The sequence below is a fragment of the Moorena sp. SIO3E8 genome, from assembly GCF_010692445.1.
In the GTDB taxonomy this organism is placed as follows: domain Bacteria; phylum Cyanobacteriota; class Cyanobacteriia; order Cyanobacteriales; family Coleofasciculaceae; genus Moorena; species Moorena bouillonii.
The window spans coordinates 57672-113175 of sequence record NZ_JAAHHM010000004.1 but is presented as its reverse complement, the minus strand read 5'-3'; the positions used below and the strand labels follow the sequence as shown (position 1 = coordinate 113175).

Below are 55504 nucleotides of genomic sequence, written 5' to 3'. Positions count from 1 at the left end.
TTAGCCACATCCACCTCTACAAATCCCGCAGGTACCCCAATCACCAAGGCTGGTCGAATTTCCTCTGCCTCAATCAACTCCACCAATACTGTCAAAGCTGTCTGAGCTTGACCAATAACAAAAATTCCTTCTGGATAGCGTCTAGCTAAGGTTTGCATCCCCCAGGCTGCCTTAGTCTTTTCTTTTTGCGGACGAGTGAGGGTTTCCATGCTGCAATACACTGGATTAGCAAAGGTATCTTGAATGTGGGGAGTGATACCCACTTGTACCATTGGCACATCTACTACAATGGTGCTACGAGCAGCGAGAGCAGCTGCTCCTGCTTGTAATGCCCGCTCAGAAAAATGAATCAGAGACTTATACTCAAAGTCGGCTGTGGCATAAATCACCCGCCGCACAATCTCGTATTCTGCTGGTGAAAAGACATGCTCGCCTATTTCACGGTCAATAATTGCCAGACTTTGGGCATCAGTTATATGCCATTCCATGAGGAGATACTCTTAAACCGTCATTAATTAGGATAAACCCGCATCAAACGGTCAAGGTTCAATTTATTGCTGTCCGAGTGAGGAGTGGTCATGCAGTAATTGGAGTTAAACCTTCCACCCATCTGTCTGGACGTTCCTCACATCTCGATGAGGAGTTGCTTGAAAGCCTGAGCAAAGCTCATGTTTACAATCAAGGCAACCAAGCTCAACTGCATCTAGCAGACTCAATCCCATTCATGCACAAGAAACGCGCAGTACGGCGCAATAATACTGCCTGCACCTCGGCTTTACTCATATACCGGGTGATGTCCTTATCCGTACCTCTGCTAAGGACATTTGTGGCAGCATTATGGTCAGCCTGTAACACGACCCCATCAAATCCGGTAAAATTGTCCCCAGTCCTTTTCCCGAGAAGGGTTCCATTCCTGGAGTCAACTTGCGACGTGTAGCTAGGTTGAACTTCTGTCACGACTGAACCAGTCCAATCAGCCCATTTCTGTATAGAGTCCCGCATTTCCCCCTTCATCCAACTATTAAGTTTGCGGGATGCCGCTTTGGACTGGCGTTTATTTTTAAATTCTCGTGTTAAATCTTCTGAAAAAACTTTTAATGACTCTCCGTTAAACAGAGATTTGGATGCGGCTCCTATGATCGCCTTTAATACTGATTGATCTTGTCTGTAGCGTTTATTTTCTGTTTTCCGGGTGAGATTATTTTCCAGAAGACGAGCTGACTTAGCCTGGTCTATTTTTTTTAGCTTCTTATGTAACGCCCAGAGTTTTCCTCTTTGGCGATTTTTGTTACAAATACGATGGCCAAAAGGCCACGCTACGCGAACCGATTTTTTAGTAGTAGCTTTCCCTAATTCTTTTCCATGTGCTTGACCATCTGAGTCATAGAAAGCCTCTGTGTATCCTTTGTCTATCCCAATAGAGCGGCGGTTGCCGGGCACAACGACCGTTCCATGATCTACCAAGAAGTGAACTTCAAACCTTTGCAGGATTTGATTATGGATTAATCTAATCTGTCCTTTTATTTTCCGATTAGACCTAACAATTATTTTGTTTCTTTTTCTTTTTTGTAATCCAGCTAGTTCTAACTGGTAAGTGTTACGAGAGAGTCGTTTGCAGTTATAACCTACTTGTTGATAAACTATCTGGTTTTTGACCCAAGAGTGCCCTCGTTTAAACTCCTTTATAACAAGCCTGTGAAGAAGTGGTAATCGCTGAAAAGCTAAGGTCTTAAGCTGTTTGCAAAGTTCTTTTCTGGTCTTTTGATTGTCCTTCCCCGGAAATCGTTTGTAGATTTTCTTGATTACCGCATCGGTACAGGCCGCCTGGCTCGCTGTAATGGCTTTCGCTACATCATTAATAGTCCAATCCATTAACTTAGCAGGTAGCCCCAAGGTATCGGGAGTCCTGAAGCTCTTCACTTCCGGGATAGCCTTTTTCCAGTCAAGGCTCCAGTGACTGATGCTACCTAATTTGTTGTAAGACTCAGATCTAACAATGCCTAACTTTTTCATAGTAGACAGCAACTCAATTTCAACCGACTTGGTTATCCCCACCACAGGGACGATTTGAGTCGATCTCCTTTTTGCTACTCCTACTTTTCTTGGCATCGTCACAAAACTCTGTGTCAATTGTCTCGATTATACTCTAGCGCTAAAGAAATGTCAATGTCTATTTTGTGATATTAAATACCGTTTCGTTTTATCCCGTTTTTTTGCTACTTAATTGCGCGACTCTTCAGACAAACTGGTTGTGATTATTTTGACATTATTATGCTTGCTCTAGTGGTTTTCATATTAGGGAATAGGGAATAGGGAATAGGGAATAGGGAACACGGAACAGGGAACACGGAACAGGGAACACGGAACAGGGAACAGGGAACAGGGAACAGGGAACAGGCAAGAGGAAAAACTGATCTGACTCCCCATCTCCCCATCTCCCCATCTCCCCACACTCCCCATCTCCCCATCTCCCCATCTCCCCATCTCCCCCACACTCCCGACTCCCGACTCCCGACTCCCGACTCCCGACTCCCGACTCCCTACTCCCTGTAACTAAAAATTAAGAATAATTGCAATTTGATTCAGATTCTCTTATATCCCTAATCGATATGTTTAGCTTGGCAAGAGGATTTGGCGAATTAGATACCAGGGAAAGAACACTTATCCCTAAGGATAGTCATTACCTCGGACTTCTGAGAAAATCTAAATCACGAGAGGTCTTAAGGCTGAAGGCTGAAGGCTGAAACTCTCTTGGTTGCTGAGTAACAAATCCATAAAATTGTTACATTTTTGATGATTGATGCTTAATGATTGATGCTTAATGCTTAATTTTTGATGTTTGATGATTGATGTTTGATGCTTAATGCTTAATCTTTTAACAAGGGAGAATAGGATATGAAATTGGCTTACTGGATGTATGCAGGTCCTGCCCACATTGGCACACTGCGCGTTGCGAGTTCTTTTAAGAACGTCCATGCTATTATGCATGCCCCCCTAGGGGATGACTATTTCAACGTGATGCGCTCCATGCTAGAGCGAGAGCGGGATTACACTCCGGTAACTGCTAGTATTGTTGACCGGAACGTGCTAGCAAGAGGTTCTCAGGAAAAAGTGGTGGACAATATCACCCGCAAGGATCAGGAGGTAAACCCTGATCTAATTGTGCTCACCCCCACCTGCACCTCCAGTATCCTACAAGAAGACCTGGAGAACTTCGTAAACCGGGCTCAGATGGATGCTAAGGCTGATGTGATGTTGGCAGATGTGAACCACTACCGGGTCAATGAATTACAAGCGGCTGACCGCACCCTAGATCAAATTGTTCAGTTCTACCTCAACAAAGCCCGCAAGAAGGGTGAGCTGCCAGAGGGCAAAACTGCAAAACCCTCGGTGAACATCATTGGTATTTCTACCCTTGGCTTCCACAATCAACACGATTGTACTGAACTGAAGCGGTTGATGGCTGATTTGGGTATTGAAGTTAACGAAGTCATCCCAGAGGGAGCGTCTGTCCACAACCTGAAAAATTTACCTCGGGCTTGGTTTAACCTGTTGCCTTATCGGGAAATTGGCTTGATGAGTGCCCGTTACCTGGAAGAAGAGTTCTCGATGCCCTATGTCGATATTGCTCCTCTGGGTGTGGTGGAAACTGCTCGTTGTATCCGTAAGATTCAGGAAATCCTTAATGGTCAAGGTGCTAATGTCGATTACGAAGAGTACATCGACAACCAAACCCTGTACGTTTCTCAAGCTGCCTGGTTCTCTCGCTCCATCGACTGCCAAAACTTGACGGGTAAAAAGGCTGTGGTTTTCGGAGATAATACCCACGCTGCCGCTATGACCAAGATTCTGGCACGGGAGATGGGTATTCATGTGGTGCTGGCTGGTACCTACTGCAAGTATGATGCAGATTGGTTCAAGGAGCAGGTGAGCGAATACTGTGATGAGATCCTGATCAGTGATGATAATGGTCAGATTGGGGATGCGATCGCACGAATTGAACCTGCTGCAATTTTCGGTACCCAAATGGAACGGCACGTTGGTAAGCGCTTGAATATTCCTTGTGGTGTGATTGCTGCTCCCATTCATATCCAAAACTTCCCCATCGGTTATCGCCCCTTCATGGGTTACGAAGGTACTAACCAAATTGCTGATTTGGTCTACAATTCCTTCACCTTGGGTATGGAAGACCACTTGTTGGAAATCTTTGGTGGTCATGATACCAAGGAAGTGATTACCAAGGGGATCTCTGCTGATTCTGACCTGAACTGGAGTAAGGACGCTAAAGCAGAACTGAATAAGGTGCCTGGTTTTGTTCGCGGTAAAGTAAAGCGCAATACTGAGAAGTTTGCTCGTGAGCGTGGCTTTAGTGAAATCACTCTTGAAGTGATGTATGCCGCTAAGGAAGCTGTAGGGGCTTGAGCTTAATACAGATTTAACCTGTATCAGAGGAGATAGGGAGATGGGGAGATGGGGAGATGGGGAGATGGGGAGATGGGGAGATGGGGAATCAGATCAGTTTTCCCGATTCCCAATTCCCGATTCCCGTTCCCCTCCTGGGAGGGGTTAGGGGTGGGTTCCGACTCCCGACTCCCGACTCCCAATTCTTTTTACCTCTTTCAAATTCTCTTACTAGACTGGCGCTATATCGAGAATATTGCCGTGATTGCTCCGAAAAAATTTAATTATTATTTACAAAAAATCTGAATAGCTAGACCCGCCTATGGCTTCTGGTGGGTATGGATGATTTTGCCCAGCCATGGTCTATGGTGAGCAACGTTAACTCTTACAGGATTTACCCATTTTCCCATAAATCCCCCAAACTTAGGGGACTTTTTGAGTAGTACCCCCCCTTACTTCACCCTGGTGATTTAATATTTTTGTTTATTGTAATACTTTTTTATAATTTTTTTTATAAAAATAGTTATTTAAATATTAAATTTAATAAATAAGATTTAAATTGCTTGAGATAATTGCTTAAACTCAAAAAAATCGATTTAAGCTAATTTAAAGGCTAGATCGATCAAAAAAACCCTGTATTTTCTAGTGCAGTTGGTGAATAATGCAATAAGCGCCGAAAGCCAAGCAATCTATCGCTGGCTTTAGGGTCCCTCGCTTAACTAGTGCCTGAGATAAATCAAGCAAGCATAATTTTGGCAATTATGCTTTCGGCTGGCTTAGGGGCAAAGACAAAAGAAGAATTTTTATCTGAAACAGGAGATAACTAAAGGTGAAACTTTCAGTTTATGGAAAAGGTGGTATCGGTAAGTCCACAACTAGCTGTAATATCTCAGTTGCCCTAGCTAAGCGGGGTCGCAAGGTGCTGCAAATTGGCTGTGACCCGAAGCATGACAGCACATTCACTCTGACTGGTTTTCTGATCCCTACCATTATTGATACCCTTCAGGAAAAGGATTACCACTACGAAGATGTCTGGCCTGAAGATGTGATTTACAAAGGTTATGGTGGTGTTCATTGCGTAGAAGCTGGTGGTCCCCCGGCTGGTGCTGGTTGCGGTGGCTATGTAGTTGGTGAAACTGTCAAGCTGCTCAAGGAACTGAATGCTTTTGATGAGTACGATGTGATTCTGTTTGACGTTCTGGGTGATGTCGTCTGTGGTGGTTTTGCTGCTCCCCTGAACTATTCCAACTATTGCATGATTGTCACGGATAACGGTTTCGATGCGTTGTTCGCTGCTAACCGGATTGCTGCTTCTGTTCGTGAAAAAGCTCGCACTCACCCGCTGCGTCTGGCTGGTCTGATTGGCAACCGCACCTCTAAGCGCGATTTAATCGATAAGTATGTCGAAGCTGTGCCCATGCCAGTGTTGGAAATTCTGCCACTAATTGAGGACATTCGTGTCTCTCGGGTTAAGGGCAAAACGATTTTTGAAATGGCAGAAACTGACCCTAGCCTGGAACCGGTTTGCCAATACTATCTCAATATTGCTGACCAAATTCTGGCACAGCCTGAGGGGGTTGTACCTCAAGATGCACCAGACCGGGAGTTGTTCTCTTTGCTGTCTGACTTCTACCTCAATCCTCAAACCCCAGCAGTGACTGAGGAAGAAGAATTAGACCTGATGATGGTGTAAGCAAAGGTTAGGAGGTTAGGAGGTTGAAGGTTGAAGGTTAGGAAGTTGAAGGTTGAAGGTTAGGAGGTTGAAGGTTAGGAGGTTGAAAGTTAGCAGGTTGAAAGTTAGCAGGTTGAAAGTTAGCAGGTTGAAAGTTAGGAGGTTGGAGGTTGAAATTTAGGAGGTTGGAGGTTGAAAGTTATAACAGTAAACCTGAAACCATTCAACAGTTAACAGTAAACCTTAAACCAAATAACCTTAAACCAAATAACCTTAAACCTTAAACCAACTAACCTTGGCCTTTGGCCACGCTACGCGAACAACCTTCAACCTTCAACCAAATAACCTTCAACCAAATAACCTTCAACCTTCAACCTTCAACCTTCAACCTTTAAAACCTTCAACCCTTAAAACCTTCAACCCTTAAAACCTTCAACCCTTAAAACCTTCAACCCTTAAAACCTTCAACCCTTTAACATTCAACCCTTAAAACCGACGAGAGAAACCAGGAGAGGAGAATTTTAAATGACTGTTGCTCAAACCCCTCAAGCCCTAGATTTTGAGTGCGAAACTGGGAATTACCATACCTTTTGCCCGATTAGCTGCGTGGCATGGCTTTACCAAAAGATTGAAGATAGCTTCTTTTTGGTGATTGGTACTAAGACTTGTGGCTATTTCCTCCAAAATGCGATGGGGGTGATGATTTTTGCTGAGCCACGCTATGCGATGGCGGAGTTGGAAGAAGGGGATATTTCGGCTAAGCTCAATGATTACGAGGAACTGAAGCGGTTGTGTTTGCAGATTAAACGCGATCGCAATCCTAGTGTGATTGTCTGGATTGGTACCTGCACTACCGAAATTATCAAGATGGATTTGGAAGGCTTGGCTCCCAAGCTGGAATCTGAGATTGGGATTCCGATTGTGGTGGCTCGTGCTAATGGCTTAGACTATGCTTTCACCCAGGGTGAAGATACAGTATTGGCCGCTATGGCTCACAAGTGTCCGAAGGAAGCACCCCAGGTGGAAGAGGAGAAACAAGAACGGAATGCGATCGCAAAACTCCTCAACTTTGGACGCCAGAAAGAAGAGGTGGCTGCGGAAGAGTCAGACTATGCGGATCATCCACCCCTAGTGTTGTTTGGCTCCCTACCTGACCCGGTTGTGACTAACCTCACCCTAGAGTTGAAGAAGCAGGGGATTAAGGTGTCTGGTTGGTTGCCTGCTAAGCGTTACACGGAATTGCCAGTAATAGAAGAAGGTTACTATGTTGCTGGGGTGAATCCCTTCCTCAGCCGCACCGCTACTACTCTGATGCGCCGCCGCAAGTGTAAATTAATTGGCGCACCTTTCCCCATTGGTCCGGATGGCACTCGGGCTTGGATAGAGAAAATGTGTTCTGTGTTTGGTATTGAACCAAAAGGCTTGGCAGAACGGGAAGCTAAAATTTGGGAAAGCTTGGAGGATTATATCCAGCTGTTGCGTGGTAAGTCAGTATTTTTCATGGGGGATAACTTGCTGGAAGTTTCGTTAGCTCGTTTCCTCGTTCGTTGCGGGATGACTTGCCATGAAATCGGTATCCCTTACATGGATAAGCGTTATCAGAAAGCGGAGTTAGCTCTGTTAGAACAGACTTGCCACGAAATGGGTGTACCAACTCCTAAGATTATCGAGAAGCCAGACAATTACAACCAGATTCAGCGGATTTATGAGTTGGAGCCGGATTTGGTAATTACCGGTATGGCTCATGCTAATCCTTTGGAAGCACGGGGAATTAATACTAAGTGGTCCGTTGAGTTTACCTTTGCTCAAATGCACGGCTTTACTAATGCCCGAGACATTCTGGAATTGGCAACTCGTCCGTTACGTCGTAATAACAGTCTCAAGGATTTGGGTTGGGATAAGTTAGTGAAAGAAGAGGCTAAGGTATAGCGATTGTTAAGGGAGTAGGGAGTAGGGAGTAGGGAGTAGGGAGTAGGGAAGAGGGGTTTTTTAAGGTTAAAAATACCTTTTGATTCGCTTTAATTCCTCCTATCTCCCTATCTTCCTATTTCCCTATCTCCCCACCAATCAAATTTTAGTAGTACCCCAGAAACAACCCTGCCCTAAGGAAGGGCAGATAGCGTGGGCAAGCTTACACTTCACTATCAACTAATTGAAGCTGTAACCGCTTACCGAGTGCATTAGCTGCCCGTTCAATTGTGCTCAGGGTTACAGAGGTGTTGTTTGGATCTAAAAGACTATCTAAAGCTGCACGACTGGTTTTCATGACCTGGGTCATTTCAGTTTTAGTCAGTCCTTTTTCAAGCATCCCCTGTTCGATTTGCCAAGCTAAAACTCGTTTGAGAGCTACGGCTTCAACTTCAGCAAGGATGTTATCTTCTTCTAAAAGTGCATCTAAGGAAGAACCAATATAAGGATTATTATTCATTGTTCGTTTATAAGTTGCGTTTTCGTGCGTTAGCTAAAGCTAATTCTTGTTTGGGCGTTTTTTCGGTCTTTTTGATGAATCCATGTAACAAAACCATTTGATTGTTATGAATGCAGAAAAGAACGCGGGCAGTGCGGCCATTAGGTAAGTTAGTACGGACTTCAAATAAACCATTTCCCATCGGGCGACAGGTAGGCATACCAATAGGCCAGCCGTACTCAACAGTTTTGATGTCTGTGCCAATTAACCGCCGTTCCTCCTTGTCCAAACTTAAGAGCCAATCACGGACAGGTTCGTGATTAGATTCAGTTTTATAAAACTTAGCAGGAATTCGTTTAGAGGTCATTGAGCTAATTAACCCTTTTTGATACACTCCGTCAAGATATAGCGCTACGCTTAGCGTCAGAAGTTAAAAGTCAGAAGTCAAAAGTAAGCTAGGACTAGGTTTAGGAGTTTAGAAATGTCCGCTATCTGAATGCGTAGTGCTATATACTTGGAACGTGCATCTGGCTGTGGAACAGGCATCTTGCCTGTTTCATTTCCAGGCGGGCAGGATGCCCACTCCACTGATATTGATTCCCTCCCTCTAATTCCCTGTTCCCTATTCCCTATTCCCTGTTCCCTATTCCCTATTCCCTGTTCCCGACTTCTGAAAGAAGTCAACATAGCAATTTTCGTCATTCGCATCAGAATTACACTAGTCCTCCTGCTCAGCTGCTAACTTGGGATCAGCTGTTGAGGTGAATCTACATGAGTGTCTATCAGCGGAAGCTTTATGCTCTAATGCATCAGGAGCTCCAAGACCAAAACCCATTAGCGTGCTACGGAAACAATCTAGATCAGCTGCAAAACTGGTGGCAGCAACTGGTAGACCAGCAGGAGCAAAGTCAGGTTCTGCCAAATGCGATTGACCAAAGGTCACGCTACGCGATGAAGCGAAGCTTCCGCCAAAGGCGATCGCTAGTTCCTCTGACCGGGTTAATCTAGGCGCAGTTCTTAACACAAACAGTAAAAATTGTCAAGTAAAGCATCCGATCAGCGGTCAACAGCACCAGATAGACTCTTTTAATAGAATCAGTAATTAGTCTCGGGGGGAGACAAGCGCACCCCATTAAACTAAGCCAGTGAGTCACCTCACTGACTCGTCTTCAAAACCGGGCGTGAAAGTTTCCCTTCACCCGGCTCCTCGTTGTAGGAACCATTGACATTGGTACCTCTACCAGGGATGGGCATCATTTGAGTACTGTACCTGATTCAATCTTCGGTACAACCAAGGAGAATTCTTTGAGTTGCATTTTGCCCTTCGCACCTTGATGACAATTACCAGTTTACATGCTTTTCAAGCTTAACCGAACCGTATTGGGCTTACTCTTGGCTTACGAAAAAAGAGGTTAAGGGTACTGCTGGTTCCGGTTCTGGTTTTACGACTCTACGACTGACTGACCCCACAGCTCGTACCCAGGCAGTTGCTCAGAAAATGGCTGAGGCGGTTTTGGCTAAGCAGCGCCAGAAGCAACGGGGTGAAATTAAGGTGCTAGGTAATGCTAATGTCAAGCTAGGAGATGAGATCAAGGTGTCAAAAATGCCGATGGCTACCCTGAATGGTAGCTTCAAAGTCACGGGAGTGAGCCACCGTCTCAATCGCCGTAGTGGTTTTTGTACTGTAATTGATTGGGAGGAAGTGTGACAGACTCGATTGTTGGAGTAATGCAGAAGGTTGCTCGGCAGGAAGCACGTAAAGTTTACACTACTGAGTTGGGGATTGTGACAGCGGTGTTTCCCCATACCTCTGAGAGTGACAAGGACAACTACCAATGTTCAGTCAAGTTAAAGAACAAGAAACAGCCAGACGGCAAAGACTTTGAATTGCGCAAAGTGCCAGTAGCAACCCCCCATTTAGGACTGGTTAATATTCCCAATGTTGGGGATTTGGTGTTGGTTACCTTTATTGGGGGTAATCTCAATGCTCCTGTGATTATTGGTCGGCTCTACAATGACCAAGACCAACCCCCTGTCAACAAGGAAAAGGAATTCTACCTACAAAATAACCCGAAAGACGGGGGTAGTTTGAAAATTGATCAGGAGGGGGTAGTTACTATTACTAGTAAAAATGAGAAACAGGTGATTACTGTCGATGATGAAAAAATTGATCTCACCAACGAAAAGTGCCATGTCACCCTGGAAGGAGGAGATGCTACCCTGAAAAACGAAAAATGTACCGTGGCTTTATCTGGTGGTAATATCACTATTGATAACGGCACCTGCAAGATTAAAGTTGAAAGTGGGGGCATCACCATTGATGCAGCTAGCTCTAATGTCACCGTCAAAAGTGTAGGTTCGATCAAGATTGGGGATGCAAGTACGGCTTCTGTACAAGTTGGTGGACGGTTACCGGCTAATGCGGTTGGTGATAGTGACGATATTATTCTGAGTACCCACACCCATGTGGGTAACCTCGGCGCTCCCTGTCCGGTGATGGTGCCAACAGAGAAGATTAATTCAATTCAGGCCAAGGCGAGAAATACCAAGGTGGGGTAATGGTTAGAATCAAAGGGGCAAATAGCGATTATAAATTTTTAAATGGCTCAATTCAAGATCTAAAAGGAGACCATCCTGTTTACCTCAAAATTTTCGTCTGTCCTTATGATATGCCTAGCCCCATTGAGGAACCTGATGAAAATGGTTGGTGTGAGGGGACAGATGAGCAATGTCCTCATGGTAAAAAGAATGGTGAAAAAAGTCCTGGTCATGCTCTAATTTGTTTACATCAAGAGGATGGTATTTCCCTAGAAACGAATAACAACGTAACGGCAACCGGACCCCTGGTGGCTGAGAAGGGAATCACGATTAAGGATGAGCTGGTGTTGGATGTCTCAGAGGCAAAGGCGGGGTTGGTGATCACGATGAAGGGAGAGGAAATTTTACGCCTTAATATTTCTGATCAAGGTGATATCGAATTGTCCCCTCTCAATCCATCAAAAACTCTTAAAATTAACGGCAATTTGGAGGTAACTGAAGGCTTGACGGTTGCAGGTAAGGAGTTACCAATTTAGGGAATCGGGAATCGGGAATCGGGAATCGGGAATCGGGAATCGGGAATCGGGAATCGGGAATGGGTGATGGGTAATAGGTAATAGGTAATGGGTAATGGGTAATGGGTAATGGGTAAAGAATATTCTATTATTTGACTGTAGACAATTAAATTATAAATAGAGGAGATTAATGAAATCACAGCTTCAAGAAGCGGTCAACATTGCTCAGTCGCTTTCATTAGTAGAGCAGCTTGAACTACTCAAAATACTATCCACAATTATTCAAAAGAACCATGCCCTAGAAATTAAAACTATACCAGAAGGCGATAATACTGACTTTTCAGCAGAAAGCTTTCGCAAATCTTGGCAGCAAGCTGTGACTGGACAAACCCTACCCATTTCTCAAATCTGGGAGGGAATTGATATTGACTGACGCTCCGTTAGTTGAGGTGCAACTTACTCCTGAGTTTCAGCGTAAATTGAGAGCAGTCAAAAAAATACCAATTAAAGTAGGGTGGGCAAAGTTATCTTATCTAGAAGACTCATGTGAACCAAAATGTTTTTGCCCACCCTACAAGCTTGTTTGTAAAATCAGAATCAGACCTCAAAAACTGCTGCCGAACTCTCATTACTTATAGCAAGTATTATAGCTATGAGATACAAAGGGATCCCCCTAAATCCCCCTTGAAAAGGGGGACTTTGAGGTTTATAAGCGTACCTCACAACTGTAAATAACGCTATATAACCCATAACCTATTACCCATTACCTATTACCTAACTATGGGATGGTTTTTATTTCAACTATCCGTTGACTGCTCGAGCACCTGTTTCACTTGTTCAACTTCTAATTCTAAAGCTTGGGCAACTTGTTCTATGGTTAACCCCAAAGCTAACAACCGAGGTATGGACTCTAATTTGGCTTGAATTTTACCTTCAAGTCTGCCTTCTTGTATACCTTCAAGTCTGCCTTCGGCTAAAGCCTCCTGATAAACTTTGGTTTGCCGTAAATCACTTAAGCTAAACATTGCTTCTATCTCCCTACGACTGAGTTTGGGTAACTTATACACCAGTATGGTCTCTATTAATTGTAGAAGTTCTGTTCTTTGTCGTTCATTCTCGATCTCCTCAGTGGTCCGTTGAATCAACTCTTGAGCAAGTGCTATCGCAGTATCTTCCTTGGTGACAATTAGCTGTACTGTGGCTATACCCACCGATGTTGCAGATATCTCGGCTAATTCATCGAGATAAATCCGAGATACCCTTGGGGAATCGAGTAATTCTCGATACCTAAGAGTTGCTCCTTTATCCACATTGCGACTAGGGTAAATCACCACACCACGCCAATCATTGCTGAGTTCAGTTTGGTCTAAGTACATGAAAATTTCACTAAAGAAGCGGGAGTAAAATTGAGAGTCCCTCTGAAATTGGACTTCTACAAAATAAATCGGTTGTTGGGCTGTGGTAGTTGTCGGCAGGAATACCCCATCAATTCTAAAAGCTAGTTGTTTGACTTCCACAGAAGCGAATTGATAACCAAGTGCCTCAGTAGCACAATGGTGAATTAATTCAAAGAAAATACTGGGAAACGATTGAAACAGGCGATAGAAGATGGTGTCGGTTTTCACATTCAGCTCATTACTTAACTATACCTAGTCTAATCATAATAGTAATGATAATCGCAATGGGTAATGGGTAAGTTGAGTAGCCTATTGCTTCTCAAGACTACTCAACAGTAGAATTGGCAAGGGCTTAAGCTGGCTCTTGCTCCAGCCTATGCGCTACGCGCACGCTGCGCGAACAGCTATCAGCCATTACCGATCAGCCTATGCGCTACGCGCACGCTGCGCGAACAGCTATCAGCCATTACCGATTCCCCATTCCCCATTCCCCATCACCAAATGGAAAAAGATTTATTATTCACTCGCCGCCACAGCGGACAATTCATTTCTGAGCGACAATTCGTAGACCTTCAAAGTGTCAATCGTGACTTGGCCACAGCGACAGGTTTAGATAATTTGGCTCAGGCAATTCTCAATCGCCTTTACACCCGTAAAGGGGAGCTGGCGGCTTTGGGACATCCCAATTATGGGTCACGGCTCCACCTGTTAGTGGGTGAACAAAATAATAATCGTCTTCGCTCCCTTGCTAATCTCTATATCCGTGAGTGTCTAGCTCAAGAACCTCGGATAGAAGAAATCAAGGCCATAGATTTTGAGCCTCCCTCTCGTCAGCAACGTTATACACTCGTAGCAACTTTAGTCCTTAAAGCTGTAGGCCAGGAAACACCCTTGACCCTGAGCTTTTCCCTACCTGGAGGGTAATTTGATGGTTTTTGAAAAAAAAGGCTTTGCTCAACTGTTCGAGGCCATGCAGAGTCGCACTCCTCCCACACTAACTGATTTTCAAGAAGGCAGTGTGGTGCGCACTCTATACGAATCTTTTGCTTGGGAACTCGCCGTCCTCTACGAGCAGATGCAACGGGTATATCTCTCTGGTTTTGTGGATACCGCCGAAGGCATTGACCTTGACAAAGTTGTTGCCATTTTAGGCATTAAGCGGGGAGAACCGGACTATGCTACCGGAAAAGTTACCTTTACGCGAGATCTGGGCATTGATGAAGATATTTTTATTCCCAAAGGTACACTAGTAACTACGGAAGATACCCAGGAGTCTCCCAAAAAAGCCTACAAGACCATTGAAGAAGGCAAGATTTCCAAAGACCAAACCACTGCCCAGGTGAGAGTCCAGGCTCTACGACGGGGTAAAACAGAGGAAACTGAAGCTGAAACCATTGTGGTGATGCCTCAGCCGGTAGTGGGGGTGAAGTCAGTTAATAATCAAGAAACCCTGGGATTTACCGGTAAACTACAGGAGAGTGACGAACAACTGCGCCAACGAGCCAAGCAAACCTTGTTGGCGACCAGTGGCGGTAATACTACTTCCATCCGGAATGCTCTGTTGAGTTTACCTGGGGTGAGGGAAGTGCAAGTTAGAGAAAACTTCCACTTCCCTAGGGGCAAGGTAATGGTTACTCATCGTGAGTCCCTTACTGAAGAGCTTAAGGTTCCCAAAGGGACAACTATAACACTCCAAGTCTCAGACACAAAAACTAAAGACTATCACACCACTCAAGAGGTAATCCTCTCAGCAGGTCAAAATCCAGCAGTGGAGGTGGAGGTAGAGGCTGGTATTCCTGGAGCAGCTGGGGAAGCTCAGGCTAATGCAACTTGGAAAGAGTTAGTGGTTGATAGGGTAACTCTTACGGTTAGCAATGAGCGGCCTATTTCACGACAAGACTTTGGCATTATTGAAATATTCGTTGATGGCATTGATTTTACAGATCTTGAGAAAGTTAGTCAGCTCAAACAGGAAATTGACCGAGTTAAGGCAGCGGGAATCTACCCATTACTTAAACCGGCGACAGCAGTGAACGTTGATGGGGTATTCCAACTTGAACTCCAACCAGAACTGAAACTGTCTCCAGAGGAACGGCTACAGTTGGAAGAACAGGTCCAGCAGACAATTATCTCCCATCTCAAAGACCAGAAAATGGGTCAACCCCTGCTGATCTCTCAACTCACGAGGAAGATACTAGGCTGCAACGGTGTCAATGATTTAGTTGATTTTACCCTCACGACCAGTATTCGTAATTCAGAAGGCACTGAACTGTCTACCCAGCACTATAAATCCTCCGAAACGCCAGTGAAACGGCTAGAAGTAGATATCTTAGAAAAGTTCACCCCCCACTCGGTTCGCGTTGCCTCAGAAATCAAACCCCTGCTTGTAGCCTTACAAATTAAGGCTCAAGCACTAGATGACCAGAAACAACAGGCAATTGAAACAGCGCTAAAACAATATTTTGCTGACTTCAAACCATCCCAGGAAGTGGTTAAAAGTGAGATTAAGGCAAGAATTGAAACAATCACCACCATCGAAGCAATCAAGTTAATTCCCTCCTTCTGGCAACCAGGGATTCCCTTTGATGGCGAAACCGTTAAGGTCACGTTTGTGGAGCAGGCTCAGCTCAGTTCGGTATTTCTCTATGAGAGATTACTCACCATTACTGGAGCATTGAAGTTAATCCTACCGGTTACAGTTACCCAACAAGAGAAGCAGCACATTTACCAACAGGTTGAGGAGCAGGTTAGTGCTTATTTTGAGCAACTCCAACCAGAAGAAAATATTCAACTTGAGCAGCTGGTTAAGCAAGCAAAAACCGTAGAATCAGTGCTAGATATTAATTGGAAACTGGAGGATTTTCGGTTTATTAATGGGGAAGATGCTGAGGATAGAATTGACCGAGACCAGAAGCAAATTCAGGTAAACAAATTTGAAAAAACTCAGTTAGGTGATGCTGATAAGTTTATCATTACCAGCGATATCTAGGTTGTTGAGGTTGCGATCGCTACTTTGAATTTAAGGCTAACTCCGGCGGTTGCAGTTCCCGAAACTGTTGCTCCAGCACAACTTAAGAGTGCCATGAAAGCTGCAGTTACAAGTATTGTGACTCCCTCTCTGGAGCAGTTACCCAAACTAGCAGTGGGAGAAAATCTGGATTATAACCAATTGAAAACTCTGCTGCTGGTGGATATCAGGACTAAGGCAGGCAATCTGGCCAAGGAAATCCTTAAGATTTTCATCAGCAATGGCCAAGTTTCAAAGGAAAATCAGGAGAAGTTAATGGAAGCACTCCGAAGCTTTCTCGGAGATTCTAGCTACACGATTGATCAGCTTGAACTCAGAGCCAAGGGTAGCTCCTATCAGGACAATATTCCCATTGCGATTGTAGAACGCGCAGAGATTCAGTTACAAGTGCCGTCTACTTTGGAAATTGTAATTGAAGATAAGTAATGTAGCAATTCTCTATCCCCTGAGGTGGGGATCCCCCTAAATCCCCCTTAGCAAGGGGGACTTTTCCCAGCTAATTGGATTCTTGTTCCCCCCAGAATTGGGGGGCTAGGGGGGCAAAATTCAGTATCAAAAAACTTTTCAGATATCCTCTTAGAAAGGGGGACTTTGAGTAGGTAATAGGTAATAGGTAATGGAAAAACGCGGCAAAACCACCAGCATCAGCAATCGGTTTCCTCACTTCTATGACGGAGCCAATGTTGAGAGTTTGCTCTACCAATTTATTGATGTCTTTGGCGTCTTGCTAGAGCAAGGGGAAACCGACTTGCTCGCTGTGATGCGTTCCCATCATGTGGATACCGCTGACAATGAAGGGTCTCAAGGCTTTATTGCTAACAAAAAGGGAGATTTAGATCAACTTTTTGCTCTCTACCTAGAAGCTTTAGGGGGCACCTCTCAACTGGTACAGGTTAGTCACCAGTTTAGTCCAGGGAGTCTTAAAAATGTCAGTAACTTGGCCAAGAAACTTCATGAAGGCAGGGATGAACTGTCTCAGTATTTGCGATCGCAACTTGATCACGATACCAAGACCCTTCTGGAGCGCTATCAGGTTGCCCAGGCTCAATTTAACCTAGAGTCTTTCAGGGATCTGCCCGGTCTGGCCATTAAGCTGTTGGTTGCTACCGTTGATACCGATCCACTCAGTCATTATCTCAAGATTCACTTGCCCCCAGAAACCCTGGAACTGCTGAATCACTATGACGGTTTCCCCCCGCTTCCTGAACCCCTAGAGCAGGGACTGGTGCAAACACTCAACCAACAGCTGGTTAATCCCTCCCTCTATGGGAAAAATAAGCCATACTTCCAAACCCTGACTCTTAGCAAAGCCGCTCAGCAACTGCTGGCACAACAACCAATCGGGGAAGACCGACAACGTCTCAATCGCTTGTTGTTAGACGCTGCCTATCCAGACTATATCAGCCCTAGCCCTATTCCTACTCTGGCGGAGGTAGACCAGGGGTTAATTAAGGGACTGAATCGGTGTCTTGAAGACCCCTCACTATACCAAAAAACTTACCAAGACACCGACCAACCCCGACCAGAAACCCCTCCCCAGGGAAATGATCTGATTATCCAGAATCGGCAATTGCTAGAAGCAGCCTATCCCAATGAGATTGCCAAGAGTTATGCTCCTTACCGAGAGCGACTCAAAGGCTTGATTCAAATCCTCCGTCAAGGAGCAGCTACCAAGCAAGGGATTATTGATTTGGTGGCAGCCAACTTGGGAATTTTAGGAGATTCTCCCGCAGCTCAAGCTGCTAAGGAAACCATTGAAATTAAAGAGTTCATGCCTCGGCTGACTCAGTTGCATCCTCATAATCAGCCAGAACATTCCTACGTGCTGACACTTGGGGAAGAATTTGAGGTATATAACCCCAACCCGCACCCTGAGGACATCGAAATTTTCCTGGCAGTTCAGCCAAATCTCCCTATGGTATTATACAATGTGCGAGTTGTTAGGTGCGATACTGAAGAATCGGTTACTTACCAAGGAGAAGCGAGGGCATCCGATGTATTGTCCTTTCGAGAGAATACTGTTGAAGTCAACGGTAAACCTTATGCAACAGAAGGAACGCCCCAACTACCAACCCAAACCTCTCGCTGGCGGCTGGAAGCCCAGTTAGCTGATGGGGTTCCCCTGGCCCGATTTGACCAACAGCGCTTTGGTGAAACCACCTTTGCCTTGAGTCAACCCGCCGTCTCTCTGGAAATGAGACTCTACAAACTCACCCCAGGGGTGTTTGAGGTAAAAATTCCTTGGGATATTCCCGGCTTTACTGATAAGTTTCAGCAAGCAGGGGATCATCCTCGTCATCAAATTGCTGGAATTATTGACAAGGTTAAAGCCGCTGGTGTTCTGGGGATGATTACCTATGAAAAGCGCTTTCAGGAAACTCACGAGATGGTAGCACGGTTGGGAGTCGAGCGTTCTCCTTTTCTGGAAGAACATCTTGCCGAAGATACCTTGACTATTAGTAGTCTTCAGGTTCCCTATCCAGAGGGAGTAGTCCACGAAATGTCTGATAACCTGCTTACTTGTGGAGTATTTGACTATACGGGCTTTGATAGCGGCAATCGTTTTGCTTGAGGAAAGGGAGTAGGGAGTAGGGAGTAGGGAATCGGGAGTCGGGAGTCGGGAGTCGGGAGTCGGGATAAAAAACTTAAATATACCTCACTAACCTGGTAAATGCTAACTTTTAACTTTTAACTTCTAACTTTTAACTTCTAACTTCTAACTTCTAACTTCTAACTTCTAACTTCTAACTTCTAACTTCTAACTTCTAACTTCTAACTTCTAACTTCTAACTTCTAACTTCCCGATTCCCAATTCCCGATTCCCGATTCCCGATTCCCGATTCCCGATTCCCGATTCCCGATTCCCGATTCTTAATTCTATGAAAATTGCCGAAAGCCTCGACATGAAAGGTAGGTTGACTATCCAAAAATATAATCCTCAAGATCAGCTGTTGCAGGAAGTTAAAGCTGATAACTCGATTGTTTACACAGGGCGGGAATTAGTTGCCAAGTTATTTACTAATCAAACCATTGATCCGATCCGCTACATCGCATTAGGGACTGGCGGCAGCACCAAAGTTGCTCCAGCTACGGATACTCAATTGGGACAGGAGGTGTTTCAGGGCTATTTCATTCTAAAAATGCGCTTGAGTGTGTCTAGTCCAAACTTGCACCGTCGCTCTGCCTGGGCCATATTTGAGAAGTGATTAGAGCGATAGATATTGAGTGCAAAGTTACGAGCAACCGCAAAGATTTGAGGTAACTGATGCATGCGAATACGTGAAGCATCTTCTCCCTGGGTGAAATCGCGAACATAATGAACCTTATTTTCTACACCCCAATATCCTCGAATGCGCTGAGCAAAAGACTCTGCAGATTCGTTGAAAGAAGCAACATGCGGAGCGTGTTTCCGTTTCCAAACGAAGTTGTCTACCCTTTTTGAATTGTCGAACACTTTCCACTCGAATGAGGGTTTTTAGCCCCGGCCAGGGCTTGATGTGATCAAGTTGTGTGCAGATGCTAACAACTCGTTTCTCAACACGACCATGCCCTTTACTGATGTCAGTGTGACTGTGTTGGACAACAAAGTGGGCTTTGACGCTTTTGAACAGATTGCTCTGATTGCCTTTGAGCGCACCCAGGTAGTGGTTTCCACTTTCAATGATTAACTCAGCTGTTTTTTTTGAGTACTAATCGCATCAAAGGCAAAGACGACACCCGCCTCAGCCAGTTGCTTGATAAATTCAGGCAAAGCTTTGATTTCATTGGTTTTGCTATTGACATGGGTTCGGTTCTAGAATCAAACCTCGCTCAACCAGATAAGCGCTCACTAGTATAATTGCTCGGTGAGGTGGAGAGTCGGGATTATCACCAAGAACGTTGGTACGAGCCTCGTAGGACTTTACCATCAATGGCTTTGGTTTCTCCAGGCTTGGGTTCAATACCAAAAAAACGAGCCAAGGCCGCAGAATACTGCTGATAGTCTAGGTTGATCAGAACACGGCGAATCGTACTGTACGAAGGAAGTCGGCCCAAAGGGGGATCAAATAGTTCAATGAGCTCCTCCCGATAACTAGTGAGCCAGTCACCGATAGCTAGAAATCCTCGATTCCCAGCCGCGATAGCCAGGGTAAACAGGGCTAGACACAGGCTGAGTTGATGCCGTTTCCCGGAAGCATTGCGGCCATCTGGAATATCGACAAAGGCTTCCAAAATCTCAATACGCTCAGGGTTTGACTTTTCTGGGGGAAGGCTTGGAAGTAAGATTGTAGGGGCAGGTGGGGGTGGCAAACCCATGGGAACTCATGAAACACTGGTTTAACCTGTAAATCTAGCATTTATTTGCTTTCATGAGAATGAAATAGCCCTGGGAGGTGTTTCGGAAAGAACTTAAACCGTTTGAGTCCAAAGATTTAATCGAGACTGGAGACGGTGACAGTAAAAAGTGTAAAATTATGTTGTCTGTAGACCTAGATTTTGGGGAACCTGATAAACAGCCAGTTGAGTTGACTGAGGCGGGTTTGTTCAATAGCCTAGAAAAAGGCAAGGGAATCATGTATAATCGAGTGATTTTTCCTGTAATTACCAAGAGCGATAAATTTAAGTTAACTCTTGTGTGGGAAATTTTATTTTAGTGAGAATTAGAAAGCTTAGGGAGCAGCAATGACCAACGGCTTTGAACCAAAACAGAAAAATCCTGGAGATTTGATCCTTTCGGCAGATTGGAATGCCGCCATGGATGAAATTGACCGTTTGGGTAAGACTCTTCAAGACATAAAACAAAAAGCAACAAGCTTCCACGGACCTCTAACCATTGAAGACGCCCTGAAGGTTAAAGGCAACGTAGGAATTGGGACAGACAATCCCACCGCTAAACTGGAAGTCAAGGGAAACCTGAAACTAGAATTCGGAGAAGCGGTTAATGAATTTTCCAGCGATATTACCTTGGCAGACAACTCGAATCAAGCTGTCCCCACGGAACTGGCAGTGAAAACCTATGTAGACAAGCAAGTGCAAGGGTTACAAGAGTCGTTTACAAGCAAAAAGTTGGAAGTCAGTCAGAGTCTGAAACTCGGGAACGGCGTAGAGGTAGCGCAATTTAGTAACACCATCAGCCCATCTAGAGACTCCTCCCTGGTCGTAGTCCCCACGGAACAAGCCATCATCACCTACATCAAAAGCACCTTAGAAAAGTTTGGTTTAGTTTCAGAAATCTTCTTTGATTTAGGTAACGGGGTTATCCTAGAAATGCAACCCATCAAAGCAGGTAGCTTCCTGATGGGTTCGCCCGACAATGAGTCTGGTAGGGAGGCTGACGAAGGACCCCAGCATCAGGTAAATGTACCAGCGTTCTGGATGGGGAAGTATCAAGTAACCCAGCAGCAGTGGCAAGCCGTTGCTAGTTACAAGCCAGTTGACAGGAGCTTGAATGCAGAGCCATCTAAATTTAAAGGCGAGTCTCTCCCAGTTGAGCAGGTAAGCTGGTATGAAGCCAAGGAATTTTGTGCGCGAGTCAATCAAAAACTTGAGGGTCAACTCAAGGAGCGAAAATTCCGTTTGCCCAGTGAGGCGGAATGGGAATATGCCTGTCGAGCAGGTACGACAACTAGATATTACTATGGCGACGACGAGTCAAAACTGGGAGAGTATGCTTGGTACAGTGGTAATTCTGGTAACAAAACTCATCCAGTAGGACAAAAAATACCGAATAACTTTAAATTGTATGATCTGATGGGTAATGTATGGGAATGGTGTCAAGATACTTGGCACGGCGACTATAATCGTGCCCCAATAGACGGCAGCGCCTGGTTGAGTGAAAATGATAATGATAATCTAATACGGCGCGGTGGCACTTGGATCAACTATCCGAGGGCCTGCCGCTGTGCCGCTCGCAACAAAGACTCGCCGGATCCATGGTATGACAACGACGGTTTCAGGGTAGTTTGTTCCTAGGCGTGATATTATTTGCCCTTTTGCCCTTTTACCATTTCCGATTTTATTTTTATTTTACCATCTTCCGCCGCAGGCGGAATTTTTATTTTTTCCTGGAAATGAGCGATTTACCAATTATACAAAGAACCTACGACCTGATCAAGTGGTATGTCCCGAGCCTAAACCGCCTGCCGAGAGACCACAAGTTTATCCTAGGCGATAGAATCCTTCGGGAATTGAGAATTGAGAATTGAGAATTGAGAATTTAGAATGTCATCGGGAATCGGGAATCGGGAATCGGGAATCGGGAATTGAGAATTGAGAATTGAGAATTGAGTAATTTAGATCTTGTAGGGTGGGCAAATGGACATGACTGCTGAGGAAATTGCCAAACTCTCATTATTTGCCCACCTAGCCTAGGGAATGCGATTTTTCTATGGGATGCTTGTTGTTTTAGGGATCCGTTGACTGCTCGAGCACCTGTTTCACAAGTTCAACCTCTAATTCTAAAGCTTGGGCAACTTGTTCTACGGTTAAACCCAACGCTAACAACCGAGGTATCGACTCTAATTTGCCTTGAATTTTACCTTCAAGTCTACCTTCTTGTATACCTTCAAGTCTGCCTTCTTGTATGCCTTCAAGCCTACCTTCGGCTAAAGCCTCCTGATAAACTTTAGTTTGCCGTAAATCACTTAAGCTAAACATTGCTTCTATCTCCGTGCGACTGAGTTTGGGTAACTTATACACTAGTATGGTCTCTATTAATTGTAGAAGTTCTCGCTTTTGTGGTTCATTGTCTATCTCCTCAGTGGTTCGTTGAATCAAGTCTTGAGCTTGTGCGATTGCAGTATCTTCCTTGGTGACAATTAGCTGTACTGTAGCTATACCCACCGATGTTGCAGAGGTCTCGGCTAATTCATCGAGATAAATCCGAGATCCCCTTGGGGAATCGAGTAATTCAAGATATTGTTGAGTTGCTCCTTTATCCACATTGCGGCTCGGGTAAATCACCACACCACGCCAATCATTGCTGAGTTTAGTTTTGTTTAAGTACATGAAAATTTCGGTAAAGAAGCGGGAGTAAAATTCAGAGTCCCTCTGAAATTGGACTTCTACAAAATAAATTGGTTGTTCGGGTGTGGTGGTTGTCGGCAGGAATACTCCATCAATTCTAAATGCTAGTTGTTTGACTTCCACAGAGGCGAATTGATAAGCTTGTGCTTCTGTAGGGGAATGGTTAATTAATTCAAAGAATATACTGGAAAACGATTGAAACAGACGATAGAAGATGGTATCGGTTTTCACATTTAGGTCATTACTTAACTATAGCTATACCTATAGTAACATTAATCGTAATGGGAATGGTAATCAAATAATGAAGGGAATGTAGTTAAACCAGACACAAGCAGGGAACCCGCCCCTACATGGATGTATACTTGGAATGCAGGAGACAATTATTTACCCTAGAGGCTGTTGAAAGTCAAATCAGACAGAATCAGACCTCAAAAACGGCTGCCTAACTCCCATCACCTAAAAAAAATGATTCAAAACTTACTATCCCAAATCAGCCAGCAGCTTCAGCAAGAACTAATTAAAGACATCTCCCAACCTCAAATAAAAATTGTTCCTGCTCCTATTACTGAATCACCAACAAAACTACCACACATCGCTATCTATCCCGGTAAATGGGAAATTTCGCCAACATTGATATCAAGCCATCCACAAGAGTTACACCCCGACCAACAAAACCCCACAATAATTACTACATCCAGGGAATTTAAACAAGAATTTTTAATCGATATCTGCGACGCTGACCTAACTAACTTAGAAAAATTAGCTTCCCTGACGACAGGGGTTATTTTAACTAACACCAAAGAACTAATCGAAACTTATAATTTATCAAGGGCTAACAATTATCAAGGCAAACAAACAGCTACAACTCACACTATTAGCAAAATTACTATCCTTGAAGGTGGCTACGATTATCTTAATAATACCCCTAAAGTTAAACTAAAGTGGCAAGTTATGGGTCAAGTAACCTTTAGCAAAACTATCACAGAAATTGAGCGTCCAATTGAAGAAATTGAAATTAATCAAACTGTAAGTAGTCAGCAGTCAGCGGTCAGCTGAAAACAAGGTAATGGGTAATAGGTAATAGGTAATAGGTAATGGGTAATGGGTAATCGGGAATCGGGAATCGGGAATCGGGAATCGGGAATCGGGAATCGGGAATCGGTAATCGGTAATAGGTAATAGGTAATCGGGAATCGGGAATCGGGAATCGGGAATCGGGAATCGGGAATCGGTAATAGGTAATAGGTAATCGGGAATCGGGAATCGGGAATCGGGAATCGGGAATCGGGAAATAGTCCTGTTTATCTAAGGTACGACCCGTGGCGAATTTAATTCAACGACTGTAAGCGCACCAGGGGTAAAAATTGAGTTAAAGTCCCCCAGAATTGGGGGATTTAGGGGGCTTTGAGCTAAAGGTAGTGAGGTGAATTCATCTGAAAACGGCTGTAACTCAGATTAAACTAATGCTTACTTTTTGTCTTAAAAAGCTGATAGCTTATATAAGAAGTTGTAGATAATTTATTTATGAAAAGGTTACCAAAAAAAATAAAGTTTATTTTTTAATTTCATAAATAACGTAGATTGAATGGGAACTGCTTTATTCTCTTTTCCCTGTTCCCTGTTCCCTGTTCCCTATTCCCTGTTCCATAAAACCCCATAACTATTTACTTAACAAAGTCACAAACCGCTATATCACCTGTAAAACTTTCCCAAAAAAATTTTTAAAACCCCTTGACAAAATAAAATATAATCATTACAATAATCAATATTGATCCACAATGATTTAAAGTTTCGACTTATGTCAAAAAAAATCAACCAAAACCTCAAAAAACAACCTGTTGAGCACACTCTCAAAGGTCCTCGTCAAGCCGTAATCCATAGTATGCAAAGGTTTTATGCCCTTGGCTATGGGGAGATTGCCGACTGGAGCCCTTTGGAACCTACTGAAACTCCAGGGGAAGTGAGGACAACCATGATGAAGTATTGGCTGTTGCCATAACACGTTAAATTTCTGGGGGGGAAACCCCCCCCTGGCCAAGGCTCAGGTCTGGTCGAAATAGGATCACATCAGGTTCGGTTTGGGAACTCAGTGACATAAGTCATTTAAATAGCCGTGGATAGTATTTCTACGGCTATTTTTTTTGTTTTGAGATGTAGCTGATAGCTGATAGCTTACCAATTACCAATTACCAATTACCAATTACCCATTACCAATTACCAATTACCAATTACCCATTACCCATTACCCATTACCCATTACCCATTACCAATTACCAATTACCAATTACCCATTACCCATTACCCATTACCCATTACCCATTACCTATTACCCATTACCCATTACCCATTCCCCATTACCTATTACCCATTACCCATTACCTATTACTCACTCAGCAAGATTTAATGAGGACATGCTAAAACAGGGTTGGTATTCACCATAGTTATATCCAGCTTGTGCTGACAAGCATTATCTATGCCAAATCTGACCCTGGAAAGGAATCCCTGCGTCTTAGTTGTAGAAAACGATCAAATATTGGCGGAACGGCTGAGTCAGGACTTGAAAGAAGCAGGTTATCATACCGTCATTGCCCTTGATGCCGCCATTGCTTGCCATCAAGCTTGTGAACTCCAGCCAGCAATGGTGGTTGTGGATAGAGCCCTTTCAGGAGAATCAGGGCTGAGATTATGCGATCAGCTCAGACGTGAAGGCTCTCGCGTACCTGTAATCATGCTGATGGCTCATGACCGAGTAGAGGATCGAGTGGCTTGTATAGAAGCAGGGGCTGATGATTATTTCCTTAAACCCTATCGTACCGAGCCATTTGTAAAAATGGTGCGCCTTTATCTAGAGCCAAAAACAGGAGGCTCCGAGCAGCTTAGGTTTGGAGAACTAACGTTAGACCTAAGCCAGCGTAGAGCAATGCGCAATGGACGGGTCATTGATTTGACCATGAAAGAGTTTGAACTGCTCAAGTATTTGATCAGCCATCCGAGGGAAGTATTAACTCGCGAACAAATTTTGGAAAATGTTTGGGGTTATGACTTTATGGGAGAGTCCAATGTCATCGAAGTCTATATTCGCTATTTACGTCTCAAGATTGAAGATGAAGGTGAAAGGCGATTAATCCAGACGGTGCGTGGTGTTGGTTATGTGTTGCGGGAGGCTTAGGGTTGTGGGGTTGAAGGTTGAAGGTTGTTCGCGTAGCGTGGCCAAAGGCCAAGGTTGAAGGTTGTTCGCGTAGCGTGGCCAAAGGCCAAGGTTGAAGGTTGGAGGTTGTTCGCGTAGCGTGGCCAAAGGCCAAGGTTGGAGGTTGTTCGCGTAGCGTGGCCAAAGGCCAAGGTTGAAGGTTGTTCGCGTAGCGTGGCCAAAGGCCAAGGTTGGAGGTTGGAGGTTGGAGGTTGGAGGTTGAAGGGTGGAGGTTGGAGCTTGAACGGTGTTGGGTGAAACTATACTAGTGGCTGAGTAACCAATCAATGCCATGGTTCGCACTTCCCACTCCCGACTCCCGACTCCCGACTCCCGACTCCCGACTCCCGACTCCCCACTTCATACTTGATACTTGATACTTGATAATAGGGAAAAGGGCTATGAAGTTTCAAATCACTCTATGTTCAATAGCACTAAGTATTTTACTGATGGGCTGTTCAGCAGGGTCAGTTCCAGAAGACACTATAAATAGTACCTCTGTGAAATCTGGTCAACCGCCAGCAACAGCGCCATCAGTATCACAATCACCAACCAAATTAGGTCAAATGTTACCAATTTCTGCTGAAGCTGAAATCGCAGGTGAGCGGATTTCGCTGGAAGTGGCACAGAGCCGTGAGCAAAAGGCAATGGGATTGATGTATCGCCTATCTCTAGCACCGGATCGGGGGATGTTATTTGGCTTCGACCCACCACAACGTGTCAGGTTTTGGATGAAGAATGTTAAAATCTATCTGGATATGGTGTTTCTAAGAAATGGGGAAGTAAAAGCGATCGCAAAATCTGTCCCCCCCTGCGAAACCGATGAATGCCCTACCTATGGTCCAGGAATGAAAATTATTGACCAAGTGATTGAACTTCGTGGCGGACGTGCGGCTGAACTGGGTCTGAAAGTAGGTGACCAGGTCACTGTCAAATTTCTGGATGGGAGTACTACCGCACCTAACTAATATAGCGCTACGCGCAAGTTAGAAGTCAGAAGTCAGAAGTCAGAAGTAAGCGATTACTTACGTTTCGGATCTATAGTTAAATGCTTACCTCTGTCGTGGGGCTTCTGGCGAATTAAGCTAAATTAGGGTAATCTTTCCTAAGACAGATGTAAAAAGCTCGCAAATGACTATACCCTTGATTACTAATGGCTGCCCTTGACATAATTAATCAAGGTTGGGAAAACAAGGGTAGGGGTGACGCTACTGAGTCTTAGCGGTGAATCGCTAAGTTAATGGTGTGAGAGAGTAGTCAGTTATAGCGTACGCCAGCCAAAGTTTTTAACTTGACAGACGCTTGTCAATCAAGCGCCTGACGGAGTGTGTGTTTAAAACTGCCGAATTGTAATTGACTTAAGCATAGGAGCTAGGATGGTCTTTCCAACTCACTGTGTTGGCAAGGTCTAGGGGTGATGCTAGTGGGGTATTTCCGATGCGATACTGGCAAGATACATAAGATTGCTGTTCTAGGTTGACGAAAATCTCAGGTTGGCAGTGATTTAGGACACAGGTAATCAGCCTCTTAACCCTGAAAATTTATACAGGGATACTAGAGTGCTATTCCTGTCATCCTAAATCCTAGTCGGGTGATGATAGGGAAAGTTAACTCCTTTCCTATGGGATTAATTATCCTTAAAATCTTAAAACCTTCAAATTTCCGACTGTTTCGTTTGTCAGGTACAACCAATGTTCGTAATTTCCTAGTGGACAGATGAGATAGTGGCTACTGATGGTTTACACATTCAGATTACTAATTCCAAAATAGAGCCTATTAAAGGAGGTGAAAGATAACTAATGGCACCAAAAACTTATACAAAATTCTTGCATTTTCTCCAAGAAGAGTTAGCAATTTCAAGAGATTCTATTGCGATCGCACTAAGACACCGGGAACAAGACCCAGGACTTTTGCCAATGATTCTTTGGCAGTATGGTTTGGTAACTCTGGAGCAATTAGATAAAATTTATGACTGGTTGGAAACAGCCTAAAGCCTGATCAATCAGGGAGGAGTAGGCAAACTATGTCTAAGGAGCTATGTCTTTGGGTTAAAATATCCCTAAGACAAATTTATAATTCTACTTTGTGCTTCACTATTTATGCCCTTATCAAAAAGAGCGGTTTGATAAGTGACTCGCTCTTTTTGTTAGATCTTGGCTATCCGAATGTAAGTATCAATGTAAGTATTCAGCCTACTGCTATCAGCTATCAGCCATTCATATAGCCTTTGTATCATCGGTTGTGAAAATACTCCCAAAGGCTAAGAGGCAAGAGGCAAGAGGCAAGAGGGGAAAGAGATCCTCAGTTTTATTGTCCAATAAAAAAAGACCATACAGGTTTACATCTCAAATACAAACGCTATAGTATGCCTGTAGCCCTTCAGCGGACTGCTGATAGTTAAATGCTTACAATGAAAGTCCACATGAACTATAGCGGGTTCTAACCTAATGAGGTACACAGGATTTTTTCCCTGTTCCCGATTCCCGATTCCCGATTCCCGATTCCCGATTCCCCATTACCTATTACCTATTACCTATTACCCAAAAATTTGTACATCACCTAATTTAAAACTGCTATAGTCATAATGGGTAGTAAGATAACTAATGGGGTTGTACTACTTTGAAACGAACAATCGTAATACTCACTTTTGGCTTAATCTTAGGAATTTTTATTTCACAGTTTATTCCACCAGCCACAGCTTCTATAACTGTTGTAGAATCGCGGATTTCTTCTCTTGAATCTGAGATAATTAACTTGAGATTTAAACTCAATCAGTTAGAGACTCAGTTACGTCAGGTCAACCAGTCAGTTCCTGATAGTAATCGACCCAGTCAACACCAGGGACCATCACCAACTGATACCTATAGCAGGGTAGACGCTGATCACCCCATGTTTAAGCGTCTCGCTACTTTAGTAATAGAACTCAAGGAACGGGTTAATCGATTAGAAGAAGAGGTATTACCAAAAGAAGGAAGAATGAAGAAGGAAGAATGAAGAATGAAGAATGAAGAATGAAGAATTAAAAATGGAAACTTCTAACTTCTAACTTCTAACTTCTAACTTCTAACTTCTAACTTCTAACTTCTCTTTGATGCTAGTTGATCTGCCCAGCGAGTTGTTTCTGGTAATCGATACTTAGATGTGCAGCGCAACACATAATCAATTGCTGTGGGTAAGCTAATGCGATGACCAATGGAAACATAGACTGGCTTGACTCCAGTCCGAGTACGCACAACGGCTCCAATGATTTCTCCATCATGGCTCAGCGGTTGCCAATTACCTTTGTTTTCGGGCAATTCCTCATGATCACCAATGAATCGGGACTTAGCCACACCAATGGTAGGAATATCTGTCAGTACCCCCAGATGGCAGGCAAGACCAAAGCGACGAGGATGGGCAATGCCCTGACCATCACACAAAATTAAGTCAGGGATAATGCTAATTTTTTCCAAAGCATCCAGTACTACAGGGACTTCTCGGAATGATAGGAAGCCTGGTACATAGGGAAAGGTAGTGGGTCTCGATGCGATCGCATTTTCCCTCAGCTGCAAGTCGGGAAAGCTTAAAACTGCTACTGCTGCCTGTGATATAGCGCCATCCTCCTCAAAACCTACATCTACACCCGCAACATACTGCACTTCCCCCAACTGATCTTCACAAATTACCTCAGGTTGTAGTTGTTGTTGAATTGCTTTAGCTTCTTCACTATTGACTGGCCAAGGGTGGCGTTGTTGGATCTCCATAGTGATTTTATGATTGGTACCTGGCAATTTTCCATTCCCTGGCACAACATAAAAGATAATTAATTATAATCAATCAATTAATTAACTAGATTCGCTCCCACTGATATCAAAACGCTGGCGCAAGATAAATTCTGCGATCGCTAAATCCACTGGGGTAGTTACCTTCAAATTCGTCTCCTCCCCTTCCACAATCTTGACTGGCAAGCTGCACCGTTCAAACAAAGCTGCATCATCCGTAACTTCCCAGCCAGCCTTACGTCCTTGGTCATGGCACTGTTTCAACAACTTCACCTCAAATCCCTGGGGTGTCTGTGCTGCCCACAATCCTTTCCGATCCGGTGTATCTTGAACAAGATTGGCTTCATCCACCACTTTAATAGTATCCTTAACTGGCACAGCGGCAATTAGACCGGGACAAGCCATTAGGACTTCGGCACACCGTGCCAGTAACTCAGGGGTAGCTAAGCATCTAGCACCATCGTGAATCAACACCCTTTCGGCTTCTGCTGGTAAAGCCTGCAAGCCATTATAGACAGATTCTTGCCGTGTTTCCCCCCCCTCAATCAACTCCACAGGTTTAGATAGGGCAAGTTCAGCTAGAATTGCTTTAAACTCTGGCGAGTCATAGGGTTGTCCGATGATCCCAATCCAGCTAATACTACTAGCTTTCTCTGCTGCTAGTAGCGTCCAAGCAAGTATTGGTTTACCTAGAAGTGTTAAAAGAAGCTTATTGCGATCGCTCCCCATCCGTCGTCCCATTCCGGCTGCTGGAATTAATAAATGCACGATTTTCTACCTCTTAGCTCCTGCTTCATGGCTGAGCTTAGGATACTATGCCCTGGATAGAATCAGAATTAGTCCTTCCAGCAATCAAGTTAACAATCCTCGCTATCCATACCCACCCTCTTAAGGGTGGGTATGGATAGTGAGACGACGAATTATTGCGAATTGTGTTATAATAAAGGTGGTTGCTGACCCGCCTGACTGACTAAAAGGCTACCTTACAAATGGTCTGATTTCTTATCAATTAGTCAAACCATTAGGTGTACAAAGTACTAGCAGAGCTCAGGGAAGAGACTTGCCCCGGCTGGTTGACCATAGAGTCGTAATTCCAAGGTGAGTCTGTCGTAAAAGTTATACGTCTGCGGAAGGCGGATGTCTGCCTGTGGACGCTGAGTAAGACCAATTCCAGTTTGCTGGTTGAGGCGTCGGCGGATGAAGCGGGAAGCCCTATTGACGAATAAGACCGTCCCTGATTCAGTTGAGATTGGAAGCCCCAGCCTCAGCGAAGCAGGCTGGGGTACTTCACGCTGATCCGTAAGCTCAAGTAATTTGAGATGAGAATACTAGCCCTTGTTCCTGGTGGAATTGGCGACCAAATCCTGTTCTTTCCCACCCTCTCACAACTAAAACAGTATTATCCCAAAGCTGAGATTGACGTTATTGTGGAACCGCGAGCCAAGGGGGCTTATCGGGTTTGTCAGTCAGTCGATGAAGTCCTAACCTTTGATTTTAAAGACCGCAATGGTCTCGCAGATTTTGGTAACTTGTTGGGAGTGATCCGCGATCGCGAGTACGATGCTGCGATGACCCTGGGACGTCGGTGGTCAGTTGGGCTGTTGCTCTGGATGACTGGTATTGTGCGTCGAATTGGTTACCAAGCTGGTTCAAGGGATTTGTTTTTTACCAACCCTGTGCCCCTAAAAACTGAGCAGTATGCTGCCCATATGTACCACGACTTACTACTAGGTTTCGGTATTAACGTTCCTTGTCAAGAACTTGCGGTTAGGGTTCCCAAATCAGATATTGAGTGGGCAGAAGCTCAACAGCAACAGCTAGACATTCCAGAAATTGGCTACATTCTTATTCATGGCGGTTCTAGTAAACTCGCTCTGTCCCAAGGAATTGATAAAATCTACCCAGTTGAGAAATGGCAGCAGATTGTTGAGGACATTCGCCAAAAACAACCCGATCTACCCATTGTCTTGCTAAAAGGGCCAGAGGATGCAGAATGGTGCCAGGCTATGATGGAGTCCCATCGTGACCTCAAAGTTACTGCTCCAGAAGATATTGGGAAATTGGCAGCCATGATTGCTGGTGCTAATTTGATGCTGTGTACCGATAGTGCACCGATGCATCTAGCTGTAGCTGTTGGTACTCCTACCATTGCCTTGTTTGGTCCGACAGAGGCCAAAAAACTACTACCTGTCAAGGAGGGGGTATACGGTATTCAATCACCTACCGGTCGGATTGCTGATATCAAACCGGAAACTGTATTAGAGCAAATTTGGGGTAGCTAATAGGTTCCCAGTATTTCTTGAAAAAGTAATCAAGGTGCTTTTCTGTTATCCCCAAAATCTGTTGAGGATGGAAAGCTGACGCTATAGGGGTTGATTGAGATGATCATCAACCCGATGTGACATTATACTTTGCACAGCCATAAGCTGCCCATTCATAGTATTTCTTATGCCAAGATAGCGTTTCTTATACTGATGAGCCTCCACTCCATCTCCCCATCTCCATATCCATCTTATTTATCATGGGTATTCAACCAGACTTGATATCACCCCCTGAGGTTTCGATCAGATCAAACAAAGTATCATCAAGTTCATAGCCGAGTAACTGAGCCATCGACTTGAGGCGGGATGGGCTCTGTATACCCCACTGCTTTAACCATTGAGTAAGTACAAATATCTTCTGCATCACGAAAATTTCTAAGGCTTCAGAGTTGTACTGGATGCCTTCTGTACGATTAAATTGGTGGGGCACTAGCATAGCAGTATAGCGGACGAATTCCCCAGATTTCCAATCTAGTAAAAAAGGTAACCAGGGATAGGTAGCATCCAAGCGCACAAACCATAACCGCACCTCTGGGATCTCTGAGAATTCCCGAGGATCCTCAGGATCGCAATCAAAATCAATCTTAAAGCCTAGCTGCTGCTCATAGTTTGCGATCGCACCGTCTTGCAGCCACGTTTCAATCAATGTCTGAGCTGGAGACAAGTCTAAGGTTTGGAAATGGTTAGTATTTAAGGAAATGATTGTAGTCACGCAATAGTTCCAATATCAATAAAATCAGTCAAGTCTTACACTATTTTCTCCTGCTAGGCATTTCCGTGCTCAAACACCTAGATGTTGCAGATATTTTGAGCAACTACTACAATAGAGTCAGCAGGTTTTACTGGGAAGTTGGTGACTGCCAATAGTGTTTTTTGATCTATGCTCATGTATATAAGGGAACTAATCGGATTTGCGGCAGTAGACTGGGAAAATACCCAGAAACTTCAAGCGAGATTCGACGGTGCCCACCTGGTTAGCCAGGTCATAAACTGAGGTAAGACGGCTTCTTGGTGAACCTGTAGGATCAGACAATCATCGTCTGAAGGATGTGTGACTAGTGATCGGCAACTAGTGATCGGCAACTGGTAAGTAATAACCTAAATACAGGAATTGGCTGAAAAAGTTAGTGGACAGTAGGCAAAAGTATCACAAAGCTTGGCCATTGCCTCAAGTAATTTGCTATTTTATGGCGCTCACGGGATATTCCGTCAGATCTTTGGGAGATACCCCCTGGGTGCGATGGCATCTTGCCTTGGCGATCTAGGGTCTGCCTTTGGTAGACTTTGGTAGCTAAAAAGTATCGGAACCTAGCGGAGAAATCTAGACCTATACTAGTCTAGCTCTTACTTTCCTCGAAAGCTAATAGCTAATTAGTTAGGAGGTTTGAGTATAAATCAAAACTATTCAAAATTCGGTGTTATCATAGCTGCTTACAGCGCTGGGGTCACTATCACGCTTAGAGCCAAGTAAATCAAGGCGCTCTACTCGGATCACAGGTTGTGAGCGATCAGCTCCGGTGGTGCGATCGCTCCAAGTGTCAATCTTCAAAGACCCTTTTACACCAATTAAGCTACCTTTACGCACATAATTAGCAGCTACTTCCGCCGTCTTCCCCCAAATCTCTAAGTTGAACCAGTCAGGCTGATCACTATTGCGTGTCCGTCGTCTCACTGCCAAGGCCAGTTTACACAATACACCCCCAGACTCAAAATACTTAACATCTGGGTCTGTACCTGCACGGCCGACTAAGTGGACAACATTGAGACTCATAGTTATATTGGTACTTTTGTACTGGTTATGGCTCTACAATAGCAGATTTAGCTGGTGTATAACAATTACTAACTTATTTTAACTGACCGAAGCAAGTCAATAATCAAGAGAATTATAGTTAACTTAAGCTTAACTTGAGCCAGTGAAACCGTTGTGTATTTGCAGTTGGGTGTATTTGCAGAAATTTATTCTAAAGAGTATCCGGAGAATCATGATCACCTAGTGTACTAGCGTACTAGACTAACTGGATAAAACATAATAGAATCCACCTCAGTTACAGTTTCGGTGCAATTTCGGTTGTACACAGCATTTTGTGAGGCGTAGAAACTAGTGAGTATTTTAAATCACTTTTCCCTGTCACGGGACATGGGTATAGACCTGGGTACAGCTAACACCTTAGTCTATGTATCTGGTAAGGGCATTGTTCTTCAAGAGCCTTCTGTGGTTGCCATTGATCAAGACGAAAAGCTTCCTCTAGCCGTAGGCGAAGAGGCAAAAAAGATGTTGGGAAGAACCCCAGGTAATGTAGTTGCCCTACGTCCTTTACGGGATGGTGTGATTGCTGACTTCGATACCGCTGAACTGATGCTGAAGCACTTCATCCAGCGGGTAAACGAAGGCAAAGCCCTAGTTTCACCTCGAATTGTGATTGGTATCCCCAGCGGTGTCACAGGTGTGGAGCGACGAGCCGTCATGGAAGCCGCATTACAAGCTGGTGCTAGAGAAGTTAGGTTAATTGATGAACCAGTAGCAGCAGCCATTGGTGCTGGATTACCTGTAGCAGAACCAACCGGTAACATGATTATTGATATCGGTGGAGGCACCACTGAGGTAGCAGTTCTCAGTTTACAGGGGACCGTTCTAAGTGAATCAGTGCGTGTTGCGGGAGATGAACTGAATGAGGCAATCACTCAGTATATGAAAAAAGTCCATAACCTAGTGATTGGGGAACGGACAGCAGAAGACATCAAAATCCGCATTGGCTCAGCCTATCCGACACCTGAGGATAATGAAGCTGCCATGGAAGTGCGAGGATTACACTTGCTGTCTGGCTTGCCACGAACTGTCACCATCAAACGACCAGAGATTCGTGAAAGTATGGCAGAACCCCTTTCTGTTATTGTTGATGCTGTTAAGCGCACTCTAGAACGGACTCCCCCCGAACTGGCAGCTGATATTATTGATAGAGGTATTATGCTGGCGGGTGGTGGTGCTTTATTGAAAGGATTAGATACACTTATTAGTCATGAAAGTGGCATTGTCACCCATGTGGCAGCTGATCCACTCAGCTGCGTTGTTTTGGGAACTGGTCGAGTATTAGAGAACTACAAACAGTTAGAGCGGGTGTTTAGTGGGCGTTCCCGTAATATGTAGTGGTCAGCTATTAAACATCAACCTTAAAGAGTATTTTAGTTCAATATATCAAGAGTGTAGATTGAGTGTGGCTAGTGTAAAAACTCACTGATTAGCCAAAATCTGACTATTTTATGGATAGGCTATGTACATGCTGCGTCGCTGGTGGGGGAGACATGGAGTAGCAATTATGCTGGGGAGTCTTACCCTAATTGCTGCTTGGTTACTGAGAACAACTCAGGGTGCAACAATTTTTGAAATCTATCAATTGATAACCCGCCCTTTTCAATCGCTACCTGCAAGAGAAGAAAGCCTCTCTAATGGGCGGATACTGGAACTACAACAGCAGGTAGAGGAACTCAAAACCCAAAACCAGAAGCTAAAAGAGCTGTTAGGTTATAATAAAACCCAGAATAAACTAAGAATTGTTGCGCCTGTTGTGGGACGTAGCGCTGACAGTTGGTGGCAAGAAATCATTCTGGGAAGAGGGAGTGAAGCTGGAATCAAAACGGGCTTCGTTGTTATGGCACCTGGCGGTGTAGTGGGTAGAGTCGTTAGCGTGACACCCCACACCAGTCGTGCCTTGCTGATCAGTGACCCCACTAGTAAGGTAGGTGCCGTGATCAGCCGTAGCCGTAGCATGGGTTTTTTGGGTGGACAAGGAACTAATCGGGCAATAATGCAGTTTTTTGATAAAGTGCCAAACGTCCGTCCTGGTGATGCTGTGGCTACCTCCACTGTTAGCCAGCTTTTCCCAGCTGGTTTACCCCTAGGACGTGTAGAGTCTGTTATTCTTGACAAAAGTCCAGCGCCAGAGGCGATTATTGAGCTGACAGCCCCCATGAGTTATCTGGAGTGGGTGATTATTCATCCCAATCACCCATGATTTATGACTAATGAACAATAAGCCATGACTAATAGACCTCTTGCAAAAATATTTTGAGTTATAATAATAGTTTTGGGAAAAATTACGTAGATTGTGTACTAGGCTTATACAAAAACAAAGTACAAAGCACGTTTGTTAGTCTTAAGCGATCGCTAACTCGGAAATTCCCAGACTAGTGATTATACCAGGAAAAACTTTTGCAAGAGGTCTAATCAACAATGACCAACACGTCTCAGTTTTCTATTTGGGTTCGTCGAACAATCAATTGGGCAGTAACTGTTATTTCAGTTATCTTCTGCTCAATCTTATTAATGACACGTTTACCTGGAATGGAATTACTGGGAATCGCTCCCAACTGGCTGTTGATTTGGGTTGTGGCCTGGAGCATTAAACGCACAGCGTTTCAAGGAGCATTCGCAGGGTTGGTATTGGGGTTAGTCCAAGATGGTATGACATTCCCTGAGCCTACCCATGTCTATAGCCTTGCCATCGTGGGGATCTTGACTGCTCTGATTCAAAAGCAACGGTATATTCAGGAAGATTTTATTTCAGTAGCTTTAATTGTGTTTGGCATGGCGATTGTTGGGGAAACAGTTACTGCTATTCAGCATAGTTTTCAAGGCTCTCGCCAATTAGCACAAATCTGGACAGACCATCAGCGTATTGCCATCTGTTCTGCAATTCTCAGTAGTCTTTGGGCACCAGTCGTCTACTATCCACTCAATCGATGGTGGCAGTGGTGCAATTCAATGGAGGAATCGTGATGCTTTATGAAGGTTGAAGGTTGAAGGTTGAAGGTTGAAGGTTGAAGGTTAAAGGTTGAAGGTTGAAGGTTGAAGGTTGAAGGTTGAAGGTTAAAGGTTAAAGGTTAAAGGTTGAAGGTTATCGCTCTACCGCACCTAGTATCGATAAAACCGCGCTTATAACAGTGTCTTGATCCAAAGCGCGAGTGAGGGAAACGCCCGTAGAGCCACTGCATCGCTTTTACAGAGCAAGTTCGGTAGAGCCAACAGCTCTAGAGAGTTCTAATAGATAAGAGGTGGCACAAAGTAGGTCGCTACAGATATGAGTGGGTTCAAACCGCTTGAGATATGATTGAGAACGAATGCCACAGGTAAGAGCTATGGTGGGAATTGAGAGGGCTTGTCCTGCGAGAATATCGGCTTCTGTATCACCAATCATCCAAGCAGATACGGACGGTTGAGCCAGCGGAGATTGTTCGGTATAGGATGAAGTACTATGCTCAGACAGTGCTTGTTGGAGAAGTTCCTGTTTGACCTGAGCATAGTTTTGATAAGCATGGTGGTTTTCTCTCGTTCCATAAATGGCGCTAAAAAGACGAGTTAAACCGTAATTGCTCAAGATCTGTTTGACCTGGGATGTGCAACGCAATGTCACCAGAACTAGTCTGATACCATAAGAATGCAGCAAAGGTAAGGCCCAGTTTACGTTTGGTTGCAGCTGATCTTTGTTCAATAAGGCAGATTGATTCACAATCTTGATCACACGCCCCAAGAAGAAATCGATTTGCTCTCCTCGCAACCCTGAACGCATGGCAATTTCTTCGTCAGGGATGCGTTCTTGCTTCATTTGCCAGAACTGCTGTTTACTCATGGTCTGGATCGGTAAGCTTATACCTTTAGCTTGGTAGAAGCCTTGAGTATCGGTTAGTGCTAGCTGGTACGTGGTGTAGTAGCGATTGGAAACATCAACAATCGGACCGTCAAAATCACAGAATACGGTCAGTTGTTGCAAGTAGGGGACTGTATTTTGAGGCAGGTAAAATCGGGATAATTGCCTGTCTGGGGCAGCAACACAGTTCATAGATTAGATTTTGGCTGGGCTGGGCTTTTTGACATACTTCTTTACAATTTACCAGCTTTAGTGTAGATTGCCACCTGCTTGAGGCGACATTGATACCATTTTGTATTCTTTGGGGGAAGTATGTTGACGGTTGACGGTTGACGGTTAACGGCTTAGTGATAACTATTTATAGTTAAATATAAAAAGCAAAATTTTTGCCTAAGTAACTGGAACAGGACTTAGGCAAAATTAGGCAACAATTGCATTCCTTGACATCCTCCCGTCGCTAAATCAAAGATTATAGCGAGGGATTCCTAAACCTCACGATTTAGGTTTCTGCTTCATAGCAACCGCCTCCACCCTCAAGGGGTTTTCTGGTCTTACGTTCGCTCCACAGACTATCCCCGCAAGTCCTGCGGTTCTTACGTGTCGTTCGCGTAGCGGCTCCTAGGTCGCCAAGTGCAAACAAGAAAAATCCTGATGTGCTGTTTGATTCGAGGGTTGACTACCATTGCCCTGTCATCTTTTCCCGGTCTACCAATTTTGCTGCGCCGCCAGGTTACTGGACTTCGCTCGTATAGGCTGTCTGTTCGCGAAGCGTGACCTTCGGTCAATCCATTGTCTCGGGTGGGTCGTTGACCTTCTTCATTATATCTGACTCTAGAAGAGTTGTCCACGGACGCAATTCCTGAGGGTCAGAAGTTACCGCAAAAATAAGGCAGCCTTTATGGTTGGTCGGCTATGGGTAAAAGGGTTAAAACTTTATGATTAAGGCTGCCTTATTTTAAGGTTTCGTCTCCGGGCTGTGTGCGGAACCTGCGTCCGCACTTTATACGCCCCGTCTCCCGCTAGCTAACCCTTTGGGTATAACGGGAGTCTCCTTGCTCTTAACGATGACCGTCACTGATAACCGCCACTTTGTACTAGCATGTAAAAACCTATATATTGATCTGTTCACTCCTGCTGTTGAGCTACTAGGGGCGTAATGAGCGAAAATATTGCTTTGAGTAGATTAATTCAAAACCCCCATCCTAATATTGGGATAAGACCACTATCTCTTTGTAGCTAGGCATGAGCTACTGTATCAATCCCCTGTGCCTTCAACCAGATGACCCAGGGAACATGACGAATCTCGTTTGTCGCCATTGTGGCTCAGATTTGTTATTACAAGGTCGCTATCGGGTGATGCGCCTGTTAAGTGACCAAAGTGGCTTTGGTAAGGTTTACGAAGCTTACAACGGGGCAGTACCAAAAATTTTAAAAGTGCTTAAGCCAGAGCACAACTCGAAATCCAGAATTATTGAACTATTTCGCCAAGAGGCAGCTGTATTGAGCAAGCTGACTCATCCCGGTATCCCTCAAATCGATCCAGAGGGCTACTTTCAGTTTTTTCCTAGACAGAGTAAGGAGCCGCTGCATTGCATCATCATGGAGAAAATTGATGGACTTAACTTGAAGCAGTGGATGAGGCAACAGGGCAATCACCCAATTCTAGAACCGCAAGCCCTTAAATGGTTAAAGCAGATAGTAGAGATTTTGCATCTTGTTCACCAAGAAAACTATTTCCATCGCGATATCAAGCCAGAAAACATCATGCTCCGTGCCAATGGGCAATTGGTATTGATTGACTTTGGCACTGCTAGGGAGTTGACCTATACCTACCTAGCGGAAATTGGTGGTGGAGGCAGTGTTACCAAGATTAGTTCCCATGGCTATACTCCCCCAGAGCAAGAAAAAGGGTATGCAGTCCCACAGTCAGATTTTTATGCTCTGGGGCGAACCTTTGTTTATTTACTAACTGGTAAATCAGTCACCGATCAGAGTGTTTATGATCCGTTAAATGATCAATTTAATTGGCGTGATCATGCTCCTCAAATCTCTGATCAGCTAGCGGAATTTATTGATAGTTTGATGGCCCCAACGGCAGCAGCTCGACCTCAGAAAACTCAGCAAATTTTAAATGATATCGCTAATATTTCATCTTTTATTAGTATTTCACAGGCTAATACTAATCTAGAAGCGAGTACAACCAACCAAAGATTTAAAACTAAATCTCAACCCAATATTTCTATAGAAACGGAAGTTGTCAAAACCCCAAGAAGAAGATGGTGGTTAGGAGGGATATTGACTTTGGTGGTGGGATTATTTGGTGCTGGTGGTTGGCTATTGTATCAATCCTATAATCCTTCCCTTAGAAAATATCAAGAGATATCTGCTCAAGAATTATCTGTAGTTAACACTAAGACCTTCACTGCTCATTCAAGTTGGGTTAATTACCTAGTCATTAGTCAAGATGGCGAATTATTAGTTAGTGGGAGCGCCGATAAAACGATTAAAATTTGGAATATCAACACGGCAGAAGAAATCTACACTCTCCAAGGTCATAATAGCTTTGTTAATTATCTAGCTATTAGTCCCGATGGACAACACTTATTTAGTGCTAGTGCCGATAAGACGATTAAAATTTGGGATATCAACACGGGAAAAGAACTCCGCACTCTCCAAGGTCATAAGAGTTATATTAATCATCTAGCGGTTAGTCCGGATGGACAACGATTGTTTAGTGCTAGTGCCGATAAGACGATTAAGATTTGGGATATCAACACGGGAGAAGAACTCCGCACTCTCCAAGGTCATCAAAGTTCAATTAACTTTTTATTAATTAGTCAGAATGATCAAGAACTATTTAGTGCTAGTGCTGATAAGACAATTAAAATTTGGGATATCAACACTGGGGAAGAAATCGACACTCTAAAAGGCCATGATAGCTATGTTAATTCTCTAGCCATAAGTCCGGATGGACAACGATTGTTTAGTGCTAGTGCTGACAATACTATCAAAGTCTGGAATCTAGATACTGGAGAAGAAGTCAATAGTCTAACTGATCATACCAATTATGTGGAAGAACTAGCTATCGGTGCTAATTGTAAGAAGTTGTTCAGTGGAAGTGCAGATAAAACGATAAAAGTGTGGGATTTTGCTAATGAAAAACTAATCTACACCCTAAATGGTTTTCCAAATCCAATTGACTATTTTGCGATTAGTCCTGATTGCCATACAATTGCTACTAGTGGTGGGAAAAAGATAATCAAACTGTGGAATTTGCCACAGTTAATTCATTAGTTTTTAAGTGATTATTATGGTTGAGCTATTGGTGAAAAAATTAAATTTTATGACGTTTATAGTTTAGAGTCAAAGTTAATTAAATGCTAAGGGATTTCATTAATGATTAAAAATAAAATATCAATAGTAACAAACGAATACTAACAGAGGAATAGTAATAGACAAATGGACAACTCTCCTGTGACATCTTTTCCTGAAACTCCCTTGGCGCAAGCCATGATACAGCGGTGCATCCAACTAGCACGGCGAGCCCAGGGACGTACTACACCCAACCCTTTAGTGGGTTGTGTAATTGTCCGGAATGGGGAAATTGTCGGGGAAGGGTTTCATCCTGCTGCTGGTCAACCCCACGCGGAAGTGTTTGCCCTCTCAGAGGCTGGGGAAAATGCCCAGGGCGCAACGGTTTACGTGAATCTGGAACCCTGCAATCATTATGGTAGAACCCCTCCTTGTACAGAAGCGTTAATTAAGGCTGGAGTCGCTAAAGTAGTGGTGGGGATGGTGGACCCTGATCCACGGGTATCTGGAAAAGGTATTGAACGGTTAAGGGCGGCTGGGATTGAAGTGGTGGTAGGTGTGGAAGAGAGTGCTTGCCGTCAGCTCAATGAAGGCTTTATTCATCGCATTCTTTACCAGCGTCCATTGGGAATTCTCAAATATGCCATGACTTTAGATGGCAAAATTGCTGCTACTAGTGGTCATAGCAAATGGATTACAGGGGAAAAGTCCCGTAGTTGGGTGCATCAACTGCGATCAGCTTGCGATGCAGTGATTGTGGGCGGTAATACGGTGCGTCAGGATAACCCCAATTTGACTAGCCACAATCCAAATTCACCGAATCCCCTACGGGTGATCATGACTCGCACCCTCGACTTACCCAGAGATGCTCGTGTTTGGCAAACGGATGATGTACCTACGTTGGTGTTTACAGAGGTCGGAACTGAGGGAGATTTATATCAACATCTGGTTAACCAGGGTGTAGAGGTGGTGGTATTGAATCCCCTGACTCCTTCTCAAGTCATGGCATATTTATATGACAGGCAGCTTTCGAGGGTGTTATGGGAATGTGGTGGTATCTTAGCGGCAAATGCGATCGCAGATGGTGCAGTCCAAAAAATCGTAGCCTTTATTGCTCCAAAAATCATCGGTGGTCAAGGTGGTCTCTCACCAGTAGGAGATTTGGGCTTGACACTCATGACTGATGCTCTAACCTTAGAAGGAGTCAGTTGGCGTCAGATAGGATCGGATTATGTTGTAGAAGGTTATTTAGCTTCTGATAGGGAATCGGGAGTCGGGAGTGGAGTCGGGAATCGGGAGTCGGGAGTCGGGAGTCGGGGTCAGTAAATTGACTGTATCTGATAAGTATGATCAGTATGATAAATCTTATAAAATTTGAGATAAAAACTGCTTAGTACGTTCATGTTGAGGATTGTTGAAAAATTCCTGGGGTGTACTTTCTTCCACCAACTTCCCATCAGCCATTAATACCACTCGGTCTGCCACTTCTCTAGCAAAACCTACTTCGTGGGTAACGCAAACCATAGTCATCCCAGAATCAGCAAGCGATCGCATGGTATCGAGTACCTCTCGCACCATCTCCGGATCGAGAGCTGAGGTAGGCTCATCAAATAACATGATTTTAGGCTGCATTGCCAAAGCACGGGCAATAGCTACCCGTTGCTGTTGTCCCCCTGACAGTTGACCGGGATACTTCTTGGCTTGTTCGAGAATACCGACTTTCTCTAACAGCTGCATGGCAATTTCTTCAGCTTTTGCTTTTTTCCAGCGGCGCACCCAAATAGGAGCAAGGGTGACATTTTGCAGCACAGTCAGGTGAGGAAATAAGTTAAATTGTTGGAAAACCATCCCCACTTCTTTGCGAATAGTATCAATGTTTCGCAAATCATGGGATAGTTCAATGTTATCAATAATAATTTTTCCTTTTTGATAGTCTTCTAGAGCATTAAATGTCCGAATAAACGTAGATTTCCCAGATCCACTAGGCCCCATGACCACCACTACTTCTTTTTTCTTGACTTCTAGACTGACACCACGCAGAACATGAAATTGGTTGCTGGCATACCACTTATGAACATCTTGAGCGATGATCATGGATTCAGTATCTCCGGAATTAACTGGGTCTTGAGGAGAAGTGATCGGTTGTTGATTGGTCATGATTCTTTTCCCTTGAGTAAGGTTAGATTGGGTTACAGGTTAAAGGTTACAGGTTTAAGGTTACAGGTTTAAGAGGATATCTCCCAAGTTTTTTGATACTGAATTTTGCCCCCCTAGCCCCCCAACTTTGGGGGGAACAAGAGTCAATTTGCTTCTAAAAGTCCCCCAAAATTGGGGGACCAACGGGGGCTTGGATGTAGCAAATGATACTTCTCAGACAACCTCTAAGGTTACAGGTTTAAGGTTATATAGCGTTTATCGCAGTTATGAGGTATTTTCTTCTTTGACGTTGATTCCCTGTCTTCATGCAGCGCAGGGCTATTTCCTATTCCCTGTTCCCTATTCCCTATTCCCTATTCCCTGTTCCCTAAAATCCAGAAATTGTGTACCTCATAGCTATGATAATTGCTATAATCTAGATTCAATGATCTACATTCAATTGTTTTTCCAGACGTCGGCTGGCTGTGGACATGGCGTAACAAAATAACCAGAATAGGACTCCGTCGAATAGATAAACTTCTTGATAGGGGGTTTCAAATTTGGCTTGGGCAAAGATAGAATCACCGATACCAAGCAACTCTACTAAACCTACAACAAATAGGAGAGTGGTGTCTTGAAACAGACTAATAAACTGACCGACAATGGCAGGAATAACAGCTTTGAGTGCCTGAGGTAATACAATCAGCCCTACGGATAGGGGAGTATTTAAACCCAATGCTTTGGCAGCTTCGATTTGACCGGTAGGTATAGATTGCAGTCCTCCTCGCACATTTTCGGCTAGGTAAGCAGCGCTAAATAAAGTCAGACCGATTATTGCCCGTAACACCCGGTCTGGTCGCATTCCTGATGGTAGAAATAGTGGAATAATTACTTGTCCTATGAACAAAATCGCAATCAGCGGTAATCCTCGGATTAGTTCAATGTAAAGGATAGAGAAGCCGCGCACAACTGGTAAGGTACTTTGTCGTCCTAGGGCTAGTAATACACCTAGGGGAAAACAGATTAAAATACTGATCACTGCGGCTAAGACATTCAGCAGTAAACCACCCCATTGATTAGTGGATACCTGTTTTAGTCCGAGTCCTCCTCCGAGAAGCCACAGGAAGATTAATAATGCAATAAACCAAGCTAAAGGTAACCAATTACCCAGTTTTGGTTGAGTTTTAGCAACCTGTTGTCCTCCCCAAGCACTAGCTACCAGTAAGACTAGTATTCCTAAGAGCAATAAGCGATAGGGAATTGCTACTGGAAATAGAACTAAGATAGCACCACTGATCACAATAGCTATTAACACATTGCGACTAAATAGAGTGATAACATTTCTTGCTAAAACTCCCCAAGTTATCCCGGATAATAATACAATAATCCCCAGAATCAACCATGGACGCCAGTTTTCGGTGGCGGGATAGGTTCCTACAAAAAACAGACGAAAGTTATCTTTAATAACATCCCACTGGGCTTCAGTGGTTGCCCATGTTATCAAGCCTTTAACGGTTACGAATAGAAACCATAAAACACTAACCGTTAATAGGCTATTATACCAATTACTAAATAAATTTTTCTTTATCCAGGTAATTGGATTAACCTGTAGTTCAGGGGGTGGTGCTAGTTCAGGAGGTTGAGAATTAACAGTAGTCATTATCTAGTTATAAGTCAACAGTTAACCAATTAAGTTAACCAATTAAGTTAACCAATTATCTTTCCTGCAATTGAACTGTCCGATTCAACAGGTTCATCACGAAAGAAATGATCAGGTTAATGGTTAGATAGGTCAGGGGTATGATCACCACGATTATTTCTATTTCATGACCGGCTTGGTTGAAGGTGGTTTGAGCAATGGAGTAGATATCTGGGTAGCCAATAGCAGATGCTAAACTGGAGTTTTTGGCGAGGTTCATATACTGGCTGTTTAGGGAAGGGATAATCACCCGCAAGGCTTGGGGAAAAATAACTAACCGCATAGCTAAGCCTGACTTAAGTCCCAAGGATCTTGCTGCTTCCCACTGTCCCTTCTGTACTGACTCTATTCCAGCTCGGACAATTTCCGCGATAAACGCACCTGTGTAAAAGACTAGACCAGCTAGTAAGGCACAGAACTCAATAGTTAGCCGGAGTCCGCCTTCAATATTACCTGTGTCGAGAACTTGGGGTCTTTGCCAACCAAAACCGATGATGATAATTAAGACAGCAGCAATTGCGATCGCAATTAAAGCAATTAACTGCGGCTGACCGGATTGTGCTTGTTCTACCATCAGTTTAGTGCGCCACTGCCAGATTAAAACTGCTGCGATCGCACCGACTAGCAAAACCACCAACCACAGAAATAGCTGGGTGGTGAAGGGGGGCCAAGGAATATAAATTCCCCGCTTGCTCAAAAATATCGACCCAGGTAACTGAATTTTTTCCGACAGTTTTGGCAGTTGGAAGAAAACACCAAAGTACCAAAATAGTAATTGCAGCAGCAGTGGTGTATTGCGCACTATTTCCACATAAAGCAGACTCAGCTTACTCACTAGCCAATTGTCAGAAAAACTAGCTATCCCGGCGGTAATACCAACAATAGTTGTCAGGATAATTCCAAACACCATCACCCGCAATGAATTAGCTAGTCCGATCAATAAAGCATAGCTATAGGGATCAGTGGCTTTGTAGGGAATGGGAGTATCGCCAATACCAAATTTGGCTTGATCTTGGAGAAAATCAAACCCCAATTTAATCGCTTGTCGCTGAATATTTCGGCTTAAGTTGGTGCCTAGCCATGCCACGACTGCAATCACCACCAGCACAAATAGGACTTGTATGGCAATGCGCCAAAATCGGTCATCTCGCCACAAAGGAGGCTTTTGACCTATATTGCTTGTCATTCGTCAGTTGTTTTGGTTGCAGGTTACAGGTTGGTTGGTTGCAGGTTACAGGTTGGTTGGTTGAAGGTTTAAGGTTGGTTGGTTGAAGGTTGAAGGTTGGTTGGTTGAAGGTTGAAGGTTGGTTGGTTGAATGTTGTTCGCGTAGCGTGGCCAAAAGGCCACGCTACGCGAACAACCTGAAACAGTGAACAATCCCTTAACGGAAGGGTGGAGAATACAAAATACCCCCACGAGTCCAGAGGTCATTCAGACCCCGATTGAGTTTGAACTGAGAATTTTTACCCAAGTTACGGTCATAGACTTCGCCGTAGTTACCCACGTGCTTAATCACTCGCGCTGCAAAATCGTTTTCTAAACCGAGACCTTTGCCTAAGTCACCTTCAACACCCAGAAAGCGTTTGACAGTGGGGTTTGGACTGCTGCCCATTTGTGCCACATTCGCCTTAGTAATCCCTAACTCTTCGGCTTCAATCAAGGCGAAAGTCACCCACTTGACGACATCAAACCAAGTGGAGTCATTATTAATAGTTACTGGTCCCAAGGGTTCCTTGGACATGGTAACATCTAGAAGTATATGATCATCAGGCTTAGGCAGAGTGCTGCGTTTGGCCAGTAGTTGGGATTTATCAGAAGTCATGCCGTCACAACGTTCTTCGTCATAGGCAGTATAGGCAGGGTCTGCTTTCTGAAATACCACTGGCTCAAATTCGACACCTGCTTCCCGCATCTTGTCGGTTAAATTCAACTCAGTAGTGGTTCCAGTTTCCACACAGACCGATTTGCCTTGAAAATCTTTCAGTGTCTTAATCCCACTGTTTTTGCGCACCATCATGCCCTGACCATCATAAAAGGTAGTAGGGGCAAATTCTAAGTTATTGGTAGAGCTATCTCGGCTAAGAGTCCAAGTGGTATTGCGCGATAGCATATCCACTTCACCATTCCGGACGGCGGGAAATCGCTCCGTGGAGTCAAGGTTACGGTACTCTACTGCTTCTGGGTCATCAAACAAAGCAGCAGCAACTGCTTTACAGACATCCACATCTAGCCCGGAGTAGTTACCGCTCGGATCCACAAAGCTAAATCCGGGAATGCCACCGTCAACACCACAAATCAGCTTGCCACGGCTCTTGACTATATCTAAGCGGCTTTGTTTCGCGCTTGTCCCACCTCCTTCACAGGCTGTTAAGGGTGCAACTAATACTAGAGTGGCTAGTACCAGAGAACTCCATTTAGGCATAAGTTTTTTCTTGGTCTTGTTTTTTAGATAGACAACGGCCTCACGCGATCAGCTGACATGAGCTTCCGCTGCTTAAGCTTGCTTGCATTTTAGATCAAGTTGGTTAGATTACTTATGCAGCTAGATTAGTTATCTAGCAAAGGGAACAGGGAGTAGGGAGTAGGGAGTAGGGAGTAGGGAGTAGGGAGTAGGGAATATGGCCTCAAAAATTATCATAATTTCGACACGGATGGCTATCCTATGGATCGGCTGCTAATGGGTAAGTAAAGTAAACTTCGCCGCAGTTGTCGGAAAATTTAGACCAGGGAACTTTAGTTATTGTAGTTATAAACTTTTAATTGTAATTCTTTTTAATTTTTTTTTGAAAACTCAGGTGGTAATAAGCCGGACAGGCACGTAAAAAAAATAAGTATTTCTAGACTACAGGTACTCCTAAATCTCGAGCAAACCTCAAGTCTTGGGATGTTCCGGTGCCTGCTCTGGATGCATCTGTGTATTCAGTAACGCCGTCACTGGCATCAGTGTAATTCTTAAGAAACTATTTTAATTATAATTATAGGTTATATTTTTGTTTATCCTATTTCTATATAAAATTCTGAAATATTACTAAAAATTACTTCCTGTAATGACAACTCCTCGATTGTATTTGCCGAAACCCCGAGAGGCGGTGGACAACTATCTCAGAATCATTTCAATCAATGATGTTTACGACATCAATAATTATCCCTACGTGGAAACAGTGATTAAATCCCTGAAGGAAACATCGGAAGATGCCATGGTGATTGCCTGCCTCAGCGGAGACTTTCTCTCTCCTTGTTTAATTACCTCACTTGATGGCGGTAAAGCCATGCTGGACGTGCTCAAGGTAGTCAACATTGATTATATTTGCTTGGGCAACCATGAATTCGATGTGACCGTGGATGTCCTAGGTGAGCGTTTCAAAACCTACGAAGGGAAATGCTTAAATAGCAACATCTTGGACTTGCCAATTGTGGATGCCAGTGGTCAGCTGCTTCCGAAATATGACATTGTTGAAGTCGGTTCTCGTAGAGTTGCCTTTGCTGGATTTTGCACTAGTAAGATCAATACTTTCCGACCCGGGTCGAACATAACCATCCAACCCATCTTTGATGCGTTAAAAGAAACCTGGTCTGAGTGTTCCAATGACGCAACCATGCTGATTCCGCTGACCCATCAGACGATTGCCGAAGATCGGGAACTAGCCACGGGGATCGAGCAAGATGACCAACTTAGTGGTAAGGTTCCTGTAATTGTTGGGGGGCACGAGCATGAGATTTATATTGAGAAAATTGAGGGGAGTCTGATTGTTAAGGCTGGTGCTGATGCTACTAATGTGGTTGTTGTTGATGTCTGGTGGGATGCTTCCGAGCAGTGGCATAGTGCTGTTCATCTGTTGCCAGCCACCCATTTTGATGCCGATCCCAAGGTCCAAAAGTTTGTAGAAAGTACCGAAAATTTTCTAGGTTCGCTGATGGATGTGGAAATTTTTGAGGTGAAAGAACCCATGTCCTCTAAACGGATGCGATTCCAACCCGAAAAAGTGGCCTCAACCCTATGTTCTTATATCAAGAAAAGCTTTAAAAATGTCGATCTAGTTATGATCCAGGGAGGATCCTTTAGGGGTAAGCGAGACTATGAGAAGGGAGAATCGTTCACATATAGGGATTTGTTGGAAGAGATGCCATTGGATACCGAAATGGCCTTGATTCAGGTGCCTGGGTACATCTTACAAGAGGCGATCGCCGAAACTCGCGGCACGCCCGAGCGGGAAGCATCCAATTTTCTCCATGCCGATCTTGATGTAGTAGTTGAAGACTACCCCAGTCTGAAAATTGTCAGCATTAACCACGCCCCATTTGATCCCCAAAAGATTTACACCCTCAGTATTGTCCAATTCTTGCTGAGGGGGCTCGATCAAATCAAACCGTTGGTAGATTATGTCAACGCAAATGGAGGTGCTCCACCTTTGGAGCAATGTCTTCCAGGCCAAAACCTGATCGTAGAAAGCTGTATGAAAGATGCCTGGAGAGTCCTAATTAATTATGAGGAATGGGACGCCGATGGCGATGGGGAAATCACCAGAGAAGAGCTGAAACAGGGTGTCAAAAATGCCTTTGCCTTTCTCGATCAAAATCAGGATGGGTATATTTCCCCCGCAGAACTACGGGCAGCATTGGCAGAACGGACAGGCCGCATTCAGAAAGGATTAATCAGCCTGATGTTTGAGGTGTTGGATGTCGATAAAGATGGTATGGTATCGATGGATGAGCTGGCATCGTTAGCAATGTAAGGAGAACACAATGGTTAATTCCCAAGCCCGTCCCATTTATCGATACTGATGGGGGTGTTGATGATGCCCTCGCGATTATCATGGCTCTGAATTGTGAACAAATTGAGCTCAAATCAGTCACCGTGTTAGCTGGCAATATTGATTTCATCAAGCTGCTAATAATTTGTTGCGGGTGATTGACATTGTTCAACCAAACCAGCCTCCCCTAGTGGCAAAAGGCTGTGAAAAACCTCTGGTTCGTCCTCCCTTCAATGCTGCAGGCATTCATGGCTCCGATGGACTGGGAGAATTGCATCAGTTCAAAAATGCTGATGGCAGCCCAAGTATCCCCAACTTACCATGGAGCCTTCTTCAGAAGATGCTGTTGATGTATTGCTCAAAGCCGCCCAGGAATATGGCAGCGACTTGACCATTGTGGCTCTAGGACCATTGACCAATATTGCAACAGCTCTGCAGCGCGATCGGCACCACCCTGCAAGATCAATAGATTATGTCTGGTTTCTAGCTACTATTCTTCTAGCTACTATTGTCACCCCGCCAGAATTGTGATAGACAGGCACTGGTAAACTCTTGAGAGTTTCTCAACTCCTACCCTGGCGATCAAATAGCACTCGCGGTTTCAGCAAAATCTTAAACAACAGTAAAAGCGATCGCATTTCTGATGGACTTTCCCGTCGCTGCCATCGACCCGGACGGCAAAAGAGCATCTCTACCAAAGTGCGATGCTGTTGGAGAGTTAATGGGTTAAACATAATCCGTAGACTAGCTTCCTCAGCACTGTTGTCAATTTCAGTAACTACTCCTGACAACTGTAGCTTTTCCTCGATCATCTCTAGTTCCACTGGCAACGGTTCACTGGCAGTGTTTCCGGTATCTAATCCTAAATCAGCCACCTCCGTCAAGGCCACTTGAGCACCAATTTCTGAAATCTTGGTGGTCATACCCCAGACAGTGCGATTTCCGATCTCAAGCCGCACCACTCGGCGCAACTTGAACCACTGGTAAAGGTCAGGATTGGGAACATCCACTACAATCAATAAAGCAATACCTAACATGATCAGGTTATAGATACTCCAAATCCAACCTAGACTCAGACCTTGAATCATCTGAGCGTCAGTAGCTGATATCCCACTCCCCCAATACATCACAGAAGTACTCAAATTTTGCCATAGGCTAACTGCTGTCGCGATAAATAGGATAATCAAAGGCAATCCCAACTTCGAGTTAAACACAAAGCGATCGCGTTTTACTCCTTTGGGTGTTACCTTAAATCCTTTCCCAAAAGGATTGAGCATGACTTGTATCACTGTCAAGCTCATAGGAACACACCAAGGCAATGAGTAAATATCCGACAACAACCCTGACCGGGAACGGAGGTTTAACCAAGAAAAAACTGTGAGCTGTATCAGATAATAAGGTAGCAAGAAATACAACAATTCACCAGGGGTTGCTTGTAAGGGAATCACCCCTAGAAAGGAATAAGCTAGGGGCATTAACAAGAATCCGAAGCGAGATAAACCGGTAAACCAATTTAGTAATCCATCTAAATGGGCTAGCCTTTGGATCGGTTTTAACCCCGGAATAGTTAGAGGGTTGGCATCAATAAAAAATGCCTGTAATGTTCCTTGAGCCCACCGCAATCGTTGAGCTACATGGGCAGCAATATTTTCTGCGGCTAAACCAGCACTAAGTTTTTCATCTAAATAAATAACCTGGTAACCCATCGCTGCTATCCGAATACCAGTAAAGTAATCTTCAGTCAAAGAATCGGTTACAAAACCACCAGCTGCTTCTATAATATCACGTTTCACAACAAAGGAAGTTCCGGCACAAACCACACTGCCAGCACCATCGCGGATGGGCTGAACTTGCCGATAAAATACCTCTTCTTCTGGCAATAGCACATCTTCTAAACCTAAATTGTAGGCAATCGGGTCAGGATTATAAAAGCTTTGAGGAGTTTGGACTAATCCCACATTACTATTTTTAAAAAAACCTACGGTGCGAGTCAGGAAATTTTTAGTTGGGACAAAATCCGCATCAAAGAATACAATCAAATCCCCTGATGTCTTTGGAATAGCATGGTTTAAGTTTCCTGCTTTGGCATAGTAATTATCTGGACGAGTTATATAGTTACACCCCAATTCAGCAGCTAGTTCTTTGACATTTTGACGTTTGGTATCATCTAGTAAATAAACGTTTTTGTTGTCATAATCTATCCCTTGACAACCCATAATTGTTCGCTTTAGAATAAAACAGGGTTCATTATAGGTTGGGATTAAGATATCCACAGAAGGATTAAACCTTCCTGAAATAACATCTAATGATAACTGGGAAGCCTGAGCGCTACGGTTTTTGACCCTTAACATTAAAAATAGCTGGATAATACTGCTGGTTAGCAACAACATTTCCAGTAAAAATAATCCTAGGCTAAAGACACCATTAAGGGGATCCACTAAATTGAGGGTAGAGAAGATTCGCCAGAGCAGATATCGTCCCAATAGTGCTAGCAAAATCCCCACCACTAAATTTCTAGACCAAGTGCGAGGACGGGGAGAGAGTTTCGTGACCCCCAGGACAACTACCATTAAGATAATTGTTGGCAGTAATAAGTAGTGGTGCTGAGTCACTATTGGTGCTTCCAGCCACATCGGTGGGTTTTTTTGCCAGATATGCAGATGAGCAAATAGCTGGGTAATCTGCCCCTGACCAGTCAACCAAGCTAAAGCGATCGCACTAAAACTAGTAACTAGAATCAGCATCACGACCGTTGCGGCTCGTAACCTAAAAACTGGTTTGTTAGAAGAACACCTAGAGTTTGAGTAGCTCACTTTGGGAACTGTCATGTCTAAAAACAGGTATAGCACTGTGGGCAGGGAATAGGTAATAGCAAATTAAAAAGCGTGCTAGTATTCTAAAGCTTGGTATTATAAAGGTTATAGCAATTATTTGCCCCTTGAATTGGGCAACACCATTACACCCATTGCTGTATCCTAACTTGTTAGTTTAAACTCAATCAAACTACTAAGATAGTATGGGAATAATCTAGATGATATTGATAAGAGATTAATCTAACCTGAGGCAAATATTAAAATTCACTTAACTTGCCGATTGCGGGATATTTTAATGAATAAAATATTTTCTGAGCTAGAGTTGAGAAGTATCCACTAAATTTTTTAACCAAAACTCAGGCTAATGCCACCGAAGACTAGACATAATAGGAAATAGAGTAATGTTTCCACGAGATAGATAATCTGATGAAACTTCACTATTTAGCCATCTTTGGTGCTACTGCCTTTTTAAGCGTAGGTTGTGTAGCAGGAGTACCTGGGAATCAGAGTACTGTTCAGGCAAAACCCTCTACCTCTACCTCTACGACAACCAAGATTGATGTGTCCAGTGCTCCAGCTGCTAAACCAACTGCAACACTGGCACAGGCAACAAGTAGATCAGGAAATTTTGTAACAGCAGCCCATTCTACTCAAGGCATGGTAAGTTTAGTCACAGACAATGGAGAACGTTACCTAAAGTTTGACGAAACCTTTAAAACCGATAACGGACCTGATTTAATGGTGCTGTTGCACCGCCAAACTGTCCCCAAATCCTACAGTAAGGAAAATTATCAAAGTCTTGGTCGTCTTCAGCAGGTCAGTGGCACTCAACGGTACCGTATCCCTGCTGATGTTAATTCAGAAGACTTTAGCTCTGTTGTCATATGGTGCCGTAAATTCAACGTCACCTTTGGCTACGCCACCCTTAGTAATTAGTGCTACTAATTACTAACTAATAATTAAGGCAAGTTGCTAAGGACTAACGACTAAACAGCCTATAGTATAGGCTGACAAAAAATTCCTTGACTGGAAACGCTAAATAGGTTAGAGGATTAATCGTCACAATGATGTTACGCACATCACGAGTGGCTAGATTAAGGATTTGCTGGGCTACCCAATCCCCTGACATGACCCCAACTGGATTGAGATTACTTTTAAATGGTCCGAGGATTACTTTACGTATTACACAAGGAGCATCTAGACGACGCAGGGTAACTAGGTCTCCTAGGGTACGTTTGCTCAGTTCATACAAAGGACTAAAGGCTGGATTAACTTCCGCTTCCGAAGTATTAACCCAAACTTCCTTGCGAGCAATATCTTGGTTCGTCCGAACAGTAGATAAAAACATCTCTAGCAACCGCCAACTTGATAATGTGTTGACCTCGTAGGATTTTGCGATCGCATCGGCTGTCCGTTCTTGATGAACATTAATGCCGTGATTGAGAATTAGAATATCCACATTTTCCAAATGTGGGGCTAGTTCAGACTCTTTACTCACTTGCCAAGTCAAGGTTTTTACTGGCAAGCTTTCACCATTGACACTTAAACTAACAGTTTGTTCTTTAGAGGTCAGAGCCATCACTTTTGCTCCCCGTTGCTGGAGATGGTACAACAGTGACTGTCCCAGAGTTCCCGATGCTCCCGTCACTGCAATAGTTTTTCCTTGGAGCGATAGTGCTGTCCCCATCAGTTTGTCTACTAAAGTCAATGTGCCGCCATAGTAAGCCTTTTGGTTATCAAAGTGATGTCGCCAATGGTAGCTGCGATTTACCATCCAAGGGGAAGGAGGATATAGGAATGGACCCGGAAGGTGGGTCATATCAGTCAACTTATCGGCTCCCTTGATGCCATAGCCACGAGCGATCGCACCAAATAGAAATACCATACTGTACACAGAACCAGCCAAAGCTGCCCAATGCATATTTGGTGTCCAGGTATAAGCCAACCACCATAGCACCAAGCCTAATATTAGCATGACCAAGGCTTCTGGTACATCATTACGCCAGTGCGCCTGTCGATAAATGGTATCACTGACAGCAGTTAAATCCTGACGGAAGACCCGATGATGCCACACATGCAAGCGATACAGGGGTGTCCAGTGATGGGACAGGAGGTGATAGAAGTCTCGCACCAGTTCTACCCAAAGAATAGAACCCAGTCCCAAAACCCCTATACCTAGCCAGAAATCTACCATGAACATGATTATGATGCCTAGAGTGAACAGTAACTTGTTGTGTTGGCAAATTGCCCATTCACATCATAATTAGGTAGGTACAAATAAAACTAAGATGCTGAAGGTGAACCATTAACACTCACCCCTCACCCGTCAACTTTCACCTATCAACTGTCACCTATAAACCCTGGCCTTTGGCCACGCGTGCGCGTTCAACCCTGGCCTTAAGGCCGTAGGCCACGCTGCGCGAACGGCCACGGGTGGGCGTTCAACCATCAACCATCAACCTTCAACATTCCATCTTCCATATAAGACACTTGGTCAGCTACATCGATAATACGAGGATCGTGAGTTACCATCAGCACTGTGCAACCTTTTTCCTTAGCCAGACGACGCAGCAACTCAATCACTGTATGACCACTATGAGAATCCAAGGCTGCTGTTGGCTCATCTGCCATAATTAGGGGTGGCTCTTTAGCTAAAGCCCGCGCGATCGCTACCCGTTGCTTCTGTCCCCCTGACAAGTCACTCGGTCTAAGATGTCCTTTCCCCTCTAAACCAACCTGCTCTAATAACGTTTTTGCCTGCTGTCGAGCATTGACCCCCTGAATTCCCTTAATGTTTAGCACAACTTCCACATTCTCTGTTGCTGTCAGAGCTGGAAATAGGTTGAAGTGTTGGAAAATAAAGCCAATGTGTTCCCGTCGAAACTCTGCCAGCTTAGTTCTAGACATACCAGTAATTT

64 protein-coding genes and 1 other RNA gene (2 of these 65 only partly in view) are annotated in these 55504 nt (G+C 44.1%); 39 read left to right on the top strand and 26 right to left on the bottom strand.

Annotated elements, in window-relative coordinates:
• The 3 genes from F6K46_RS03440 to F6K46_RS03430 form a co-directional block, all read right to left on the bottom strand.
• Positions 1-488: the 5' portion of a precorrin-8X methylmutase gene (locus F6K46_RS03440; RefSeq protein WP_293055358.1), read on the bottom strand. 148 nt of this gene lie to the left of the window's left edge; the window shows 488 of its 636 coding nt (coding positions 1-488); its start codon is at positions 486-488; its stop codon lies off the left edge, out of view.
• Positions 489-693: 205 nt separating this feature from the next.
• On the bottom strand, positions 694-2109 hold the full coding sequence (locus tag F6K46_RS03435; protein WP_293055356.1) for a zinc ribbon domain-containing protein: 1416 nt from the start codon (positions 2107-2109) through the stop codon (positions 694-696).
• Between the two features lie 186 nt (positions 2110-2295).
• Complete coding sequence (locus F6K46_RS03430; protein ID WP_293055354.1) at positions 2296-2484, bottom strand: hypothetical protein; 189 nt, start codon at positions 2482-2484, stop codon at positions 2296-2298.
• A 411-nt stretch (positions 2485-2895) separates the two neighbouring features.
• Here F6K46_RS03430 and bchB point away from each other — a divergent pair, with 411 nt between their 5' ends.
• The 5 genes from bchB to F6K46_RS03405 all read left to right on the top strand — a co-directional run bounded on the left by bchB (position 2896) and on the right by F6K46_RS03405 (position 8002).
• Positions 2896-4422, top strand: a complete 1527-nt coding sequence (bchB, locus tag F6K46_RS03425; RefSeq protein WP_293055352.1) for a ferredoxin:protochlorophyllide reductase (ATP-dependent) subunit B — start codon at positions 2896-2898, stop codon at positions 4420-4422.
• 48 nt (positions 4423-4470) lie between these two features.
• On the top strand, positions 4471-4707 hold the full coding sequence (locus F6K46_RS03420) for a hypothetical protein (protein WP_293055350.1): 237 nt from the start codon (positions 4471-4473) through the stop codon (positions 4705-4707).
• A gap of 523 nt (positions 4708-5230) precedes the next feature.
• Positions 5231-6094, top strand: a complete 864-nt coding sequence (gene bchL / locus F6K46_RS03415) for a ferredoxin:protochlorophyllide reductase (ATP-dependent) iron-sulfur ATP-binding protein (RefSeq protein WP_070391049.1) — start codon at positions 5231-5233, stop codon at positions 6092-6094.
• Between the two features lie 274 nt (positions 6095-6368).
• Positions 6369-6500, top strand: coding sequence for a hypothetical protein (locus F6K46_RS03410; RefSeq protein ID WP_293055348.1), 132 nt, complete (start codon positions 6369-6371; stop codon positions 6498-6500).
• A 98-nt stretch (positions 6501-6598) separates the two neighbouring features.
• Positions 6599-8002, top strand: coding sequence for a ferredoxin:protochlorophyllide reductase (ATP-dependent) subunit N (locus tag F6K46_RS03405; RefSeq protein WP_293022906.1), 1404 nt, complete (start codon positions 6599-6601; stop codon positions 8000-8002).
• A 202-nt stretch (positions 8003-8204) separates the two neighbouring features.
• On the opposite strand, the gene F6K46_RS03400 is transcribed toward F6K46_RS03405, so the two are convergent.
• The gene (locus F6K46_RS03400) at positions 8205-8501 is read right to left on the bottom strand and encodes a Fis family transcriptional regulator (RefSeq protein WP_293055346.1); all 297 of its coding nucleotides are present in this window, start codon (positions 8499-8501) and stop codon (positions 8205-8207) included.
• A gap of 7 nt (positions 8502-8508) precedes the next feature.
• A complete protein-coding gene (locus F6K46_RS03395) occupies positions 8509-8847 on the bottom strand; it encodes a type II toxin-antitoxin system RelE/ParE family toxin (RefSeq protein WP_075896501.1) in 339 nt (112 codons plus the stop codon).
• A gap of 129 nt (positions 8848-8976) precedes the next feature.
• On the opposite strand from F6K46_RS03395, the gene F6K46_RS03390 reads away from it, so the two are divergent.
• The 5 genes from F6K46_RS03390 to F6K46_RS03370 all read left to right on the top strand — a co-directional run bounded on the left by F6K46_RS03390 (position 8977) and on the right by F6K46_RS03370 (position 11554).
• Entirely contained in the window at positions 8977-9222 is a 246-nt protein-coding gene (locus F6K46_RS03390) for a hypothetical protein (RefSeq protein ID WP_293055343.1), read from the top strand.
• A 29-nt stretch (positions 9223-9251) separates the two neighbouring features.
• On the top strand, positions 9252-9488 hold the full coding sequence (locus tag F6K46_RS03385; RefSeq protein ID WP_293055341.1) for a hypothetical protein: 237 nt from the start codon (positions 9252-9254) through the stop codon (positions 9486-9488).
• Between the two features lie 490 nt (positions 9489-9978).
• Positions 9979-10188 (top strand): hypothetical protein, encoded by a 210-nt coding sequence (locus F6K46_RS03380; RefSeq protein ID WP_293055339.1) that lies wholly within the window; start codon positions 9979-9981, stop codon positions 10186-10188.
• On the top strand, positions 10185-11039 hold the full coding sequence (locus F6K46_RS03375; protein WP_081431195.1) for a phage baseplate assembly protein V: 855 nt from the start codon (positions 10185-10187) through the stop codon (positions 11037-11039). The genes F6K46_RS03380 and F6K46_RS03375 overlap by 4 nt, the downstream gene beginning before the upstream one ends.
• Positions 11039-11554: a hypothetical protein gene (locus F6K46_RS03370; protein ID WP_293024002.1), complete on the top strand. Its 516-nt coding sequence runs from the start codon at positions 11039-11041 to the stop codon at positions 11552-11554. The genes F6K46_RS03375 and F6K46_RS03370 overlap by 1 nt, the downstream gene beginning before the upstream one ends.
• On the opposite strand, the gene F6K46_RS03365 is transcribed toward F6K46_RS03370, so the two are convergent.
• Positions 11551-11733, bottom strand: coding sequence for a hypothetical protein (locus tag F6K46_RS03365; RefSeq protein WP_293055337.1), 183 nt, complete (start codon positions 11731-11733; stop codon positions 11551-11553). The two genes, F6K46_RS03370 and F6K46_RS03365, sit on opposite strands and share 4 nt — an antisense overlap.
• On the opposite strand from F6K46_RS03365, the gene F6K46_RS03360 reads away from it, so the two are divergent.
• Positions 11724-11966, top strand: coding sequence for a hypothetical protein (locus F6K46_RS03360; protein WP_075899936.1), 243 nt, complete (start codon positions 11724-11726; stop codon positions 11964-11966). The two genes, F6K46_RS03365 and F6K46_RS03360, sit on opposite strands and share 10 nt — an antisense overlap.
• Positions 11967-12330: 364 nt before the next feature.
• Here the strand turns inward: F6K46_RS03360 and F6K46_RS03355 are convergent, their stop codons facing one another.
• Positions 12331-13158 carry an Rpn family recombination-promoting nuclease/putative transposase gene (locus F6K46_RS03355; RefSeq protein ID WP_293055335.1) on the bottom strand — a complete coding sequence of 276 codons (828 nt, stop codon included), beginning with the start codon at positions 13156-13158 and terminating at the stop codon, positions 12331-12333.
• Positions 13159-13431: 273 nt separating this feature from the next.
• On the opposite strand from F6K46_RS03355, the gene F6K46_RS03350 reads away from it, so the two are divergent.
• The 4 genes from F6K46_RS03350 (at position 13432) to F6K46_RS03335 (ending at position 18530) form a co-directional block, all read left to right on the top strand.
• Positions 13432-13854 (top strand): GPW/gp25 family protein, encoded by a 423-nt coding sequence (locus F6K46_RS03350; RefSeq protein ID WP_075899940.1) that lies wholly within the window; start codon positions 13432-13434, stop codon positions 13852-13854.
• 4 nt (positions 13855-13858) lie between these two features.
• A complete protein-coding gene (locus F6K46_RS03345; RefSeq protein WP_293023989.1) occupies positions 13859-15919 on the top strand; it encodes a baseplate J/gp47 family protein in 2061 nt (686 codons plus the stop codon).
• Between the two features lie 24 nt (positions 15920-15943).
• The gene (locus F6K46_RS03340; RefSeq protein WP_293055332.1) at positions 15944-16384 is read left to right on the top strand and encodes a hypothetical protein; all 441 of its coding nucleotides are present in this window, start codon (positions 15944-15946) and stop codon (positions 16382-16384) included.
• A 190-nt stretch (positions 16385-16574) separates the two neighbouring features.
• The gene (locus F6K46_RS03335; protein ID WP_293055330.1) at positions 16575-18530 is read left to right on the top strand and encodes a hypothetical protein; all 1956 of its coding nucleotides are present in this window, start codon (positions 16575-16577) and stop codon (positions 18528-18530) included.
• Positions 18531-18737: 207 nt separating this feature from the next.
• On the opposite strand, the gene F6K46_RS03330 is transcribed toward F6K46_RS03335, so the two are convergent.
• Positions 18738-18863: a hypothetical protein gene (locus tag F6K46_RS03330; protein ID WP_293055328.1), complete on the bottom strand. Its 126-nt coding sequence runs from the start codon at positions 18861-18863 to the stop codon at positions 18738-18740.
• A 10-nt stretch (positions 18864-18873) separates the two neighbouring features.
• Here F6K46_RS03330 and F6K46_RS03325 point away from each other — a divergent pair, with 10 nt between their 5' ends.
• The 3 genes from F6K46_RS03325 to F6K46_RS03315 all read left to right on the top strand — a co-directional run bounded on the left by F6K46_RS03325 (position 18874) and on the right by F6K46_RS03315 (position 19796).
• Positions 18874-19164 carry a hypothetical protein gene (locus F6K46_RS03325; RefSeq protein ID WP_293116769.1) on the top strand — a complete coding sequence of 97 codons (291 nt, stop codon included), beginning with the start codon at positions 18874-18876 and terminating at the stop codon, positions 19162-19164.
• A gap of 291 nt (positions 19165-19455) precedes the next feature.
• Positions 19456-19626 carry a hypothetical protein gene (locus F6K46_RS03320; RefSeq protein ID WP_293055324.1) on the top strand — a complete coding sequence of 57 codons (171 nt, stop codon included), beginning with the start codon at positions 19456-19458 and terminating at the stop codon, positions 19624-19626.
• Between the two features lie 14 nt (positions 19627-19640).
• Positions 19641-19796, top strand: coding sequence for a hypothetical protein (locus F6K46_RS03315; protein WP_293055322.1), 156 nt, complete (start codon positions 19641-19643; stop codon positions 19794-19796).
• Between the two features lie 29 nt (positions 19797-19825).
• Here F6K46_RS03315 and F6K46_RS03310 read toward each other — a convergent pair whose 3' ends face one another.
• On the bottom strand, positions 19826-20254 hold the full coding sequence (locus tag F6K46_RS03310; protein WP_293055320.1) for a transposase family protein: 429 nt from the start codon (positions 20252-20254) through the stop codon (positions 19826-19828).
• Positions 20255-20331: 77 nt separating this feature from the next.
• On the opposite strand from F6K46_RS03310, the gene F6K46_RS03305 reads away from it, so the two are divergent.
• Both F6K46_RS03305 and F6K46_RS03300 read left to right on the top strand, forming a co-directional pair.
• Positions 20332-20592, top strand: a complete 261-nt coding sequence (locus F6K46_RS03305; RefSeq protein ID WP_293055318.1) for a hypothetical protein — start codon at positions 20332-20334, stop codon at positions 20590-20592.
• Positions 20593-20620: 28 nt separating this feature from the next.
• Positions 20621-21910, top strand: a complete 1290-nt coding sequence (locus tag F6K46_RS03300) for a formylglycine-generating enzyme family protein (RefSeq protein ID WP_293055316.1) — start codon at positions 20621-20623, stop codon at positions 21908-21910.
• Between the two features lie 244 nt (positions 21911-22154).
• Here the strand turns inward: F6K46_RS03300 and F6K46_RS03295 are convergent, their stop codons facing one another.
• Together F6K46_RS03295 and F6K46_RS03290 are read right to left on the bottom strand one after the other, a co-directional pair.
• Entirely contained in the window at positions 22155-22289 is a 135-nt protein-coding gene (locus F6K46_RS03295) for a hypothetical protein (protein WP_293055314.1), read from the bottom strand.
• A gap of 53 nt (positions 22290-22342) precedes the next feature.
• Complete coding sequence (locus F6K46_RS03290) at positions 22343-23194, bottom strand: Rpn family recombination-promoting nuclease/putative transposase (protein WP_293055312.1); 852 nt, start codon at positions 23192-23194, stop codon at positions 22343-22345.
• A gap of 234 nt (positions 23195-23428) precedes the next feature.
• Here F6K46_RS03290 and F6K46_RS03285 point away from each other — a divergent pair, with 234 nt between their 5' ends.
• The 3 genes from F6K46_RS03285 (at position 23429) to nblR (ending at position 26132) form a co-directional block, all read left to right on the top strand.
• Complete coding sequence (locus F6K46_RS03285; RefSeq protein WP_293055310.1) at positions 23429-24019, top strand: hypothetical protein; 591 nt, start codon at positions 23429-23431, stop codon at positions 24017-24019.
• A gap of 742 nt (positions 24020-24761) precedes the next feature.
• Positions 24762-24962 (top strand): hypothetical protein, encoded by a 201-nt coding sequence (locus F6K46_RS03280; protein WP_293055308.1) that lies wholly within the window; start codon positions 24762-24764, stop codon positions 24960-24962.
• Between the two features lie 474 nt (positions 24963-25436).
• The gene (nblR, locus tag F6K46_RS03275; RefSeq protein WP_075900037.1) at positions 25437-26132 is read left to right on the top strand and encodes a response regulator transcription factor NblR; all 696 of its coding nucleotides are present in this window, start codon (positions 25437-25439) and stop codon (positions 26130-26132) included.
• Here nblR and F6K46_RS03270 read toward each other — a convergent pair.
• Entirely contained in the window at positions 26085-26444 is a 360-nt protein-coding gene (locus tag F6K46_RS03270) for a hypothetical protein (protein WP_293055306.1), read from the bottom strand. The two genes, nblR and F6K46_RS03270, sit on opposite strands and share 48 nt — an antisense overlap.
• 107 nt (positions 26445-26551) lie before the next feature.
• Between F6K46_RS03270 and F6K46_RS03265 the strand changes: the two genes are divergently transcribed.
• The 4 genes from F6K46_RS03265 to F6K46_RS03250 all read left to right on the top strand — a co-directional run bounded on the left by F6K46_RS03265 (position 26552) and on the right by F6K46_RS03250 (position 29144).
• The gene (locus F6K46_RS03265; RefSeq protein ID WP_293055304.1) at positions 26552-27118 is read left to right on the top strand and encodes a DUF192 domain-containing protein; all 567 of its coding nucleotides are present in this window, start codon (positions 26552-26554) and stop codon (positions 27116-27118) included.
• Between the two features lie 831 nt (positions 27119-27949).
• Positions 27950-28141, top strand: coding sequence for a DUF2949 domain-containing protein (locus F6K46_RS03260; protein ID WP_070396710.1), 192 nt, complete (start codon positions 27950-27952; stop codon positions 28139-28141).
• 456 nt (positions 28142-28597) lie between these two features.
• Positions 28598-28729: a hypothetical protein gene (locus tag F6K46_RS03255; protein ID WP_293055301.1), complete on the top strand. Its 132-nt coding sequence runs from the start codon at positions 28598-28600 to the stop codon at positions 28727-28729.
• Positions 28730-28769: 40 nt separating this feature from the next.
• Complete coding sequence (locus F6K46_RS03250; RefSeq protein WP_293055299.1) at positions 28770-29144, top strand: hypothetical protein; 375 nt, start codon at positions 28770-28772, stop codon at positions 29142-29144.
• A gap of 83 nt (positions 29145-29227) precedes the next feature.
• On the opposite strand, the gene nfi is transcribed toward F6K46_RS03250, so the two are convergent.
• Positions 29228-29893 (bottom strand): deoxyribonuclease V, encoded by a 666-nt coding sequence (gene nfi, locus F6K46_RS03245; RefSeq protein ID WP_293055297.1) that lies wholly within the window; start codon positions 29891-29893, stop codon positions 29228-29230.
• 81 nt (positions 29894-29974) lie between these two features.
• A complete protein-coding gene (gene ispD / locus F6K46_RS03240; RefSeq protein WP_293055296.1) occupies positions 29975-30679 on the bottom strand; it encodes a 2-C-methyl-D-erythritol 4-phosphate cytidylyltransferase in 705 nt (234 codons plus the stop codon).
• Positions 30680-31230: 551 nt separating this feature from the next.
• On the opposite strand from ispD, the gene F6K46_RS03235 reads away from it, so the two are divergent.
• Complete coding sequence (locus tag F6K46_RS03235; protein WP_293055294.1) at positions 31231-32193, top strand: glycosyltransferase family 9 protein; 963 nt, start codon at positions 31231-31233, stop codon at positions 32191-32193.
• Positions 32194-32440: 247 nt separating this feature from the next.
• Here the strand turns inward: F6K46_RS03235 and F6K46_RS03230 are convergent, their stop codons facing one another.
• Positions 32441-32944, bottom strand: coding sequence for a CRR6 family NdhI maturation factor (locus F6K46_RS03230; protein WP_075900049.1), 504 nt, complete (start codon positions 32942-32944; stop codon positions 32441-32443).
• Positions 32945-33068: 124 nt separating this feature from the next.
• On the opposite strand from F6K46_RS03230, the gene ssrS reads away from it, so the two are divergent.
• Together ssrS and F6K46_RS03220 are read left to right on the top strand one after the other, a co-directional pair.
• Positions 33069-33251: non-coding RNA, 6S RNA (gene ssrS, locus F6K46_RS03225), on the top strand.
• A 137-nt stretch (positions 33252-33388) separates the two neighbouring features.
• A complete protein-coding gene (locus F6K46_RS03220; protein ID WP_293055291.1) occupies positions 33389-33523 on the top strand; it encodes a hypothetical protein in 135 nt (44 codons plus the stop codon).
• Positions 33524-33637: 114 nt separating this feature from the next.
• On the opposite strand, the gene F6K46_RS03215 is transcribed toward F6K46_RS03220, so the two are convergent.
• Positions 33638-34003: a single-stranded DNA-binding protein gene (locus F6K46_RS03215; RefSeq protein ID WP_070393269.1), complete on the bottom strand. Its 366-nt coding sequence runs from the start codon at positions 34001-34003 to the stop codon at positions 33638-33640.
• Between the two features lie 366 nt (positions 34004-34369).
• Here F6K46_RS03215 and F6K46_RS03210 point away from each other — a divergent pair, with 366 nt between their 5' ends.
• The 3 genes from F6K46_RS03210 (at position 34370) to mreD (ending at position 37006) form a co-directional block, all read left to right on the top strand.
• The gene (locus F6K46_RS03210) at positions 34370-35377 is read left to right on the top strand and encodes a rod shape-determining protein (RefSeq protein WP_070393270.1); all 1008 of its coding nucleotides are present in this window, start codon (positions 34370-34372) and stop codon (positions 35375-35377) included.
• 124 nt (positions 35378-35501) lie between these two features.
• The gene (gene mreC / locus F6K46_RS03205) at positions 35502-36242 is read left to right on the top strand and encodes a rod shape-determining protein MreC (RefSeq protein ID WP_293055289.1); all 741 of its coding nucleotides are present in this window, start codon (positions 35502-35504) and stop codon (positions 36240-36242) included.
• Positions 36243-36460: 218 nt separating this feature from the next.
• A complete protein-coding gene (mreD, locus tag F6K46_RS03200) occupies positions 36461-37006 on the top strand; it encodes a rod shape-determining protein MreD (protein ID WP_293055287.1) in 546 nt (181 codons plus the stop codon).
• Between the two features lie 220 nt (positions 37007-37226).
• On the opposite strand, the gene F6K46_RS03195 is transcribed toward mreD, so the two are convergent.
• Together F6K46_RS03195 and F6K46_RS03190 are read right to left on the bottom strand one after the other, a co-directional pair.
• Positions 37227-38066 carry an HAD hydrolase-like protein gene (locus tag F6K46_RS03195; RefSeq protein WP_293055285.1) on the bottom strand — a complete coding sequence of 280 codons (840 nt, stop codon included), beginning with the start codon at positions 38064-38066 and terminating at the stop codon, positions 37227-37229.
• Positions 38067-38467: 401 nt separating this feature from the next.
• Positions 38468-38722: a hypothetical protein gene (locus F6K46_RS03190; protein ID WP_293055283.1), complete on the bottom strand. Its 255-nt coding sequence runs from the start codon at positions 38720-38722 to the stop codon at positions 38468-38470.
• 394 nt (positions 38723-39116) lie between these two features.
• On the opposite strand from F6K46_RS03190, the gene F6K46_RS03185 reads away from it, so the two are divergent.
• Together F6K46_RS03185 and ribD are read left to right on the top strand one after the other, a co-directional pair.
• Positions 39117-41168, top strand: coding sequence for a protein kinase (locus F6K46_RS03185; RefSeq protein WP_293116765.1), 2052 nt, complete (start codon positions 39117-39119; stop codon positions 41166-41168).
• Between the two features lie 165 nt (positions 41169-41333).
• Positions 41334-42512 carry a bifunctional diaminohydroxyphosphoribosylaminopyrimidine deaminase/5-amino-6-(5-phosphoribosylamino)uracil reductase RibD gene (gene ribD / locus F6K46_RS03180; RefSeq protein ID WP_293055279.1) on the top strand — a complete coding sequence of 393 codons (1179 nt, stop codon included), beginning with the start codon at positions 41334-41336 and terminating at the stop codon, positions 42510-42512.
• A 39-nt stretch (positions 42513-42551) separates the two neighbouring features.
• On the opposite strand, the gene F6K46_RS03175 is transcribed toward ribD, so the two are convergent.
• From F6K46_RS03175 to F6K46_RS03155, 5 genes are all read right to left on the bottom strand, one after another.
• Complete coding sequence (locus F6K46_RS03175) at positions 42552-43343, bottom strand: amino acid ABC transporter ATP-binding protein (RefSeq protein WP_293055277.1); 792 nt, start codon at positions 43341-43343, stop codon at positions 42552-42554.
• 421 nt (positions 43344-43764) lie between these two features.
• On the bottom strand, positions 43765-44982 hold the full coding sequence (locus tag F6K46_RS03170; RefSeq protein WP_293055275.1) for an amino acid ABC transporter permease: 1218 nt from the start codon (positions 44980-44982) through the stop codon (positions 43765-43767).
• 55 nt (positions 44983-45037) lie between these two features.
• Positions 45038-46207 carry an ABC transporter permease subunit gene (locus tag F6K46_RS03165; RefSeq protein WP_293055273.1) on the bottom strand — a complete coding sequence of 390 codons (1170 nt, stop codon included), beginning with the start codon at positions 46205-46207 and terminating at the stop codon, positions 45038-45040.
• 45 nt (positions 46208-46252) lie between these two features.
• Positions 46253-46399 (bottom strand): hypothetical protein, encoded by a 147-nt coding sequence (locus F6K46_RS03160; RefSeq protein WP_293055271.1) that lies wholly within the window; start codon positions 46397-46399, stop codon positions 46253-46255.
• Between the two features lie 4 nt (positions 46400-46403).
• A complete protein-coding gene (locus tag F6K46_RS03155) occupies positions 46404-47444 on the bottom strand; it encodes an amino acid ABC transporter substrate-binding protein (RefSeq protein ID WP_293055269.1) in 1041 nt (346 codons plus the stop codon).
• Between the two features lie 625 nt (positions 47445-48069).
• On the opposite strand from F6K46_RS03155, the gene F6K46_RS03150 reads away from it, so the two are divergent.
• The 3 genes from F6K46_RS03150 to F6K46_RS03145 all read left to right on the top strand — a co-directional run bounded on the left by F6K46_RS03150 (position 48070) and on the right by F6K46_RS03145 (position 50304).
• A complete protein-coding gene (locus F6K46_RS03150; RefSeq protein ID WP_293055267.1) occupies positions 48070-49755 on the top strand; it encodes an EF-hand domain-containing protein in 1686 nt (561 codons plus the stop codon).
• An 80-nt stretch (positions 49756-49835) separates the two neighbouring features.
• Positions 49836-49931 (top strand): hypothetical protein, encoded by a 96-nt coding sequence (locus tag F6K46_RS40005; RefSeq protein ID WP_366510690.1) that lies wholly within the window; start codon positions 49836-49838, stop codon positions 49929-49931.
• 163 nt (positions 49932-50094) lie between these two features.
• Positions 50095-50304, top strand: a complete 210-nt coding sequence (locus tag F6K46_RS03145; protein ID WP_293055265.1) for a nucleoside hydrolase — start codon at positions 50095-50097, stop codon at positions 50302-50304.
• A 32-nt stretch (positions 50305-50336) separates the two neighbouring features.
• On the opposite strand, the gene F6K46_RS03140 is transcribed toward F6K46_RS03145, so the two are convergent.
• On the bottom strand, positions 50337-52517 hold the full coding sequence (locus F6K46_RS03140) for a glycosyltransferase (protein WP_293055393.1): 2181 nt from the start codon (positions 52515-52517) through the stop codon (positions 50337-50339).
• 495 nt (positions 52518-53012) lie between these two features.
• Here F6K46_RS03140 and F6K46_RS03135 point away from each other — a divergent pair, with 495 nt between their 5' ends.
• Positions 53013-53522, top strand: coding sequence for a DM13 domain-containing protein (locus F6K46_RS03135; RefSeq protein WP_293055263.1), 510 nt, complete (start codon positions 53013-53015; stop codon positions 53520-53522).
• A gap of 43 nt (positions 53523-53565) precedes the next feature.
• Here F6K46_RS03135 and F6K46_RS03130 read toward each other — a convergent pair whose 3' ends face one another.
• Together F6K46_RS03130 and F6K46_RS03125 are read right to left on the bottom strand one after the other, a co-directional pair.
• The gene (locus F6K46_RS03130; protein ID WP_293055391.1) at positions 53566-54780 is read right to left on the bottom strand and encodes a bifunctional sterol desaturase/short chain dehydrogenase; all 1215 of its coding nucleotides are present in this window, start codon (positions 54778-54780) and stop codon (positions 53566-53568) included.
• 254 nt (positions 54781-55034) lie between these two features.
• Positions 55035-55504, bottom strand: the 3' portion of a protein-coding gene (locus F6K46_RS03125; RefSeq protein WP_364305586.1) for an ABC transporter ATP-binding protein. Its footprint extends 280 nt past the window's final position; the window shows 470 of its 750 coding nt (coding positions 281-750); its start codon lies off the right edge, out of view; its stop codon occupies positions 55035-55037.

Excerpts from the sequence above, each read along its gene's own strand:
- F6K46_RS03390 (WP_293055343.1), top strand. The coding sequence starts at position 8,977 with ATGCGTAGTGCTATATACTTGGAACGTGCATCTGGCTGTGGAACAGGC.
- F6K46_RS03170 (WP_293055275.1), bottom strand. The coding sequence starts at position 44,982 with ATGACTACTGTTAATTCTCAACCTCCTGAACTAGCACCACCCCCTGAA.
- F6K46_RS03330 (WP_293055328.1), bottom strand. The coding sequence starts at position 18,863 with ATGTCGAGGCTTTCGGCAATTTTCATAGAATTAAGAATCGGGAATCGG.
- F6K46_RS03280 (WP_293055308.1), top strand. The coding sequence starts at position 24,762 with ATGTCAAAAAAAATCAACCAAAACCTCAAAAAACAACCTGTTGAGCAC.
- nfi (WP_293055297.1), bottom strand. The coding sequence starts at position 29,893 with ATGGAGATCCAACAACGCCACCCTTGGCCAGTCAATAGTGAAGAAGCT.
- ribD (WP_293055279.1), top strand. The coding sequence starts at position 41,334 with ATGGACAACTCTCCTGTGACATCTTTTCCTGAAACTCCCTTGGCGCAA.
- F6K46_RS03395 (WP_075896501.1), bottom strand. The coding sequence starts at position 8,847 with ATGACCTCTAAACGAATTCCTGCTAAGTTTTATAAAACTGAATCTAAT.
- F6K46_RS03405 (WP_293022906.1), top strand. The coding sequence starts at position 6,599 with ATGACTGTTGCTCAAACCCCTCAAGCCCTAGATTTTGAGTGCGAAACT.
- F6K46_RS03165 (WP_293055273.1), bottom strand. The coding sequence starts at position 46,207 with ATGACAAGCAATATAGGTCAAAAGCCTCCTTTGTGGCGAGATGACCGA.
- F6K46_RS03235 (WP_293055294.1), top strand. The coding sequence starts at position 31,231 with ATGAGAATACTAGCCCTTGTTCCTGGTGGAATTGGCGACCAAATCCTG.
- F6K46_RS03380 (WP_293055339.1), top strand. The coding sequence starts at position 9,979 with ATGGCTGAGGCGGTTTTGGCTAAGCAGCGCCAGAAGCAACGGGGTGAA.
- F6K46_RS03135 (WP_293055263.1), top strand. The coding sequence starts at position 53,013 with ATGAAACTTCACTATTTAGCCATCTTTGGTGCTACTGCCTTTTTAAGC.
- F6K46_RS03370 (WP_293024002.1), top strand. The coding sequence starts at position 11,039 with ATGGTTAGAATCAAAGGGGCAAATAGCGATTATAAATTTTTAAATGGC.
- F6K46_RS03300 (WP_293055316.1), top strand. The coding sequence starts at position 20,621 with ATGACCAACGGCTTTGAACCAAAACAGAAAAATCCTGGAGATTTGATC.
- F6K46_RS03215 (WP_070393269.1), bottom strand. The coding sequence starts at position 34,003 with ATGAGTCTCAATGTTGTCCACTTAGTCGGCCGTGCAGGTACAGACCCA.
- mreD (WP_293055287.1), top strand. The coding sequence starts at position 36,461 with ATGACCAACACGTCTCAGTTTTCTATTTGGGTTCGTCGAACAATCAAT.
- F6K46_RS03265 (WP_293055304.1), top strand. The coding sequence starts at position 26,552 with ATGAAGTTTCAAATCACTCTATGTTCAATAGCACTAAGTATTTTACTG.
- F6K46_RS03310 (WP_293055320.1), bottom strand. The coding sequence starts at position 20,254 with ATGGGTTTGCCACCCCCACCTGCCCCTACAATCTTACTTCCAAGCCTT.
- F6K46_RS03345 (WP_293023989.1), top strand. The coding sequence starts at position 13,859 with ATGGTTTTTGAAAAAAAAGGCTTTGCTCAACTGTTCGAGGCCATGCAG.
- F6K46_RS03150 (WP_293055267.1), top strand. The coding sequence starts at position 48,070 with ATGACAACTCCTCGATTGTATTTGCCGAAACCCCGAGAGGCGGTGGAC.
- nblR (WP_075900037.1), top strand. The coding sequence starts at position 25,437 with ATGCCAAATCTGACCCTGGAAAGGAATCCCTGCGTCTTAGTTGTAGAA.
- F6K46_RS03255 (WP_293055301.1), top strand. The coding sequence starts at position 28,598 with ATGAGGTACACAGGATTTTTTCCCTGTTCCCGATTCCCGATTCCCGAT.
- F6K46_RS03350 (WP_075899940.1), top strand. The coding sequence starts at position 13,432 with ATGGAAAAAGATTTATTATTCACTCGCCGCCACAGCGGACAATTCATT.
- F6K46_RS03195 (WP_293055285.1), bottom strand. The coding sequence starts at position 38,066 with ATGAACTGTGTTGCTGCCCCAGACAGGCAATTATCCCGATTTTACCTG.
- F6K46_RS03335 (WP_293055330.1), top strand. The coding sequence starts at position 16,575 with ATGGAAAAACGCGGCAAAACCACCAGCATCAGCAATCGGTTTCCTCAC.
- F6K46_RS03145 (WP_293055265.1), top strand. The coding sequence starts at position 50,095 with ATGGAGCCTTCTTCAGAAGATGCTGTTGATGTATTGCTCAAAGCCGCC.
- F6K46_RS03185 (WP_293116765.1), top strand. The coding sequence starts at position 39,117 with ATGAGCTACTGTATCAATCCCCTGTGCCTTCAACCAGATGACCCAGGG.
- F6K46_RS03360 (WP_075899936.1), top strand. The coding sequence starts at position 11,724 with ATGAAATCACAGCTTCAAGAAGCGGTCAACATTGCTCAGTCGCTTTCA.
- F6K46_RS03435 (WP_293055356.1), bottom strand. The coding sequence starts at position 2,109 with ATGCCAAGAAAAGTAGGAGTAGCAAAAAGGAGATCGACTCAAATCGTC.
- F6K46_RS40005 (WP_366510690.1), top strand. The coding sequence starts at position 49,836 with ATGGCTCTGAATTGTGAACAAATTGAGCTCAAATCAGTCACCGTGTTA.
- F6K46_RS03295 (WP_293055314.1), bottom strand. The coding sequence starts at position 22,289 with ATGAGAGTTTGGCAATTTCCTCAGCAGTCATGTCCATTTGCCCACCCT.
- F6K46_RS03175 (WP_293055277.1), bottom strand. The coding sequence starts at position 43,343 with ATGACCAATCAACAACCGATCACTTCTCCTCAAGACCCAGTTAATTCC.
- F6K46_RS03155 (WP_293055269.1), bottom strand. The coding sequence starts at position 47,444 with ATGCCTAAATGGAGTTCTCTGGTACTAGCCACTCTAGTATTAGTTGCA.
- F6K46_RS03270 (WP_293055306.1), bottom strand. The coding sequence starts at position 26,444 with ATGGCATTGATTGGTTACTCAGCCACTAGTATAGTTTCACCCAACACC.
- F6K46_RS03210 (WP_070393270.1), top strand. The coding sequence starts at position 34,370 with ATGGGTATAGACCTGGGTACAGCTAACACCTTAGTCTATGTATCTGGT.
- mreC (WP_293055289.1), top strand. The coding sequence starts at position 35,502 with ATGTACATGCTGCGTCGCTGGTGGGGGAGACATGGAGTAGCAATTATG.
- F6K46_RS03430 (WP_293055354.1), bottom strand. The coding sequence starts at position 2,484 with ATGGGGAGATGGGGAGATGGGGAGATGGGGAGTGTGGGGAGATGGGGA.
- F6K46_RS03285 (WP_293055310.1), top strand. The coding sequence starts at position 23,429 with ATGATTCAAAACTTACTATCCCAAATCAGCCAGCAGCTTCAGCAAGAA.
- F6K46_RS03130 (WP_293055391.1), bottom strand. The coding sequence starts at position 54,780 with ATGGTAGATTTCTGGCTAGGTATAGGGGTTTTGGGACTGGGTTCTATT.
- F6K46_RS03420 (WP_293055350.1), top strand. The coding sequence starts at position 4,471 with ATGGGGAGATGGGGAGATGGGGAGATGGGGAGATGGGGAATCAGATCA.
- F6K46_RS03140 (WP_293055393.1), bottom strand. The coding sequence starts at position 52,517 with ATGCTGATTCTAGTTACTAGTTTTAGTGCGATCGCTTTAGCTTGGTTG.
- F6K46_RS03400 (WP_293055346.1), bottom strand. The coding sequence starts at position 8,501 with ATGAATAATAATCCTTATATTGGTTCTTCCTTAGATGCACTTTTAGAA.
- F6K46_RS03385 (WP_293055341.1), top strand. The coding sequence starts at position 9,252 with ATGAGTGTCTATCAGCGGAAGCTTTATGCTCTAATGCATCAGGAGCTC.
- bchB (WP_293055352.1), top strand. The coding sequence starts at position 2,896 with ATGAAATTGGCTTACTGGATGTATGCAGGTCCTGCCCACATTGGCACA.
- F6K46_RS03260 (WP_070396710.1), top strand. The coding sequence starts at position 27,950 with ATGGCACCAAAAACTTATACAAAATTCTTGCATTTTCTCCAAGAAGAG.